Source organism: Metabacillus litoralis, assembly GCF_020524045.1.
In the GTDB taxonomy this organism is placed as follows: Bacteria; Bacillota; Bacilli; order Bacillales; family Bacillaceae; genus Metabacillus; species Metabacillus litoralis_C.
On sequence record NZ_JAIVKL010000013.1, the window covers coordinates 1 to 57,671 of the forward strand.

Here is a 57,671-nt window from a genome sequence, read left to right on the forward strand (position 1 = left end):
AGTTATACGTGTTTTTCCAAATACACAATCGGCTTTTCGTTTAGTAGGAGCTGTATTAATGCAATATCAAGAATCAGTTTACTCTATTAAAAAATCTCTCACTAAATAACAATTTTTTAGAACTTCCATTATAAATAATTTCATAATCAGTACAGCCAGTCAAAGTAAAAAGAACCTTTGACAGACTATACTGATTATGATGTATAAAACACATGGAAGTTCCGCAAAAAAAATGTTGGTGGGATTTGATAATAATCTTTAAAACAGGTCTGAATGATAGTTGAAAATATTTGTTCAAGAATTTACACAAGATTAAGGACTTGACTACAAAATGATAAAGAAAAGCTCATAAAGTCTATGATTGAGTTCAAAATAAGTTGAGAAAGGATAAAATGTAAGAGCAAGATCCGAAAACTGTATAGAAATGCTCAACATGGAAGTAAATGACCTCAAAATAGCTTTAAATCCTGAAACAAATTCCTAGGCACCCCTAGTCAGAGCACAAAAAGTACGTATAAGCCCAATAATTCCGTTCCAAAGCGCTAATATTTGAGAATACCAACCTTACATCAACAATTAACACAAATGAGTATTGTGATAATTCCTCAATTGTGATACATTAAAATTATCTATTTGTGCGCATTTCAGGAGGTGTGTTTTCATGCATACAGTATTAATTATCCTACTTGTTTTAGTTTCAATCGCTCTTATTACAGTTGTATTATTACAATCTGGAAAAAGCGCAGGTTTATCTGGTGCGATTTCTGGTGGCGCCGAGCAACTTTTTGGAAAGCAAAAAGCACGTGGTCTTGATTTAGTTTTACATCGAGCTACTATTATTTTGTCTGTTTTATTCTTTATTCTTACAATTTTAGTATCATATGTTGTTCAATAATGGGTGAAAGCAAAGGGTCTGTACTAACTACAGGCTCTTTTTTGTTTTAGATGGGGCTTTTCTTTTCTGAAAACTTCTCTAAATGATTGGTAGAAATAGTGTTTTGATCTTTAAATAAGACGTTTTTCGTAAACTTTGTTGCTTTTAAATACCTGAAGCAATTAGCACTGTATTAAGTCTAGTGGCATCTTTTCTTCATGAAATAGTACCTTTATAGTGAAAAATCACTGTTTTCACTATAAATTTTGGTTACCTAGCAACAATTGTTCAGAAAAGAGCCTTAAATAATAAAAAACATACATAACTTTAAGTAAACATCTTTGTAAGTAGGAACAGTGTTTGATTTAATGGTAGTAACGGATTTACATAGACATAAGTTTCAACTAGCTAACATAAGTGAAATGTAATACTAAAGAAGCTTGTCGGGCAAACTATATAAAAGATTTATTGAAGGAGTATAACAATGAAAAGAGTTTTACCAAAGCCATTTACATTTGAAGGTGGAAATAAGGCTGTATTATTATTACATGGATTTACTGGAAATACGGCTGATGTGAGAATGCTTGCGCGTTTTTTAAGTGAACGAGGTTACACATGTCATGCACCACAATATAAGGGACATGGTGTACCACCTGAGGAGCTTGTTTCTACTGGACCAGAAGATTGGTGGAAAGATGTAGAAGAAGGCTATCAGCATTTGAAGAATATGGGTTTCGAAGATATTGCTGTAGGCGGATTGTCACTAGGTGGAGTGTTTTCTTTGAAATTAGGTTACACTGTACCTGTAAAGGGTATTATCCCAATGTGTGCACCCATGTATATAAAAAGTGAAGAAGTCATGTATGAAGGTGTTCTCGAATATGCTAGAAATTATAAAAAATTCGAGGGGAAAACTCCTGAAGAAATTGAAGCTGAAATGAGAGAGTTTGAAAAATCTCCTATGAATACATTAAAAGCTTTACAAGAGTTGATTGCTTCTGTTCGAGATAATGTGGATATGATTTACTCTCCAACCTTTGTTGCACAAGGAAGACATGATCATATGATTAATACAGATAGTGCAAATATTATCTACAATGAAGTGGAGAATGATCATAAAAAAATTAAATGGTATGAAGAATCTGGACATGTTTTAACTCTTGATAAAGAACGAGATCAACTTCATGAAGATGTTTATGAATTTTTAGAAAGTCTTGATTGGTAAAAGGAGGATGTTACATGGATCAAGAAATACAAGTACATATCAATAAGCTACTTGGTTTTATGAAAGATGAGGCGTATAAACCACTGACAGTTCAAGAGCTAGAAGAAGCTTTTGGGATAGAGGATTCTGCAGAATTCAAAGAATTTGTGAAAGCCTTAGTTGTGATGGAAGATGAGGGATTAGTTGTTCGAACACGAAGTAACCGCTATGGCCTTCCAGAAAAAATGAATTTATTAAAAGGAAAACTCATTGGACATGCTAAAGGGTTTGCTTTTGTAGATCCTGATGATACAAGCTTAGATGATATTTTCATCCCACCAACTGAGCTAAAAACAGCGATGCATGGTGATGTTGTTCTTGTTCGAGTAAGTCCGAAATCTTCAAGTGGTTCCCGCCAAGAAGGTTCGATTATTCGAATTCTAGAACGAGGTGTAAAAGAAGTTGTTGGAACATATACAGAAAGTAAAAATTTCGGTTTTGTGATCCCAGATGATAAGAAAATTGCAAACGACATTTTTATTCCGAAAAATTCAGCAAAGGGTGCGATTGAAGGTCATAAGGTTGTAGTGAAATTAACGACCTATCCTGAAGGTCGTATGAGTGCTGAAGGCGAGGTTATCGACATACTAGGCCATAAAAATGACCCAGGTGTTGATATTTTATCTGTTATTCATAAACACGGGTTACCAGGTCCGTTCCCTGTAGAAGCTCTAGAACAAGCAAATGATGTTCCAGATGAAATTAAAGAGGAAGATTTAAAGGATCGCCGGGATCTTCGTAACGAAACGATCGTTACAATAGATGGTGCAGATGCAAAGGATTTAGATGATGCAGTTACGGTCACAAAACTTGAAAATGGTCACTATAAGCTTGGTGTTCATATAGCAGATGTTAGTCATTATGTAACAGAGCAATCTCCAATTGATCGTGAAGCAGTTGAACGCGGAACAAGTGTTTATTTAGTTGACCGAGTGATTCCAATGATTCCACATCGACTTTCGAATGGAATTTGTTCATTAAATCCAAAAGTGGATCGATTAACATTGTCTTGTGAAATGGAAATCGATGAGGATGGCCAAGTTGTTAAACATGAGATTTTTCAAAGTGTGATTAAAACAACAGAACGTATGACATATACTGATGTGAATAAAATTCTTGAAGATAAAGACGAAGCTCTTCTGCAAAAATATGAAAGCCTTGTACCTATGTTTGAAGAAATGGGGGACTTGGCACAAATTCTTCGTAAAAAGCGTATGGACCGTGGAGCTATTGACTTTGACTTTAAAGAAGCAAAGGTGTTAGTTGATGGAAAAGGTCATCCAACAGATGTTGTTATACGTGAACGTTCTGTAGCAGAGCGTCTAATCGAAGAATTTATGTTACTTGCAAATGAAACAGTTGCAGAGCATTTCCATTGGATGAATGTCCCGTTCATTTATCGTATCCATGAAGATCCTAATGCTGAAAAACTTCAACGTTTCTTAGAATTTATTACGAACTTCGGTTATTCTGTTAAAGGAACTGCAAACGAAATACATCCAAGAGCATTACAAAATATAATTGAGGAAGTAGCAGGTAAACCAGAAGAAACGGTTATTTCGACTGTAATGCTACGTTCGATGAAGCAAGCAAAATATGATCCAGAAAGCCTTGGACATTTCGGGTTATCAACAGAATTTTACACACATTTCACTTCACCAATTCGTCGTTATCCTGATTTAATTGTTCATCGATTAATTCGTACGTATTTGATTGAAGGTAAAGTTGATGAAGACACACGTTCAAGATGGGCAGAAAGCTTACCTGTTATAGCTGAGCATTCCTCTAATATGGAGAGAAGAGCGGTTGAAGCTGAGCGTGAAACAGATGAACTGAAAAAAGCAGAGTATATGCTTGATAAAATTGGCGAGGAATATGACGGTATGATTAGCTCTGTGACAAACTTCGGTATGTTCGTTGAGCTTCCTAACACAATTGAGGGTCTAATTCATGTTAGCTATTTAACAGATGATTATTATCGCTATGATGAACGTCATTATGCAATGATTGGTGAACGTACAGGTAATGTTTATCGAATTGGTGATGAAATCACTGTTCGTGTTGTAAATGTGAATAAAGATGAACGTTCGATTGATTTTGAAGTTGTGGGAATGAAAGGGACGAGAAAACGCCCTGATAAAGATGCTCCTAAAAAAGTGATTATTGCAGGCAATGGTAGAAAGCCAGATAACTTAAAATATGGTAGGAAAAAAGAAGACGAAAAATCTGGAGACTGGTCAACTCGTCCTCCACGTAAAAAGAAAAAGCATTTCGAAAATCCGCCAAAAGCAAAGCGTAAAAAGAAAAAAAGATAAATGATAAGAGAGGCTGAGATATAAGTTCAGCCTCTTTGTTTTTCCATAACAATGGGGATCATTATTGTTAAGTGTGGCTCATCTGTTAGTGGCTCATAAGTGATTGGATAGATATCAAAGTGGTCTATTGTATTTTGAACGGGTTGATAGGAGTTTTCTTTCATCCAATCATAAAGTGTTTGATAGGCTTGATAAACATGAACACCCTTGTAATCTAGTGCTGCATAGTGATGTGATTGAAATTGGAAAACATCGAAATTGGCTGGTAAAGAGCTTTTTTCAGGAACCTCTGTACAGATATAATACGTAAAGCCGTTAGCGATATTCTGTAACGATAGTCCATATATTGTTTGTGAGCGCTCAAAGAAAGGTGTGTTGAAAAGGTCTTTACGAAATTGATGTAGTACTTTTTTTACATCGCCTTTTTCGGCCTGCTCAAAAGTACCTTGCCATTTTACTCCAAAAGCTTGAAAGGCAGTTTTCTCTTTTATTTCTATTTTCATTTTAACACCTCATATAGATTCGTTAATCATTGTATTCTCTCTAATCAGCGTCAATCCTTTTACTAACGATAAAAGTGCCAAAAGATTGAGTTTGCGTCCATTTTTTGCTAAAATATAAGTTACCGCTATAATGATAGGTACACCCGAGAGGAGGCAACACAATGCCTAAAGGAATGGGAAAAGTAGTTGCTCAAAACAAAAAGGCAAATCACGATTTTTCAATTGAAGAAACGTTTGAAGCTGGCATTGTCCTTCAAGGAACGGAAATCAAATCGATTCGAAACGGTCGTGCAAATTTAAAGGATTCATATGCACGTATTGAACGTGGTGAAGTATTCTTACTTAATATGCATGTTAGTCCATATGAGCAAGGAAATCGCTATAACCATGATCCATTACGTACAAGAAAACTACTTCTTCACAAAAAGGAAATTGTCAAATTAATTGGTGCAACAAAAGAAGATGGGTATGCACTAGTTCCTTTGAAAATGTATTTAAAGAATGGTTATGCTAAGGTTTTAATTGGTCTTGGTAAGGGTAAAAAGAAATACGATAAGCGTGAAGACTTGAAGAAAAAAGAAGCGAAACGTGATATCGAGCGTGCCTTTAGAGAACGCCAAAAGATCTAAAAGGTAGGCTGTTTTCGCAATCTTTATGACGATTAGAAACTTAAATAACAGTTCTGTATCAAGTCTATTGGTATCTTTTCTTCTCGTATTAATACCTTTTATCCGATAAAACATTGTTTTTAACAGATAATTAGGTAACTCGTAAGAATAATTTCAGAAAAGAGTTAATAGGTAAAACCTTACAATTGCATTCTTGTCTCAGTCTGTTATAATAGATTTTGTAAGACAGTCACTTACACACAATTTCATAAGCAATTAAGCTTATTCTACTTTTGTAATACCTCCCGTATTCCCAAGCTGGTATATACGGCTAATCATGGGGACGTTACGGATTCGACAGGGGTAGTTCGAGCTTAGGTTGCGGGCCGAAGGGATCGTCTTCGTTAAAACGTCACGCCAATAATAACTGGCAAATCTAACAATAACTTAGCTTTAGCAGCTTAATAACTGCATAGCTAGTTCCTCCCTCCATCGTCCATGTGGTAGGGTAAGGGACTCACTCTTAGTGGACTACGCCTAATTCCTCCGTCTGGGGATGATGGAAGAGACCAATCAGACTAGCTGCTCTGACGCCTGTCGATAGGCATAGGAGTTAGCGAAACTGCGAATTTATCGACTACGCTCGTAGACGCTTAAGTGCCGATATGTCTGGACGTGGGTTCGATTAGTAATTAGTCGCCTTATGTGGTAACACATAAGTGAAAATTCGGCTTTATCGGTGAAACCTAAGTCACTTAAATGTGATAGGGCAATGCCGAGCGGTATGTAGAGCAATCTAACAGCCGTGTATCGACTTATAGGCTGCCAACTTGGTAGTACTAGGATACGAAAATCTGCCTTTTCTAAAGGTAAAACTACTTTTCGTATAAGACGCCGAAGGACCTAACAAGGTTCAAGATATAGTCAGTGCCATGACGAAAGCATGGAATAGCACGTCCCACCGTCTCCACCAAATACATATTTGGTGGTTTTTGTTTTGTTAAATTTGTGACTTCAACCATATATTTTCCTAAAACGAAAGCTTATGCTTGAAAATACTTAACGAAATTTTATGCTTGAAACTTACTTGGATTTAGTATCTAAAATAACTTAGAACTTAATTATCAAAATGGAGTAATGCACACAAGTTATTGTGTGCATTTTTATTATAGCTTATTTTATATCTTTCTTTAGAGTAATAACCTTAGTACACTAATTATAAAGCACTTTATTTAATATTCGAGTATGAGAAAAATGATTTGGAATTTTTCACTTCTTTCTAACGAATCTATAAATATAAAAATCGTTCATATTACTAAATTATCATTACATTTCATCCTGATATTAAGTTAAAGGTGGATAATGTTGAAGACGAAAAACGAAAGAACAACAGATTATTTGCTGAACAGTAGAAGTAAATTGCGACACAAAGTAGATTATGAGTGTTCAAATATAGTGAAATAAATATTTAGGATTTATTAGGTCCTAATTTTACAAATAGATTTGTGAAAAAATAAGCTAAAGTTGCAGCAATAGAAGAAATAATTAGATTAAACATACTATCTTGACCAGTCATAGGACCTAAAAATACGTACTGGGAACCATAATTGTAATTTTTAACAGTATGTAAGATTTCTAATGAGATTTTTTGACAAATAGGAAATAAAACACCAAATAACATAATAAAAAAGATATATTTTTTCAAAAAAATCTTCCTTTCCATTCTTTTTTATCAATATATTAACCCTTGTCCTAAATTATTATAAAAATGAAAAATCTATGTCGTAGTTCGCATAAATAGATCAGTAGATTTATGATAATTTTAATTTTTGATATTCAATTATAAGTTCATCTAATTCTTGGCTGATAAAAACTGTTACAGGATGATTTAATCCAAGAAGCTTACCTGCCTCAATTAAATCAATGCATTTTAGTCAATTCTTACATGGTCCTGTATTATCTATTTATTGAGAAAATGTATATACTTTGTAAATTTATTTACATGAGATCACTTTAATTCGCAATTCACTTAATACTGATAGATAAAGATGCGGAAAATGAAAAAGGGCAAGTTAAATGCCCCAGTTTTTAAAGTATTCAAAGAATCCCATATGCATTGGGAATACCCATAAATATGCACCAAAAATAGCTTCTCCACCTAGTAAAAAGTTGTCAATTAATTTAAAAATAAACCAATTACTCGAGGAATGGCTTATATCATTCTTAAAGAAGCTGCACAAGAATTATACCTGAAAAGCATAGGTACACATTCGGATACTGGTTTTATAAACCATTTCAAGATGTCGTTACTCTCCAGAAGATATTTAATCATACAGATCCAGGAGTCACATTAAGATATATTGGTATAGAACAAGGTGATATTGATAACAAGAAGAGACGATTTAACCTATACGCAACATATAAGTTATGTATAACTCATATTAACAAACAACTGCAAACCTTGAGACTGTATGGGCAATTTAGGTTTGTTGAGTTATATATAATATAGTTTAAAGATAATTAATACTGATGTAAAACTAGTCTATTCTTTACTATTTTCATATTAGAATAGTTTATTTATTAAAAGGAATAAATAATAATATTAAGATTGATGACCCAGTAAAATTAAAATATGTACTAATCTAAAAGAATACTGATATGGTATACTTAACCATATAAAAGATTATAATGAGGATAATCTAATGCTCAAGAAAGCAGGGTTATAATGAATTTGAAAATCTCCAATTTAGCACAGATTAAGGATGCTCATTTCGAAGAAAGTGATTTGGTAGTAATAGTAGGAGACAATGGGACTGGAAAAACATTGTTACTGGAAACAATCACACTTATAAAGGATTACTTTACACGAAACTTAGATAATATGATTGATACATATCTTGAGGAAAACCCCAATTGTATAAAAGTTGAGTTAGATTGGGAGGACTTGTATAAGTATTACAGGGCAAGTAAGATTGAAAAATTTAATGATGATAAAGATAGCTCATCATCACTTAAAAGATTTAAAGTCGAAGTAGAAATTCAAGATACATTAGAGGTAAATGACTATTTCTCATATAAATTCAAATCAGTTACTGAAAAAATAACAGAATCAATCAAAGAAAAAGTTTTGTTTACTGAAGAATCAAATGTGAAATATGAATTATTAGATATACCAGAAGTAAGAGATTCATATGAGTATAGTTCGTCTTTTATAATGAATGATGGTTTTGGTATATTGATATCAGATATTGATAATAATCATAAAAATGTAGTTAGCAGTATTTTTCATATAGAATCAGGTGAGGACTTTAACCAGGAAGATCAAGAAGATATTGAGCCTGTAGAAAATTATTTGCCTACATTAATTAGTGCGGAGGATTTTAAAAATAAGATTTTTAAAAATTCTCAGAAAAATTTTTTGAAATTAATTTTCAGGAATTATTTTAGTGACGGAAAGTTACTGTTTTTACCATCGGAACGTAACTTATATATGGATAACGCATTAAGGAAAACTCTTGATCAAAATTATAACAAAACTAAGTTAAGATATAGTGAGTTTTTGTTTAACAAAGATTATTTAGAGTTCCAGGACTTATCCAAACGTTTTTATAAACGTATCTTCTCTGAAGAACTTAAGAAACTATTTGGTGGCACTCTTTCATTTACAGATAATGGAGAGGTAGAGAGCTTGACTAAAACAAATGGACATATAATTAGAAGAGAATTGTTTTCTACCAAACAAAATAGACTTTTACCATATCTAATAATAAATAATCCATTTCAAAATTATAAAGAGATAATTATTGAAGAACCGGAAGCCCATATGTCATTAAAAAGTATGAATGAGTTATTAGATTTTATAAAAACACTTATAAAGAAAAAGGATAAAAAAGTATACCTTACTACTCATAGTGATGTTTTCTTTAGTAGAGTAAATAATTTCCTCATTAGTAATAATGGCATTTCTTCAAAAGTTTATGAACTAAAAGAGGATGGAAAAGAGTCCTTTTTAGAAAGTAAAATTAAAACAGAGTATGGATATGAAATTGATTTATTCACTCATGAACTAGAAGACCTCTATCAACAAACAATTGAACTTCAAAATGAAAACATAGATAAGTTGGACGAAGTATGATTACATCACTTGAACTTATTAATGAGGATAGTATCGAACTTAAGGAAGAGCCAATCATTGTGGAAGATTACATACCATCATTTGAACTATTAATGAGGGTGAATATAGAGAACGAGAATGGTACTTTATATCATGTCTTTTGTGAACCTAATGCAAAAAGAAACGAAGAAAGTCGTATAAAATTTATTGCATTAAATAATTTTCCGGACTGTATATTTTTTAAATATAATGAAATGGAAAATATTATAGACTGTTATATATGTGAACTTAAAAAAAAGCCCTCGAACCAATTAACCAAATTAAAAAAACAGTTATTCTCAGGTTTGATGCATTGTAAAGCACTTTTCTCTATTTTAGATTTAGATATCAATCAAATTAATTTTAAATTTCCTGTTTACTTATTAGAGGATAATAATGTCGAGGTCCAATATAACAAATTAGTAGGTAGACCAAAGAAAGTAACTCCTGGTAAGGAAGTTACAGACCCAAGTGATTATGAAAATTGGAAGCAAAATAGATTGATTTTTTCTAAGGGTGACTACTCTTATAATATTGATATAGATAAATATCAATTGAATAAAGAAACCGACAAACTATTTACTTATGTGCATAAAATATAAATCTCTTAAAGTAATAGATAGAGTAATTGTTTCCTAATAATTTTTAATTTTGATTTATAAGTCTGACAGTATCACCTTCTTGTAGAGGAGGTGATTTTTTATGTGTATATTATTTTGATAGTGTTTTCAGGCATTTGTTATAAATACAAGAAATAGCTAAACTAAATAGCATTGTTAAACTAAAGGTAATGAGAGACTCTTCCTAATTGGGTTTGGATAATTTATTACTTATTTTTGTTATCAACATTGGGAATTAAAAGACTGTCATTTACTTTACAGTACAACGATTACTGCACATCAGAAAAAATCTTCAGCAAGCAAAGTGCGAATGTTGAAGAAAGAAGGAATTTCAAATTATAACCTAAACTTAAAATGTATTTTCAGTTGGATATAACAGTGAACAGGCTTAAAGTGAGGGGAGGATACTGCCTCTTATTCTTAAAATACTAACTTCGTATAAAATATCTATTAACACAACTATATAAAAGTATGGTATGTCAACACTAAACTAGACAACTTTTTTAAGGTGTTCAAGTTTGTAATCGATCGGACTTACATAACCAAGTGTTCCATGAATTCGTATGTGATTAAACCAGTGGACATAGTCATGTAATTCCCTTGTTAATTCTTCTAAACTATCAAAATGTTGCCCTTGAACAAACTCTGTTTTGATGATTTTAAATGTCGCTTCAGCTACTGCATTGTCATATGGGCAACCCTTCATGCTTAAAGATCGTTGAATGTTAAACGTCTTTAAAGCATCGTCTATCAGCTTATTTTTAAACTCATTCCCACGATCCGTATGGAAAAGTTGAATTTTACGAAGGTCGACTTTAATGGAGGCGAATGCACGATAGACTAGTAACGCATCTTTCTTTGGACCTGTACTAAAGCCTACGATTTCTCGATTAAAGAGATCGACAAATACACATACGTAATGCCATTTTTTATTGACTCTTACGTACGTCAAATCGCTTACAACCACTGTCATTTCTTCTTCCTGGTTGAACTCGCGGTTTAGTTCATTCTTCTGTTCGGATTCATTACATGATTTTGTATGCGGCTTAAATTGAGCTATGGTATACGTAGATACAAGACCCTGTTCTTGCATAATACGTCCAATTCGTCTTCTAGATACGATGAGACCGCGCTTTATTAATTCTACTTTGATTTTGCGTGTCCCATAATTTTGACGACTCGCATGGAAAATGTCGATCACATCTGAGGTCATGTCATCCTCTGTTGCTCTTTCTTTCGCTTCAAAATAGTAAGTGCTTCTAGGGATTTGTAGGACTTTACACATTGCTGATATCGAGTATTTATGTTGATTATTCTTGATAACATTTACTTTCGTCCTAGTATCAGCGCGGCTTGCTTTAAAATGTCGTTTTCCATTTCGAGTTGCTTATTTCTCTTTCGGAGTTCGATCAGTTCTTTTTGTTCATCTGTTACATTGTCTTTTTCTTTAAAAGAACCAGAGTTCTGACTCTGACCCACCCACTTATCTAAAGAAGAAGGAGTTAGGTCATACTCACGAATAATCTCTTTTCTTGGTTTCCCATTTTGGTACAGCTGCACGATCTGTTGTTTGAACTCTTCAGTAAATGTTCGGCGTTCTCTTTTGGTCATGTAGATTCTCCTCAAATGTATTATCTGTAGTCTACTTGACCTTAAAAATTCTGTCCAACTAAGTGTAGCCTATCCAGTAGTTAAAACGTCTCGAATCCTTGATAGTACTGGGGGTGAGGCGTTTTTTATTAGAGAAAGAACGAAAGATAAGTGTTATTAACACGTCTTGAGGGGAGGGAACACTATTTTCTATCTCTATCTTCGGCAAACCGACTAGATTATAAAGTAACTCATTTATTGCATAGTAGATAATTTCTGTGAAATAAAAGTAAATAAAAAGACCTCAAAATGTAGAGGTCATCAATGATGAAGAATACGGAATCGATTACTTTTACAAAGTAGTCGACTCTTCGCAATTGATATAGTTTCAACAAAATTAGTAATCATCATTTTAAAAATTATAGTACGCTATATAAAAAAAGTTGCTTACTAACCTATAGATAGTCTGTTATAAAATAAGTAGGTGTAATAATATGCTTTATGACTGGTATTCCATTGCTTTGGGTGGGCATTCAAACCAACCATATTTGATTAATAATTCAGTACCATCTTCCCCAAATTTAGAAACCTCTGCTGCTAATCGAGTAAAATCAATACCAATATCATGTCTAATAGAATTTGAGACAGCATTACCATAATTGCTTATTCCTTGGGCATTTAAAAAACTGATAAAAAAGAGCATTAACTTTTCAGAAAAAGGAGATTCAAGTGAATCTGTAATACCCCGATTCCATGTATTGGGGGTTGGTAAGTTTTCCTTGTTCAGTCTTTCTGACATTAGGCGTACATGCTTTTCAGCAATATCTTTTCCCCTTTTAAAATAATCCCGTAGCTCCTTTGTTTTTGTTACTTGAATAAAGCTGTTCATTAATGATAATCCCAATGAGTTTGTGATTAGGTTATAGAATACACTGGCTATTTCTATTCCTGCAATTGGGCGTTCGACACCAAGCCAACCGTTTAAGAAGCTTTCCTTTTTAACAAACGATACATCTTTCGGTAATGGAATATAAGGAGCTCTAATCCATAACCCTTTTGCTAATAACAATTCTCGTGAATCTTTCAGCAATTTTAATGAATTTGATAGAAAGTTTTCATAAAAATTAAAAATATCTTCTCTAGCGATAGTATTAATGGCTAAAGAACCATAGTTCATATTTCCTTTTGCTACAAACCACTGAAAGTAAAGGATAAATGGGTCTGTATATAATCGCTTCGAATCTAACATAACATCTGATTCCTTAAATCCAATAGGTATCGGAAAATTACTATATTTAAAAATCTCTTTAAGTTTTGTAATATTTCCATTTACTGAATTCATGGTTAAAGTGTTTATTTTTTTTATATCGGGGTCTTCAACTATACGGTCAAAATATTTTAATAAACAATATTTTAATGTTTCTGCTTGATATGTAGACCATAAATATCCTATTTCAGCTGCTGTCATATCAATATTAGTTTTCACGAGTAGCTACACCTTCTTATGTTGAATTATATTACTATGTTTTACACATGTTTTTGAAATTATTACTTATTATTTTTTAGCTTCGCCTTTGATACTTGTGAAAAATTTAGATAGAATGTAATTCGAGTAAACAACTCTTAGGAAAACTAGAATAATGCTTGAATATGAAGGTGAATAACTATGTATAAAATTATCGACTTTTTTCTTTTTGGATAAAAAGGTGAATAAAAAAATACCTAATACCAAGGTGGTTTTTTAGATTGACGTTTTAATTTTACACACATACTATGCTGCTTTAGCGTAAAAGTGCTTATTATTTTAAATTTTGATCGGTGATTTTATGTGACCTATAAAAGTCCTTAGCCTTCTTGAAAGTAAAAAGTGACATAGGGCTATGATGCCTCCTGATAAGTCAGATATTAAATCTAAATCAGTGTCTAATAAGCTAGGTTGATTCTTAATTTTAGGTTTAAACACTATATCTTGGATAAATTCAAATATTTCATAGAGAGCACCTAATGATGTTGAAAGAAGAATAAAGAGAATTACAATCAATTTTTTATGGAGGATTTTTGTTTTTGCAAACTGTTGAATAATGAAAAATGACCATAATGTCATTGAATATGTTCCGAATATATGCTGGACTCGATCAAATAAAACAGATGTAACATACAAGTTAAATAATTCACCTAAGAAATCATTCGTTGTCATTGAAATAACAACAACAATTCGAACATAAATAGGGATAATCCATTTTTGTTTATATTCAAGAATAACATATATTAGCCAGAAAATAGGATCAGTGATAGCCGATTTCATATAGTCATAATTGCGTATTAAAAGAAGTCCAAGAATACAAAAAGTTTGAATGATAAAAAAGGTTAAATCAATTTTCACTCTTAAAGGGGTGGTTCTGTTCATTTGGTCACTCCTAATACTTTTAGCATTTCAAATATAAATCAAATTAATTTTTCTTATTATTTCTTAAAGAGATTAAATTTGTTTTTAAAGCAGCATAAGAACCGATAGCAGCGTAGCCATAAAACCAACCCATAAATATACCTGCAATAATATCCTGACGATGACTTATGAAAATAGAAATTAATAACCCTAAAACAAGTGCAATAGTGGGAATATACTTTTTGTTTATTTTTGAGATGATTTTTATTATTTGAGTAAGCAACATTACCAATGGAACAGCTACTATAGCGTCCCAAAAATTAGTTTGAATTGTAGGGAAATCCAATGTGAACACACCTTTTTTTCTTATTATGCACTAAAGTAAAAAAATAAAACTAGACTGTAAAATTTTTAACAGCAGTTTAAAACAGGTGAGGAATTAAACGAACCTTGTAACACGATAAATAAAAATACCCGCTTTTTTAACCTGATATACAATTGTGTTAGGTCGCAATTGCATAAAAGCAGTCAAAGAAGCAACTTTAAAAATCTTTGGAATTCATTTCTCTAACGATTATATGTAAGAGTGCGTCTAGTTCCTGACTGATTTTAATAGTTTTAGTTGATGAGAAGCGATGTACACTTGCTGTCTTAATCATAATGTTCTTAAAGATTCAATTTTATTAGTTAAGGATTGGTAAGTTGTCTTAATTGTTCCTAAAAAGCATAGATAAACAGCAATTGGATGACCTTTAGAATGCGATGTGACTTACATATCTTAATGAAGTAAATAATTACTTAGATGTAATATATCAACCTCAAGGATTATAATCATGGTTGGAATAAATATAAAAATCTGACATTCCTTAATTAGAAAGTCAGATTTTTTTGGAACTTGTCAATGTTATGGAAAAGTACAACTCACTCATCGGCCAATCCTTCTTTATGAAAGACTGTTTTTTAAATTGCTTTTATAGTGCAATTTAACTATAGAGCAGAGCCCTATAATAAATGCTGGAATAAATCCGTTATATAGGATAGTCCTTTTATACTGAATGATTTAAACCAACTTACTTTACCTGGTTTTAAGTTGGGGTCCTCTATATACGATTCATCCCTTGCTACCTTTAAGCTCTTTTTATAGTAATGGCTCATTTCCTTTTCGAGACTTTGGGTAAATTCCACGCTATCAATGACCACCATGGACTCGGTATTTAAAAACACCGACCTGGCATCCATATTAAATGCTCCAATGGCACTCAATCGATCATCAAAGATAAATGTTTTAGCATGTATAGAATCAGGACCCTGATATTCCAATACGTTTACATCCCTTTTTACCATCGCGTTAATATGTTTAATATGTCCCGAATAGGCCATAACATTGGCAGTTGATGCTAACGAGTTCGTTAAAATCGTTGTTTTTTCAGGTGGTACTTGTAAGGTATCCATATAAGGAAGCATAGGTCCCGTTGGAATAACATACGGGCTTTGTATGACTAAGGACTTTTTCGAATTCTTCATGAGATTGGTTAAATCATACCAAGCCCAAGGTTCTTTATTAAATCTCTGTATAGGATTATGAATAAAGGTGATTTTGTTAGTGGGAAGGGAATTTTTACCCAATCATAATAATTATTAAATAATTTTTTATCTGTTTTCCTCGAATTTTCTAGTTTCTGTTTTATTTGTTGATTGGCTTCTTTTGCTTTTTTCTGTCGGCGTGAGGAAAGCTTATCAAAAGGAACCTTTGTAATAGGATGATCCCAGATTTGATTAAAGTACCTGTCCATTTGATTCAAAACACTGCCTTCCTTTTTCTTGAGATCGGTATTAATTACCAGAACATCTCGGTCATACGTAGGGGATTTTTCACCTTCTTGAATAAAATAACGATTTCCGATATTTCTGCCGCCGATAACTGCATATTTATGATCGATAATAAGTAATTTATCATGGAGTCGATTATGCCATGTCCAAGGTAGTATAGGATTTAATGGTTCGTAAAATTTAATTTCGATATTTGGATGATTGATTAAGGCGTATTGAACATCTTTTATACTAAATCTTAGACCATGGAAAATTCCATCTAAAAGGATCCTTACCTTTACGCCACGATCGGCCGCATCCAAAATCGTTCCTAAAAATAAATCAGTAATATACCCTTTATGAATCGCATAATATGCGATATCAATAGACTCTTGTGCATTTTCTAATAAGTTAACACGGGCAGCCGCTGAAAACGTTTTTTCTTCCAGTAGAATTACGCGATCCTGTGATGCCTCACTTCCATAGAATCGTTCCACTTTATGCTGTTCCTTATAGGTGTTACTAACCTGAGGATGTTTTTCTTTAAAAATAACAATGCCGAACATGGTAGCATACAGTAAGTAAAAAATGAGAATAATCATAACCGCTCTTCTAACCTTTTTTATCTAATTTACCTCCTTTCTAACACCATAATAATTGTTAATAGTTTGTTCAACATTTTTTAAAATATGAAATAAAAAGGAATAATATAAAATAAGTTATGTTAGGTATGAAAAAAGAAAAGGCTAACCTCTTTTCAAATCGGATTAATCGTACCTCTTCTATTTTAAATTGCTGTCTTGGTATAAATTCTGCTTGGGTTACTGGAATAATCTTAGGGTTAAAATATGGTATTATTTATGTAAGAGTATGAGGTGATAATTTGGCCTCAGTAATTATATTTTCTATGATTTTTGTTATTATTGTATTTTTAGCAATGGCTAAAACGATAAAAGATAATCAAAAAAAGTAAATAACTTAACAGTAGTTATTGTACAAATGGGTGAGAGTGTTCAATATGAACAGTCGCTTTTTCACTATCGGTGCAGGTTTGTTTATACGGGGAAGAAAACAAGGTGAAAAAACAGTTAATTACGGGGTGAATTTTTCTTTGGATTTTTTTATTATATTAGGGGGTCTAAAAGTTGTGTTCTCACCATTTACCTTTGTTTGATGTATATCTCTTCTTGCTGTTATTGGTTGTTCAGCTGGTGTAAGTGCATTTATCAAAGAACTTTATATTTTAAAAGAAAAAAATTATACTAAATAAAATATATTTTGTTCATCGAGAAGAATTTAATAAAAGCTATTTCTTGTTCGAGTAAAGTGTACGATTATTCTATATAAGCAATCAATTCTTGTGCTTACGAAGCAGAAAAGTGCAACTAAGCATATTAAAATTAGGGTGGGAATGGGCTTGGAAGATAAAATAACAAATTTATTTAAAAAAATTCCAAAAGTTAAACAAGGTCAAAAGGTTGTTCTGGGAATAGATGGATTAAGTCGTTCTGGTAAAACAACAATAGTAAGAAATATTGAACAGCATATTCAAGAAAAAAATATTTTGACTTGTGTTTTGCATATAGACGATTACATTGTAGAGAGAGAAAGACGTTATAACACTAGTAATGAAGAGTGGGATGAGTATTACAATTTGCAATGGGATGTAGAATGGCTAAAAGAAAATTTATTCAAAAAACTTAAAGAATCTAATGAACTAAAATTATTAACTTATAACAATAGTTCTGATTCGTCAAAATTACAAACGGTCAAAATACCTGATACTTGTCTAATTATAATTGAAGGAGTGTTTTTACAAAGAAAAGAGTGGAGAAATTACTTCGACTTTATGATTTTTCTATATTGTGGACGAGAAGAGAGATTCAATCGTGAAAGTGTTGAAACACAAAATAACATTGAAAAGTTTGAAAATAGATACTGGAAAGCAGAAGATTATTATATGGAAACAGTTTTGCCAATTGAAAAAGCTGATTTGGTTATTCAGAATTAAAATCCCTAAAATTTAGAATGAATAATGTTTGTGAAGGCTTACACATAAAATAAAGGATACGTTAGTTTAATAAGGGCTATAATTCATATATGAACTTTGCTGCGCAGTACACGATTCTATGCTACAACTACCTTCGCTTTAGGTAAATTTGTGTAAAATCTTAAAGGAAAATGTAAAAATAGAGAGAACCTATTCTTCAAGTTTCCTCTTTAAGAAAGACTGACCACATACACATATCCCTAATTGCACAGACTTAATTTATTTCATTGATTTTAATTAACTTATTTTACAAGTACAAGCTTTATAAAACTATCTAATTGTCGTTCGTTAATTGATGCCATATCTTTTGCAATACCATCCAACTCACCAATAGTGGTTGAAAACACCTTTAGTAAATGACTTGTTTTTAATTGAAGTTCCCTGAAAAAATTTAATGTTTCTAGCTCTCCATTTTGATATTTTTCAATATCTTTTTTTATTCTCCATTGTTTCATACTACCTATGGATGGCTGTACATCGAGCTTTTATATCAATTACACATTTACACATATCTAATATAGATTCAGACGCCTATTTCTGGGGAAATTGGAAAAGTTTCCTTCAGCATAATGTTTTTAAGCGTGGCATAGTTGAGTGGGGTGGAGTTGCAATAATAGGTGGATTTATTATTGGATTATTAATTAGCTATATTTATCTTCGCCTTGACAATCTAAGAAAGTCCAAAAAGGAAAATAGGAATTTTTAGAATTAAATGGGTAAATTGCATTTCGCTTTATTCAGCTAACGGGTAGCTAATCTTCAAGAAGGAGATTGGCTTTTTCTTGTTGAAGTAATGGTGAAGGATAACTTAATAGTCAGGGAGGCTCTAATGTGAACTTAGGTTGGGTAGGTATTATTTCAGTTTTGCTAATAGTTGTATGTTTTTCATATACCCTTAATTTTATAGAAAACTTACATAATGGTGATAAACGAATCGCTAAACAATCAAAAATAGTAGCTATTATTTGTCTGGGGTTAGCTCTTTTAATTCCTTTTGTTTATAGTTTATTTGTGTAAGATTTATAAATCCACTTTTAAACTAACTGGTAGCGTTTCTGCAATTAGACAGAGACGCTTTTTCTATGCCAACAAAAAGGAAATTAATGTTAAAATATAGGTCAGAAGAGTTGAAGAAAAGTAATGAGAAGAGGGGAATATATTGGACGCTTTAGGAATTGTAATTGTTCTAATTTTATCATTGTGGTCTATTACTAAAACATTGGAAAAAATGACTGATAAGATATTGGATAGTCATAAAAAACAGAATGAACTTTTAGAAGATATTAAGTCGAAACTTGAAGAAAAACAAGATGAGTAATCATAAAGTCTCTTCAACTTACCCACTAACAGAAGGTAAATTCTTATTGCATTAACGGGGTACGTTCCTTTAACAAGGAGACATCAATATTTAACTGATGATGAAGTTTTATAGATAAGTACTCTGGGTCTAAATCCATTTTATGTTTTGTTATTATGTAAAGGAGAATTTGTAGAAATAAAGGTGATTTTTTGGGATTTATAATCTTAATACAAGACTATACACAAAATAGTAAAATGAATTATTTTGAAGTTTCTCTAATTCAAGATGGAAACAAGATTACTTCAGCAAAACCTTTAAATTTTATTGAAGTTATTTCTAGAATTAATTTCTTGACTGCAAATTATAAGTTGAACAATCACTGTAAGATCATCTATACATACTATGATGAACAATCAAAAGAAACACTATCAGCAGAGAAAACAATAGCTAAATATAAAGATGTTTTTTAGAAGTAAGTGAACTAATTCAGTCCTTTTATTATTCTACTTCGATCACTGAACAATAGCGGCAGGTCAATTCAACTATCGGTGAGCTTTAATTGAATAAGAATTTTCCACAATCGGGCCGGAGTGTGGAAGATCTAATTTTTCATTTTAACTAATAAACAAATAAAATGTTTCTCCAGTTGGATATAATAATGAACAGTTTTGAAGGTAGAGAGGAAACTCTCTATTATTCTTAAAGTTTCAACTTCGTGTAAAATATCTATTAATACAACTAAAATTTAGTATTTAAAACACCATAAATCCTTGATATTACTGGAGTTTAGGTGTTTTTTTATTGTGCAATTAACAAAGATAAGTGTTATTAACACATCTAGATGGATGAAACCTAAAATTCTATTACATATCTCTTTCTTCAGCAAACAACCTAGATTGGGGAGTAACTCATAATTACGTAGTATATTATGCAATAGCGATTTACATAAATGTGGAAAATATGAACGATAATCCGTTATCTTCAGGTATATTTTAGTATGAAGATTTGCGACATTGTGAAGTTATTCACTTAAACTAACGTACGTTGATTCATCAAGGATGTATAAACAGTAAAAATAGACGATGTGAAATTTCTTGGAAGCCAAGGGGTTTTGTTGTGGTCAGGTTCTAATAGGAGTGATTATGTTAACTAAAATTGCATAACGTATAAAGCTTAAAAATAGGAAAAGCAATTTTTCTGTTATGTAACAAGACATTTAAGGTAGTCATAATACTTTACGTAACTTGAGTTAGATTAAACTAAACTAACATTCTGGAAACCCTTATAAATTAATATAAAGATTTTTTCTATCTATAAGATGTTTTGTTTTATATGAGTTACCTCCTATATGAACAAGGCAGCTTTCAATTTCTCGCTGAAAGCTGCCTTGTTAATTACGTTTTAATTGTAATTTACTATATAGGGATATATCTACATTAGTCTAACTATTCAAGAAATAAATTATTAAAAAAACTTTTCTATCATAGCTCTTTGCTTGGACTTTTCCGAGACCAAACAACTACAGGAATAAGCACTAGTGACAGAATGGCTCCAGAAAGTGATAATGCTGCAAAACTAGAATGAGCGACTACCATTCCTGATATCCCCCCACTAGCTGCTCCTGACAGTGCAAATAGGACATCGACTGATCCTTGTGTTTTTGCACGCACAGATGGGTGTGTTGAATCTATAATGAGAGCAGTCCCACTTATTAAACCAAAGTTCCAGCCCAAACCTAGTAGTACTAACGCCAGGGTAAGCAGTGGCATTGAACCTACCGGTGCAAATGCTGCCACCAATCCAGAGGCTAGGAGTGTAGCACCAGAAGCAGCAGCCATGGTAATACGGCCAAGCTTATCTACCAGTATACCTGTCAATGGTGAAGGAAGGTACATAGCTGCTATATGGAAACCTATAACTAATCCTACTTCTCCCAAACCATGACCATGATGTCCCATATGAATTGGTGTCATTGTCATAATGGCTGCCATGACAAATTGAGTCAAAATCATAATTACAGCCCCTACAACAACACCCTTTTTGTTTATGGTAGCATTCTTTAAACTTGTCCCTGTCAGTGCGGTATCGTCTTTTTTCTTAGCATTCGCAATAGCTGCAGACACAACCAATGGGTCTGGACGAAGAAAAATTAAGATAAATAATCCGGCAATAATAAAAGCAGCTGCTGACAAGATAAAGGGGCCAGCCAAGGTTGGAACACCAATAGAATCAGCAAATTCTCCCATTCTATTGACCAAGTTGGGACCAACTACAGCACCCAAGGTAGTGGAAACCATTTAATTTAAATTCGTCATCTTCGTGTTTTAATAGAATCTCTATAATAACTAATTTCTATAATATAATTTCTTGCATTTTATGTTGTCTAATTCGTCTTGTGTTAGCACTTCCGTTTGCAAAAATGTTTGCATTCTCAATTTACCTTCACTGATCCGTGACTATTGCTTGATTTAAGTTAAGTGTATATTTCTAACATTTAGTCACGGATCAGCTCACTAAAACTGTTTAGATCTTCATTAATAGCTCTTTACAGCATCTGGTTGGCTAGATTGACCAATTCATTTGTTATTTCCTCTTGGGTAAATGAATTTTCTTGCCCTAAATGATAAAGGAGATTATAAGTTACACCATTTTTTTCCCATTCAATAACAGCCATTTTGTTTTCTTGTGTTATTGAAATTAAACCGTCTATTTCTTCTTTCAACTTTACTTCCTTGGGTTCAGGGAGTGTTGATTCGACTTCAAAGTCTCTAGCTTTTATCTGTATAGATTTACCTTTCTTATCTTCTGAAACAGTCAGTAATTCTATCGAAATATCCTTTCTATCCTCTTGGTCATTCCAATCCATAATATTCATTACTTTAAAAGATTTAGCTTCAAACGGTAGTTCCTTTGGTAATTTAAGATCAAACGGAATCGCATCTAATCCATCTTTAAGCGAAGCTACTTGATATTCCCTAGGAATATCTTCAACATTAGATTCCTCTAATGGCGTCAGTTTTGATGTATCCAATGTTGAAGGGTTACTAGTACATGCAGATAACAGTAATATAAGTGGAACTACTAGAAATTTTTTCAATTTTTTGACCTCCTTTTAAATCAATTTAAATTATAAAAAATTATTTAGCAAGGGTATCAGGTACTAATAGTACTAATAGTCATAATTTAATAGACAACTTTTTATATATAAATAAAATATATTTTTATATAAAAAGGTAGTATTTAGTTAGATAGACTACTAATAAATTGTCAATAATCCGTTTTTTCCCAAATAAACATAGGCACATTTTCCAATATTGTGATAGCATGTAAATATATTAAAGAGGAGGAAAAAATATGCAAAATATGAAAAAAATTAAAGTTGCTCTCTTATCTTTATTGTTAGTCTTTAGTTCTTTTACTGCCACCATATTAACAGTAAATGCCGAAGTCTTATGGAGAACCTGTTCTCTTTATGCTAATAAGGAAGGTGATTGTTCAAATTATTTGTCTAAGAGAGACTTAAAATCAAACTGGTATGTCACTAGTAAAGTCCACAATCTTTATAAAACTAATTCTAGTAATGATATTTATATGAAAGCAATTACCTATACTCATGCATCAGCAGATTACCGAGGTTCAGGAAATCAAACAGTTGAGAATGGACCCTACTATAAAGGTGGATGGGTAATAACTAGTTCTGGAGGCACTACTTATCTTAATTCTAGTTGGCTTTTCCTAGGTAACAACCCTACCTTTAGTCGTACTATTAACAAATGGGATTATGACGGTGATGTTGATTCTACAGTGAGTGTTATGGGCGGAACAGCTTCGTCTTGTTATGCAGGTAGCTGTACTGAATTTAAACAAGCAACAGAATTAACTAGATAAAATTAAGGAGGGGATACTAATGAAATTCAATAAGAAAAATGCAATGTTAGGCGTTAGTTTAGCGCTAGGGATCACGTCTGCAATTATTGTTAATAACATGTTTCTTAATAATACAGCTCAAGCTGATGAGGTAATCAATGAACCAATTATAGTTGAACATATTAGTGTAGAAGAAATGTTAGAAAAGACTCCTTATAAAAACAAAGTTAAAATTTTTGATCAGGTACCCTATGAACATGTAGCAAAAGGGGAAGTCTACCAATTAGGTGATAATGGAGAATATACTATTTTTGATCTAAACTACTTTGGAAAAGACAATGAAATGATGAACCTACAAATCATTAACAATGAGGGAGTAGATTTCTCAAATGGACCAAATGTATCAGAAGAAACTGTTAAACTACCAGGTAATATACAAGCTAAAGCTATAATAGACAACAACACAGTAAATGTATCTTGGAGTGAGTCAGAGTTAACTTACATTTTGACGGCAAATAAAAAAGCACTAGGTAAGATTAACGAAAATAATTTAGATGGCAAAATTAATAAACTTTATAATGAGCTTCGAAAAGCTATCAAAAACTAAAAACTTTAAAAAAGAGTTGGAGAATATCTTCAACTCTTTTTAATTAGTTTTTTATTTAGGAACACCATAAACATTTATGCCTTCAAAGTTTGATTGAATTAAGTTAACAATTTTCCGAGCTTCAATGTGAGTTATACCCTCAACCCTGACTTCAAAATGCCAATCAGAAGGCTTAGGACTAACATCAACATACTTTGGATTTGCAGTTCGATATTTTCTATCGTGACATTTTACCATTCTAAAACCATCTACAACAAGTTCTTCGGTGATTTTAAACCTGTGACCTTTACCTCCAACTCCACTACAAATATCCCATCTAGGAGTTTCATAGAACCATAACCCATCATTCTTAAGAATAATCGAGCGTTATAAGTCTTAATTTATTGAGATCGTTATATACAATGCCTTAATATTAGAACGTGCTTTTACATAAGGTGTATTATTGGTTAAACAATTGTTGCCCGAATGCGGTTATATAGGCGGTTTTTGTATCGTTACTTACGTTAAATACGGTCAAAAACCATACTGTATATATGAAGCAGGATAGTGCAACAAGGATAAGCTATATTTATATTAAATACGGGTAAAGAATGCTTTACTATTATTCAATAAACGGACCAAGATTAGAGAAAAAGAGTTTGAATGGAGGGCTAAATTTGAAAGAAGGTCAAAATAAGAAAATTGGGCTAGGCTCGATTTCATTATTGCTACTTATGTTTGGGATACTGTTCTCTTTTTCATGGAGAAACACCGAGGCTTTTGGAGATACCATATTAAGGTTCTTAGGGTTAAGCCCTTGGTCAAACGGCGATAGGGGATTACATTATACGGTAATTTATTCACTTATCTTCTTTATACCAGCATTAATACTAGGTCATAAGTACAAAAGCAACTTTGGAGCCAAATTGGGGAGGAATATGTCTTTAATTATGATTATACCAGGATTAATATTAGTGTTTTATGCAATAATTTAGGGTGCGTTTCTGCAATTAGACAGAGACGCTTTTTCTATGTCAATAAAAAGGAAATTAATGTTAAACTATAGGTGCAGGATAATTCAACAAGAAGGCCAAAATTAATTTAAAATACAGGTGCTTTACTAAATATTAAAAGGGTAGGAGAAGTTTTATGTACTTTAGATACCACGTAAATTATATTAGCCCAAGAACAAATATGCCTGTTGGTTTATTTGTTGCAGTTTGGCATTTAGTTGATAGGAAAAAATGTTAGATGAAGAGATAGAAACCTATTGGGAACAACGTAGATATTTTGAAGATGCATTACCTGTCCCTTCTTTCTATTCTGATGGAAATTCAATTGGGGCAGTGACATGGTTTAAAGACAATAAAAATACAAGTAAACTAGTTAATGAAATGAAATTTTATTTTGATATGTTGAGAAAATATGATGTTGATTTAGTGAAAACTAAAAGCGATAATCTAGGAAAAATAATTTATGAAGATGATTATCAAATTGGAGTAATTAAAGAATAAATATAAACGTTTTAGTGGTTTTTTCTTCTTCAACAAACGGGGAGCGACTGCTTAACAAGGGGGTCACACTTCTCTCTTGATAAAACTTTGGTAATTAAACAATGTAAGAAGGTGCGATTATTAAAAAGAGAAAGCATTTTATTATTATTTTAATAGCAGTTTCATTAACTTTTATAGGGCTTGTATCTGATGGGATTTATGTTGAGACACAAGTGGAAAGAGCAAAGTTGTGGGAAAACCAAATGAATGGAATGGGTTTAGGCTACCCTGTTGATTTTGTTATTCAGGGCCCTTCTAATCTTGACCCTCCTTTGCCACACAAATTCGGATTTGATGTTAATGATATTCGAGAAATATTATGGGATAACTTTATTCTCAACTTCTTACTTTATTATATTTTGCTATTGGGAATTTCAAAATTCTTCAAAAGAGTGAGATGGAAGTTATGAAGCTAACGGGTGCGATGCTTCAATAACGAAGGATCGTTTTTTCCTTATTGAAGTAACAGTGCAGTAATATTCAAGAAGAAACCTTATTTAATATTTTTTTTGAAACATAATTTATTTCTTTTCCGTCCAATTAAATGGAGGTGTTATATGAAACAGATATTTTTGTTGGTTTTTATCCTGGCACTATTAGTTACTGGTTGTAATGAAAAAGAAAACAATATGCCAGAAGAAATGCCTAGTGATTTTGATTTTTTAATTCAATCCGGTGTCCAAAGTAAGAATGAAATAAATACCTTTGAAAACATTGTTATAAAGGATCTAATTGTAGAAGGGACTGCATCAACAGAGAGTAGTTTTTCCGAAGAAGAAATGAAAAAAATATATCAAAAGATGCGAGAGATAAATATAATGGAACCTAAAGGACTAATGCCAGAAAAAGCAAATTGTATGCAAACGCCTTATGAAGAAGATAAATGGAAAATTAAATTAAATGGTGAAACACAAACAATTTATCTGAATGGTGAATATTACGAAACAACGGATGATGCACAACAATTAATTGAACTATAAAATTACATATTCGATTTAGTAAAAAGTAAAGATGAATACAAAAACCTTCCTGAAGCTGAGGGTGGCTATCTGTAATTAGTTATTGTGCTAACGGGTGCAATAGCTGAACAAGGGGCTGTCAAATTCGGCAGCCCATATGGGTTAGTTGAAAAAAATAAATGGTAAAATAGTGTAAAAGTTTTGATAACTGGTGTGGATTTTTTCACTACTTATTGTTGTTGGTGTGGGAAAAATTGTTGGGTTTCTGAAAGAGCAATCCAATCAAAATAAAAGAATTATTGAACTACTTGAAGTGATAAATCAAAACAAAAAATGATATTCAACAAACGGAGTGCTTTAGTTTAATATCAATCTTCAGCAATCAAAGCGCTTATCTTGAATAAAGATAGGCGCTTATATCACTTGAAGATCATATATTTGCAATAGAGGTTTTAAAAAACATCGTGCTTTTGGCACGAATTAAAAGGGAAACTATACTAGCTATTCAGCAGTAAAAGTAAAAGTTTCTTTTAAAGGTCTGCCTTGTTTATCTTGAGTCCAGATTATCTCCACTTCTAATTCAGTTGCTATTTCAGCCATAAGGAAATTAGCCCCATGATAAGAGTTTCCGTCGTTCATTTGTTTTGCTAGATCTTTTCCTTTTTCAGCTTCACCTATCTGAACTGACCACTGTTTTGAAGATTGTTTAACTGGTAATTCTTCAATGGTTAGGGCTTTTGTTTCTAAGGGCGTTGCCGCAATTAATAAAAGTAATAAAGTACATATTGAAATTGAAAATTTTTTAACCATTATTTCTCTCCTTATATTATATATAGCCTTAAATTTCCCCAAAATTGAATATATTATCGAGAAAACATTTTGTGAAATAATGTAAGTATGATGACTATATGTAGTACCTTAATCTTTGAGATATTAATGATTTTTGACATTGATCTTCAGCAAACAAAGCGCGATTATGGAATAAGAACAGTTGCTATTTCACTAACGAATCAGAAGAGTGGAAGAAGCATAGTGAATTTTATGTTACGAATAAGTATCTAAGGAGGATAAAAATGAATAAACGAATTCATATAATGGGAGCTTCAGGGTCTGGTACTTCAACACTTGGCTCTCAATTATCAAAGGTTTTACCTCATACATACCTTGATACCGATGATTATTTTTGGACAACTAAATTCACTAAACAAAGGGAAATACCTGAAAGAATAAGTATGCTTGAAGAAGATTTATCACTTTATGAAAACTATATTCTTTCTGGTGCAGTGTGTGGTTGGGGTGATAACTTTAAAAGTTATTTTGACCTTGTAATATTCCTATGGATTCCGCAAGATATAAGGCTTGAAAGGTTACAGCAGAGGGAATTTCAGCGTTATGGAAATGAAATATTAGCTGGTGGTAGTAAATATGATCAATCGAAAACATTTTTAGAGTGGGCATCTTTATATGATAATGCGGGATTAGAAGTTAGAAGTAAATCTTTACACGAACATTGGATGGCAGACTTACCTTGTCCAATATTAAAAATTGAAGGCGGTTATTCAGTAAATGAAAGAGTTGATATTGTCTTAGATTATCTAAATGCTAATTGAACTAAGGGTGCTTTAGTTGAAGAAGGCATAAATATAAAATATATTAGTTATCACTCAGTTTATCGAACTGGGTTATTTTTTTGTAAACAAAAAGCGCTGCATTATACAGCGTATTTCATATACATTATCACTTACAATTTAGTACGCAAAATAGAGTTATGCGATAGGCAGTGGAACCCGTTAGTTATACTGTGCTCTTTTTCATAAGGCAAGAAATATGTAATTAATTATGTTAAAATTAGGAAGTAAGAAGACTATAAATAATATAGGTTATGAGGAGGGGGTAGCTCTGAAATTCAGATTATTAACTTCTCGAATTTTAATCATTTTATTTGTAATCACAGGATATTCCTCTAATTAAAATGATGTAATAAAGTACTATATTATTGTTGTAGAATGTGAAAATAATATAAGTGATAAGTTTGGTAAATTCGCCAATAATGAATTTTCTATTTCTTAGGTGGAATATCACACATGTCTAGTAAAAGCCAAAGAAAAGTATTCTAATTATAATATTGAGAAAGCTCCTTTGTTTTTATTTTTGAAACTAGTGAAGGTGCAATGAAAAAAATAAAGCTTAAAACATGGTGTTGAAGAAGCTGTTGACTTTAACTTCAGAAAAGGAACTAAAGATTAAACAACTAAATAAGGAGTTTTGTTAAGTGGTAATGTAAATTGACATAATAAAATTGGGGAAATCGACTTAGAGAGGTGGGGAATATGGTGAATAATAATTTCAAAGAGAATGAAATTAATATACAGAAAGCCGTAAATAATGAAACATTATTAAATAAAAAGGCAGTTATTTCTCTAGTATTAGGATGTATTTCCTTAATTTTATTATTCATAAGCTTGTCAGGGGTAATTATTGCTATAATAGGTTTCATTGTAAGTTATTTTAGTTTAAAGGAAACATATACAACAAGGCAAAAAGGATATAGTTTTGCTATGACGGGTTTGGTTTTGAATACAATCGCCATCATTTTGCCATTGATCATACTCATACTGACTTTTTTGTTTTTCACTCCCACTCAATTTCAACTTGAAATGAACTAATATGAATATATCTAAGGAATGAACTGAGTAACTTTAATGTTTTTTACATCAAAAGCAAAAGATGCACTTTAAATTGAAATGAATATCTAAATGTTTAACAGTAAGTAAATGATTGTTATAAAAATTTGAATGATAAAGACTTTGAAGAAAATATTGTACTTATTAGCTATTAAGACAATTTTATTGGGGGTGATATTTTGGAAGGATATAGTTTTTTAATTGGAGTGACACTTATAATATTAGCAGGAATTATTAGTGGTGTAGGTTCAAGTTTTGAACAACAACGAATGAATTTTGAAACTGAAACATATTTAGAAAGAACTAAGAAACATAATATTTCTTTTTGGTTTTTTATTTTAGGTATGATTTTTGTCGTTGCATCAGTTCTTTTATTCTTGATCAGATAAAAATACCAATAAATTCTTGTGTGGGTTGAATAAATGACTATTAAACATTGATTCTTGTTAAACTACCATGAAAATTAACTTCTGATAGAAGACAATACTAAATAAAACGTAGCTCATTCGTTTTTTAAAAAATGGGAGAACGCCTAAAACATTAATCATATGTAGTTAAGTTGATTGAATTAAGATGCTTCAGGTACTTGTAATGAAACAATGTATCCTAAACTTTCAAGTCTTCGAAGAGAATGTCGAATAATTGATTGCTCTCTTTGTTTATCAAAGTAGTCTTCTCCTAAGTCTACATACACTTCTTTACGTGTTAAAAGATAATAAGCTATTCTCAACATAGCATGAGCAACGACAATTCCAGCTCGTTTCCTACCTTTTCTTGCGGCAGTACGCCTATACAGTGCACCGAGATAGTTTTTAGAACCTCTAACTGAATGAGCGGCTTCGGTTAATGCTGATCTCAAATACTTGTTCCCTTTTTTCGTTTTAGCAGATTTCCTTTTTCCAGCGCTTTCGTTTTGTCCAGGTACTAATCCCGCCCAAGAACACATGTGAGCTGCACTTGGGAATTGTTTCTTAACATCTGTCCCAATTTCAGACAAAATTTGCTCAGCCATTCTCGTAGCTATACCTGGGATAGAGTCTAATCTTTCAACATCTTCTTGATGAGTACTTACTCTTTCTGCAACTTCTTGATCAAGCATATCGATTTGCTCAGTTAAAAAATCAATGTGGTTTAATATTGTTTTAATCATAAGGCGTTGGTGAGAATTGATATAACCTTTAAGGGCGAGTTTTAATTCTTCTTTCTTCTTTTTCATCGTACGTCGAGCGAAGTTTGCTAGCTTTTCAGGATCTTCTTCACCTTCGGCGATAGCGTTTAGCATATCTCTAGCTGAAACACCCATAACATCTGATACAACAGACCCTAATTTTATGTTTGCTCCTTCTAACACTTTTTGAATACGATTATGTTGTCTGGCACGTTCTTCAATGATACTTCGACGATAGCGAACAAGTTCACGCAATTCTCGTTGATTTCGGTCTGGGATGTAGCTAGCTTTGAGTAATCCATGTCGAAGAAGTTTAGCAATCCATTCTGCATCCTTAACATCTGTTTTACGACCTGGAACTGCTTTCATATGTTGGGCATTTACAACTAAAAACTCAATATCCTCAGCTTCTAGCAAATTAACAATAGGTTTCCAGTAAACGCTCGTACTTTCCATGGCTACATGAGTACAGTTATGTTGTTTAATCCAATCAATCAACTGTAATAGAAATACAGTCTTAGTAGAAAATGTTTGAATCTCCTTTCCCTTTGGTGTAATGATACATGCAGTAATGTTGTCTTTATGTACATCCATACCACATGCACGTTCAATGACTACATCCATTGAAAACATCCTTTCTTCGGCTCGACTTATTATTAGAGGCTGGTGCAACAACCAGAATAGGATTAATCTACCATGTGTGCTTCCCGTAAGGGAGCGACAGTCAGTGGTGCACCGTGGTCGAAGGAGTCAGACTAACGGATGGGCTCTAACGCACCATAGTGTATCGACCTTCCTCTCCAGCCATAGAATCAGTATGGACAGTTTTTCACCATTTTCATTCTCTGTGGTGAAGCGCTGATTTTTGCGCTTCATGGATGGCTAACGGGTGCTAATCTACAAGAAGGAGATTGGCTTTTTCTTGTTGAAGTAATTGAGCAGGATACCTTAAGAAGGAAAATGATGCTTCAGTAAGGGAATGAGTTATAAATACGGATTTTTAAAAGAAAGGGAAAGAAATCACATGAAAATAGAAATTTCTATATTAAATGAATTGCGAGAAACGATCAGTGAATATTAAAAACCCTTTAATTTTTTTCCTTACTTTTACAATTACTTTAATAATACTTGTCCCTGTTTTTCAATCCTTATTCGGTAAATCACCATCAGAAATAAAAAATATTTTAGAGAAGAATGAATATAATTTAAGAGGGGATATTAAAATTTTTAACCCCGTAAATGATGAGTTAGATAAAAAAATTATTCATACTTTAAACCAAACAAAAAATAAAATGACAAAAATTTTAGGATATATAGAATTTACTGAGGGACTAAATGTAATAATATTCAATGAAATTGAAGATCTGCAGGAATATTCTGATTTGGATAATGTCGGAGCGTTTTATTATGGCAAATATAATTTAATATCCATAGTTAAACCTGACTCACTTGAAAGAGAGGCAGATTTATGGTTTTTCAAAAGAGATCTTAGTCATGAATATACACATTACTATTTAGATAAATACTTACATGAAAAGAGTACTACTTCAATTCCTAAATGGTTTGATGAAGGATTAGCTGAGTATGTTTCTGTAACATTAGATAATGTGGAAGTATCAGATAGTATCGAGGATGTTATTAATTTCGAGAACCTTAATACAAGAGAAGACTGGGTCAATTATAGAAAAGAATCAAACCAGTTATATTTACAATCACATTATGGGGTTAAATATATTATTGATAATAATGGTATTGAGGTAATAAAAAAAATAATTGATCAAAGTAAAAGTATTGGATTTTTAAAATCTTTTAAAGATAATACAGGCTTAGATGTAAGTGAATTACATATGTATATAGAGTAATTTCAAGACGTGATTATAAAATTATTGTTGAATTGAAAAAATATTATAGGAAAGTACAGTTTTTGATAAATTGATAGATGAGATGAGAGAGTTTACGAAATTGAAATAAATAAAATTAAAGTGTACTGTCGCTTCATAAAAAGGTTGACTTTTTGAGTATAAAAGAACTCATAACCTTATTATACTAAAGGAGCAGTATAGTACAAGAAGGTGATGAATATGGACCAGATAAAAATTAGAATCAATAAAAAGACATTATTTATAAATGATACTAACAATATAGTAGGAGAAATCTACATCGAAAAGAACGGGCACAACTTCTTCCCAGAAGAAAAGTGGACTGATTTTGTTGTTGTAATCCTAACTTGGTGGACGAAAAAACTTCGTTGTTTTGAGTATGCAAAAGTTGGAAAAAAAAACAGAGTTTGACTTCATGGATGGTCCTTTTTTGTTGAGATTAGAAAAAGTAAATGAGTACGAAGTTAATTTAATAGGTATAAAGAGAAATTTAATTAACGATGAAACGTTATTTGAAGCTCAAACTCTTTTTGATGATTTGAAAATGAATGTATTTAAGGTATCTAACTCGGTTATTGGATATGCAAAGTTAAATGGTTGAGAAGATAATGAGTTGGTAAATCTTTATAATGAGATAAAATCCTTCTTGAAGTAACGGGTGCGATAGCTGAACAAGGGGCTGTCGAATTCGTCAGCCCAAATGGGTTAGTTGAAAAATGTAAATGGTAAAATAATGTAAGAGGTTTGATAATGGGGGAGGAATTTATATGTGGATTTTTTCACTACTTATTGTTGTTGGTGTGGGGACAATTATTGGGTTTCTGAAAGAACAATCCAATCAAAATAAAAGAATTATTGAACTACTTGAAGAGATAAAACAAAACAAAAAATGATATTTAACAAACGGGTGCAAGAATTGAAGAAAAATGGGTTGCTGCGGCAGCCCTTTTTCTTTATCTTTCTTCAATTAAAGGGCAGAGTAGTTGAACAAGAGAGATGAAAATCTATCTCTCTATTATGTAGTATTTGAAGAAAATAGTGACATAGTGAGGTGTGAAACTGGAGTTTAAAAAAGTGGTTTTAGGTGAGTTTGTTAAGCATGATGATAATTCTTGTAAAGCGTAGGAAGAATTTCAATCTTTACCTTATAGAGCAAGGTATTACGACATGATGGCAATTGCTAATAAGTACAACACAACACCTCAAGAAATGAAAGAACACAAGCATTGTCATAAGAATAAATACTAGTACACAGTTCACTAAAAAACTGCAAGTGAAATTTTAAAACGAAAATTTTCTAGGTAGTAAAAAACAAAATAAAAAGACCACTATTCAGTAGCAGTCAAAGCTAATGCGTTGCGTAATAATTGAATGTCTAGGTAAATATGGTTGAGGACATTCTGATCGCAACAATTATTAAGATCAATAAGTAATCGATCAAGTTCTCTATGGAAAAGCAAGTATTCTGAATCACTCACCATGTGTGTAATCTCCTTTTAATAGGAACAATGTACCATGCATGTTAATCCTAACACTCGGATGGGAAAATTTCAATGAAGTCATAACATATAGACTTTTGTCGCAATCCAAGGAAAAACAGAAGGAAGAATTAAGACCAATGCAAGAGAAAGAAAGGCTTTCTACAGAAATAAATTGTTACAAGAATGAACTACGATAAAATTAAATTGGCAGAAAAATAGAACCAGTTATGTGAGAACAAACATTTATATGAACATTATTATGATAGACTAGTTACTACTATTAGTTATGTGATGTAGAAAGGTTACGAAATTTATTGAAAGTTAAGAGCAATGGGTTTATGATATAATTTAATTCAAAAAAATAGATAAAGGCAAACTTATCGAAAGGTAAGGACGCAAAGCTACGGGTCTAAGGTTCAAGGAACTATGATAGTCGGGTTGCCAAAAAAGTTTTGTGATGAACAATTGATTGGTTATATATAGTAGCTAATATTAATTTTAATCCACCATCTTTTTGGTGGATTTTTTCATTTTAACTGACCCATTCATCATACATTATCATAGTGTTTTGTATTAAAGTAGTTAGTTTTATTTACGCGTGAAAAAATGTATAAATGATAGAACAGTTACATGAACTTAGGAGGTAATTAGGTAATTAGCAATTGAGTAACACTAGAGATTATAGACATTGGTCTACTGCCGAAGAGAAGAAATTATTTGACCTACGTAAACAGGGATTGAAATTTAGAGAAATAGGTCAAATTCTAGAGAGAACTCCAATAAGTGTAGAAAAAAGATACAGAAAATTAATGAATGTTAGTAGTTAGTAATGTTAGTCATGGTGGTTATGAATATTCAAGATAAAAATCCTCTATATGACGATCGAGGTTGTGACGTTATTGCACTTGAAGAGGATTTACTTTACGAAAATTCTAATGTTGTATATCGGTTAACCGGTTGCATTAATTTAATATCTGATTTCATATAATTTATATGATTATTAGTGAAAATAATAGTGAAACAGCTTTCGAAAAAGGAATATAGAGGGAGGGAACTCTATGTTTCTAATAAATTAACTTCGGTAAAATATCTATTAACACAACTAAATAAAAGTAGTTAAAACGTCTCAAATCCTTGAAATTACTGGGGTTGAGACGTTTTTTATTAGCCAGGGGTAGATATTCTTGTAGTGAAAAGACGTTTCTTCACTGAATCTATAATAAAGCAATTGAAGAATTTGAAAAATACTTGGTTTGTGGAAGAAGGGGAGTTGCATTCATCTGCTATTCAATATTTCATAGGAACAGAGCCAATTCCGAATATCGGGGGAATCATCAACAGCAAGCAATTTGATAAGTATAAAGCCGTACATCCAGATGCAAAACCATTGAAATACGGTCCAGAAATGAAGCGTTAGTGGAGAAAGACATTAGATGAAGTCATTGTACCTTTGGGTGACGAGTTGAGATAATAACGTTTTAAAATAAATAAACAAAATCTATATAGTTATAGGCCAACTGTATCCAATTATAATTGGTCCTATTAGTAACTAATACTAGATTTAAATATATATGTTTTGAGAAAAAAGCAATGTTTTTAAAAGCTACAAACTGGAATTAATTTTCTGTACAATCTTAATTACTAACAGGAGAACAGATTAAATAAATCATGAATCAAATTGTAAAGAAAAACAGATTTCAGAAATTAGAATGCCCTTCTAATTGAATGTAATTTTTGATAAACATATTAAAAGTAAGATGATAATTATACAAAGAAATTCAATGAAATATAATCAATGGTGATTATATCGCAAGAATAGGTCACTTTGCTTATATTATACTGTTACTTCTGTTATTTGTGGAAATATTCCCCATTGATTGTTGAGCCATTATTACTAGCCTCTTAGTGATTTCTCCACCTATTGATCCATTAGCTCTTGATGTAGTTTCTGGACCAAGATTCACACCAAATTCAGTTGCGATTTCATATTTCATTTGATCGATTGCTTGATTTTCACCTGGTACTACCAATCGATTACTACTATTATTGTTGCGAGCCATATAAATCATCTCCTTAAACTTTGTAAGAATTGATTATTGCAAGCCTGCTTATGTGTAGGTTAATTATTATTTAAATTTTTATACAAGAAATATGTGGTAAATTTACATAGTCCAATAATCACAAAAGTGTGCTAGAATTTATATCTCAGATATTAAAGAATTATATAATGGTTGGTGATGTAATTAATGTCAGATGTTATAACTTGCCCCAAATGTAATAGTGATCAACTTCAAGTCGGAGAAAAAGGATATAGTTTAGGAAAGGCAGCAGTTGGAGTTATTACAATCGGTGCAATCGGCGCTTTAGCAGGGTTGCATGGCAAAAATAAAATAAAGTTAAGTTGTTTGAGGTGTGGAAATTCCTGGTTTCCTACATTAAACTATTCATCAAATAATAGGTCATATTCTCAATCAAATTCCTCAACTAATCATAAAGCTAACCCTTATATACAAAGCACTTCTCCTGCTAGATCTAGAAAATCTCAACGTACATATACTCCAGGAGGGACTTCCAAGAAACATTATGATGGGATGGCTAAAGTATTTTGGGGAATAACTCTATTCAACTTGCTAATAACAACAGTTTTAATTTGTACTTATTTTCTTTTTTAGGGTGGTGTAAAATTGAAAGCAGCTGAAAAGAGAGCTGAATTTGCGTTTAGATTTATGGCTTTATCTACAATAGTTAATGTGTTTGTAGGTGGTGCTACAAACCATCCATTTATTGCTCTATTCTATGGTTTAGTTAGCTTAGTTTTAATCAAATATATTTTTTGATTCATTTAGATCTACTAAAATAAAAACTCCTAGCTTTTAATTGTATAAACATTGAAAATGGAGGATATGTAATAAAAGGAAAATATTTAGTATTTTTACTTTCTCTCGTAGTATTTTTGCTCTTATCTGTTTGTGAAGTAGAAAGGAAAGAAGAAGAAGAGAGTGAAAATGCCTGAAAGAAATTTTGAGGAATATGTAACAGAAATAACACAACAGAACCCGATTAATAACTATGTTAAAGATGTTTCCATTGTCTTAGAAGAGAAGAAAGAAATACCTTTACATCATGGCAAGCGTTCTTCTTCTTATTATGAACTGAAATTAATACAAACGATGACTTTGCAACACTAACACCATTAGAAAAATTTGATGTTATCTATTCTATAAAGCAAGAATTAGGGCAAAAAGATGATGATACCTTGTTTATTGGTGAGGAATACGATTCCATTGTTAGAGCCTCATTTCTTTTGAGCGCTTTGGATTAATATACAACATATGTACATGAAATGAATAGTGAGGAGGCATAAGTTTGAACTAATAAGGAGGCAAAATGAATTTAACATTTTTAAGTTACTTCATAATTCTCTATATTATTGCAAGGTTTGTTATATTTTATAAGTAAAGTGAAATGGTTACCTACTGTAAAAACTACAGTTTTTCATGATGCAATGGTAGCAATTATATTTTCTTTAGTTGTGGTAATTTAAAATAAACAAAATATTGTAATCCCAAAGACAGTTTTAAGGATCTTCCACAAACATCTTCAACAATAGAGCGCGAGTGTTGAAGATCTAATTTTACATTATTTCTAATGTAGCTAAGTTAAATGCTATTCAAGTTGGATATAATAACGAAATGTTTTTAACGGCGGACACAATTGTACATACGATTGATATACTTTAATTCCAACCTCATGAAATAATTAGTAATGACATTTGTGTCACTTAAATTGACTCAAAGATTCATACTATCTTGTTAAATGACACAAATGTCCATATGGCCATGTTAAAAATAATTCGGATATTTCCAGCACGTTGTTTTGATAAAAGCTAATAATTCTTATGGAATTTGAATAAAATCAGTAAAGTATAAGATTGTGTCATTTTTGTAGGTAGTTTTGTGTCAACCGTCAAAATGAGAGGGAGGAAACTCCCTATTATCTTAAAGATTTAACTTCGTGTAAAATATCTATTAACACAACTAAATAAAAGTAGTTAAAACGTCTCGAACCCTTGATATTAATGGAGTGGAGCCGTTTTTTTATTTACTCGGGAACTAAAAGATAAGTGTTATTAACACGTCTTGGGAACGAAACCCTAATTTAATCTTTTTCTCCCTCAGCCGTAAAGTACTTATCAAAAATTTCTATTATTTGAAGAGTCTTTATGATTTTTTTTGGGGGTTTATTTATTTGTTAATTCCATTATATTATGAGGATCTTTTTGATCTGAAATTAATTTTATAAGTTTAGTTATAGATTTTAAGAAGCTTCCTAAAAGGGAAGCTTCTTTTTTTGAACAAAATAGCATTAGGGGGAAGAACAGGATGATATATGAATTTAATGATGGATATAAATATTATTATGATAAAAATGTTGGAGATTATGTAGAGGTTTTAGAAGAGATGTATTATGTTGATTTTTGTGAGAGTGATGCATTAAATGAGAGTAAAGAAATTACAGAGAATTTTCTAGAAAATCAGTATGGATGCTATTTTGATAATGAGGACGATTGTTACACCGAAGAGGATTATTCTGAAATTGATTGTATTTCTTTCAATGAGGAGATATACGTTGATAAAGAATTAGATAATTTCACCAGTCATTTCAAAATGGAGTATGTGAGTGTTTATGAAAAACAAGTCTTTAAGAACATGTTATCAGACTCCAGCGAAGAAACGATAGAACACATTATGGAGAATGAGGAATTGGCTAAACTTAAGATTAATTGTGAAGGATCAATTGAAATGAGACAAGCTTTTATTAAAGTAAGAAAGGCAAATCGTACGACAGTGGATTCCTTAAAAGAATACTATAATTTTTGTTGTCAAATATGCGGGGAAAATCATTTTGATAAATATAATGTGAACATTGTTGAAGCACATCATATTGAACCTTTCTCTGAAACACAGAATCATGATCCGAGTAACATTATAATTTTATGTCCTAATCACCATAGAATTGTTCATCGTACAAACGCTGTTTTTGATAGAGAAAGAGAGGTGTTTATATATGAAAATGGTTTCAGGGAAAAATTAAATATTAATAAACATTTATAGAGTATTAGCATTAGAAAATGTGTGAATAGTTAATTTGGACAATTTGGAAAAACCTCTATTTTTTGCTTTTTAAATTATAACAATAAAATCTAAAGACACTATGATTGAAGCGTAATAACTAAAATAAATAGGTTAAGGCGATGGGTATTCCTTAAATTCACAATATTGATTAATATCTAGAATATTTTATAGGTACTAATTATTTTGTCCTAATTCTATTAGACCAAACTTTGAAAAATGTAATATAATTGAACAAACATTTTAAAATTCATAAAGACCTTTCTTGGGTTTGTAGCTTATTTTACAGTCAGAAAACAGAAAAGGACAGAGGTGTTTGTCTTTAAGGAGTTACTATGAAAAATACAAAGCCTTTTATTTCTCAGTTACGACCAGATCTAATAGAAGAATGGCATACTTCGAATAAAGATACCCCTAATAATGTAAGAGCTGGGTCAGGAAAAAATATTGTTTGGTGTTGTAAGGAATGTAAACATGTTTGGAGAACTACCGCTAATCTCCGTGCGCTTAGAAATACTGGGTGCCCAAAATGTAATGAAAGGTATAATGTCGGATTTCCAGAATTGGCAATTTTCTATTACATAAAGCAGGTTTTTAAAGATGGACTATTAAATGCACATATAGATGGAATTGATAAATTTAAGTCTGTAGATATTTTTATTCCTTCCCTTAAGCTCGTTATTGAATACGACGGAGGACATACTCATAGAAATAAGAAAGATATTGATATTGAAAAAAGCAAGCTAATAATTGATAAGGGATATGAATTAATAAGAATAAGAGATAATGGCTTACCCCCTCTTAAAATTGAAGATTTGCAAGAATATCTTTACGAACGTACATCGAATAAAACAATCGGAAAAATGATTGTTCATCTATTATCTATGATTGATAGAAAGTATGAAGGATTTACTACTGAAATAGAAAAAGTAAAAAAAGATATCAATGTTGACGTGGATAATATACCAATTCTTGCTCAAATCCCAGCTATTATTGAAAAAGAAAACCTTTTGGAGAAATGTCCTAAAATAGAGAAGGTTTGGGATTATGGAAAGAATTTCCCTTTAGTTCCTGAAAATTTCAAGCAATATTCTAATTTTAAAGCATGGTTTATCTGTGAGTATGAACACTCGACATTAGCACAAATTGGTAGCAAAGCCCAAGGTCACGGATGTAATGTATGTAGTGGTAAAGTTGCTATGGAAGAATATAACTTTGAATTATTATTCCCCGAGCTCGCAAAAGAGTGGCATTATGAACTAAATAGAAACGTTACACCTGATTTATATTTACCTTATTCAAACGAAAGGGTGTTTTGGAATTGCCCAAAATGTAATTCTTCTTACGATAAAAAAATTAATGATCGTACTGGTGGTGGCGAAGGATGCCCATATTGTGCAGGTAAAAGGGTGAACGAAACAAATTGCCTTGCTACTACGCACCCTCACCTTGCAAAAGAGTGGGACTATAATAAGAATGGGGATTTGACACCTCAACAAGTAACAAAGGGAGCGCATGATAAAGTTTATTGGGTATGTGAAAAAGGTCATAGTTATCCATCTGTTATTTATGCACGCACGGACGGGAAGTGTTGTCCCGATTGCTATGAATTATTTGGACGTTACAAACCTAAAAAAGTAAAGCCAGAGAATTCATTAGCAATAAAAAAACCCGAGATTGCAAAACAATGGCATCCAACCAAAAATGGCGATGTTTGTCCAGACCAAGTAGGCGCATACGCAAGAAAAGAATATTGGTGGTTATGTGATAAGGGGCATTCTTGGGAAATAGCTCCAAATAGTAGAAATAGTCCCAAGTGTAAATTTTGCAAGTAAATTAGATTAAGAGCAATGGTCTAAACCAATGTCAAGAGTAAATGAATAAGAGCTAAGTTTACTACCGGGAGGAAATTTGTATGAGCAAGTATGGTCAAGCTGCTGTAAAAGCTGTTGAATTAATTAATTCTAAAGTTGTAGAATCACCAATTAAAGCATGGGAAAGATCAACTGCTGAATTGTTTGGATCAGGCTCTTGGGGGCAAAAAAAGGTGTGTCCAAAAAATGCTTTTCTTGGTTTATGTGAAGAAGGATTAGTTAAGAATATTCCCCGGGGTATCTATAACTCTAGGGAGACATCTAAGAATAAGGATTATGCTATTAATGCGGTGAATATAGTTCGAGAACACCCCAACCTACTTAATGATATTAATAAGTGAATAGCGGTGATAAAATAACCCACTGAGTTAGCGAATTGTTTTTGATAAAGCTACTTGGTGGTGTTTTTTATTCAAGAGAAGTATCGGAAAATATGGTAAGATAAGACATATATTTTCTAAGATATTATTGTACCCTCTTGTAATTAGTATTCTTAGAGAATGGGTAGTTTAAATTTAATCTTTGAAGAGGGGATCATTATGGTTGATATGATATCAGATGATCAATCTTATTACTTTGTAGATAAAGAAATAGTGATTGTAAATCATAAAAATCTTTTAAATCTAGCAATCGTTAGATACATAGATTCAGTTAAAGAATTTGTCGTAGATATTAATTTCATTGAAACAAAGCCAAGTAAAGAAAAGTATATTTCTATTAATGATATAGCCAGGGAGAGAAACAAATGATTCTTGATTTTTTAGATTCTTCATTAGATGGGGATAGTTGGGAAGTTCTATGTATATCTTGTTATAAAATGAGATATCAAAGGGAGCATTTTATAGAGGTACCAGCACAACACAAGGGTGATGGCGGTATTGAAGGATTTACACGTTCTGGAGTTGTCATTCAATGTTATTGCCCAGAAGATATGAATTATTCGAATGATGATTTATATTCACACCAACGAACTAAGGTTACCAATGATATAGCGAAATTTATAGATAAAAAAAACGCTGAAGTGTTAAAGAGTTTAGGACTACCTCCCATTAAAGAATGGCATTTTGTTATTCCAGAATATAAAGATAAAAGAATTGTTCAACATATCACCACAAAAACTGAACTTGTAAGACAAACCAGGGAAAGTAATCCAGAATTCTATGATTATATTTCTGATGATTTTGTAATAATCATAAAAACAGCAGAGGATTTTAGAATTGAACTTACAAGAATTTTAAGGAGTAATTTAACAGATACAAAACTAAGTTTTGCTATTTTGCAAGATGCATCGGCTGATTGGTCTGGCTGTCCAAGTGAAAAGGTTGAAAATGTTAAAAGAAAACTAATTGCGATAAACCCAGAGTTTAAAACCGATAATGATAATTTGAATTTATTATTGGATATGTATATGTCAGCGTATATATCAGGGATCGAGCTCATGGAACGATTAGGAGAAGGATTTCCTGATATCAGAAAGGATATCCTAGACTTAGCAAGCCAATATAAAAGACATGTTGCTTCAAGAACACTGTTGAATAGAGACAGGTCAATAAATGCTGAATTATTTAATGAAATATCCGATGATTTTGAAAAGAAGCTCACAACAGAGTTTAAACATATAAGTAGTGCTTCCATTATGAATTTAAAAATGGATTTAATTGCAGGATGGCTTGCAGATTGTTCAATGGAATTTAAAGGAGAAATAAAAATTGGGTAATGAAGATTACATCTTAACGGATTATATCGTTTTCGAATCGAAGCCTGATGCAGTCCCCTATCACTATAGGTTGAGCTATAAAATAGCACTTGCTTGTTTAATTTTAGGATTGTCATGTGGTAGAAGTGGCTGTTCACTGTCAAAACTACACCTAATTATAGTGTCAATGTATTCTGAAAAGGAAAAGGACAACTTGTTAAAGTATGTAAATGGGGAAAGTAATCGATATTTAGTACTAAGATATGATCCTACAATTAATAAAACAGTTGATTTCATGTTAGCTGACAAAATAATGTTTCAACAAGGGAATGGATTGTTTCGGTTAACAGTTTCAGGAAAAAGTCTTCTCGAAAAAATATTGGACGATGAAAGCCTATTAGTGAATGAAAAGGAATTTTTAAATAAATTATCAAATAAGCTTACGGAAGATTTAATAGATAAGTTAAAAAGCACATTATTGGGGTGAAATAGTTGATACGTATTGGGAGAGTAAGAGTTGAAATAATTACGAAAAATAATGTTATAGGCTTTGATGATACATTTGATCAACAAATGAATATTATTTGTAGTGAAAAGAACACTTCTGGAAAAAGCTCAATTATTTCAAGTGTATATTATGGCTTAGGTTTAGAGGAAATCATTGGTGGAAAAGGCCATAATGTATTAAGTTCAGCTTTTAAAACCAAAGTTGAATATGAAGGAGAGCTGGATGTTTTAGAGTCAAAAGTATTTCTTGAGATATCAAATGGTAGCGAGGATGTTACTATTTTAAGAGCAGCAAAAATGAAAAACAGGAATTCTAATTTAATGACTATCTTTTATTCAAAGATGGATCGAATTCATGATAAAGTAACTATTAGTGAAGATATGTATGTCCATTCACAAAATTCAGCTACAAGTAATAAAGGTTTCTTTACATTTTTGGAAGCCTTTTTAGGGTTAGATTTACCTAGTGTTCCAAGTACAGATGATAAAGAAAGAAAGTTGTATTTACAACTAATTTTTTCTAGTATGTTAATAGAACAAAAGAGAGGTTGGTCTGATCTTTTTTCTGGGATGCCGCACTTTGGAATTCGGGAACCCAAGAAACGAGTAATTGAATATCTATTAAATATGGATACTCTAAAAAATGAAAAGATAAGGCATAGGTTAAAAATAAAAGAAAGTAGAATTGTTGAAAAGTGGAAGCAAGTTTTTCATGAAACAGATAAAAACATAAGGAATATGGGCCTAATGCTTAAGGGAGTAAATGAGAACGTTGAGATTTTAGAAGATCCTGATCAGCTTATTAAGGTTATTTATCAAGATGATGACCGGACTCTGACACTAGATGAATACATTGAAATGAAAAGAAATGAGCTTCAAAGCCTGATTAAAGTAAAGCCTAAAGAAATTGATAATTTCCATGAATTAAAAAAGGAACTTAGACAAATAGAAGAAGATGTTATAGAGCATGAAGAAAAAATTAAACAATTGAAAATTAACGTAAATAATGAAAGATCAAGTTTAGATAGATTATTAAATAGCCTGAATTTAATTCAAACAGACATTACTAACAACCACGATGCTAAAAAACTGCGGAACCTAGGATCAAAAGAAGGCTTTAATTCTTTTAAAGACATTTGTCCAACTTGTAATCAACCAATATCGGATACATTGCTAGTAAGTCAGAATGTAGCAGATGTAATGAGTATTGATGATAACATTAAACATTTAAAATCTCAGGAAAAATTATTTGAGTTTGCTATAGAGCAGAAGAAAACAAATATAAAAAATATTGAAAGTAACATTAGTATTTTAGAAAATACAGTATCAAAACTGTATCGACTTTCAAGAGTTACTAGAAATGATATCTTTGCCATTGATGGTTCGGTTTCAGAAAGTACTATTTATAAAAAGGTAGAGTTAAATAAAACAATAGAGGAATTAGAAAAAGTAAAAACAGATATAGAGGAGACCAAAGAGGAATTTAAGCAATTGTCAGATGTTTGGAAACAATATCTTGCAGATTTAAATAAATTGCCTGAAAATAAGTTTACTAATTTAGACGAAAGAAAAATTAAATCGCTAAGAGATAACTTTGTTTCAAACCTTAAAGTATTTGGGTATAGGAGTTCTTCTGATATTAATAAAGTAATGATATCGAAGGATACATATATGCCTACAATAGAGAACTTCGATTTAAAATTTGATTCATCGGCTAGTGACCATATTAGAAGGATTTGGGCATTTACTATAGCACTAGTACAGACTTCTAATGAATTGAACGGGAATCATCCGGGAATTCTAATATTTGATGAACCGGGTCAGCATAGTATAGTAGTTGAGGATATGGAAGCTTTCTTAGATAGTTTAAAAATATTGGCAGCTAAGACTCAAGTAATTGTAGGAATAACGATCAAGGAAACTGATACCCGAGAGGTGATATTCAAGAAAATTTCAGAGGGTTGTAAAGGAATTATAATTAAAGATAGAGCATTTAATAAATTGAGCTAACTTTTTCAACATCAATCTCCCGCAGTTGGACACATATTGCGAATAAGAACAAAACAAAGTCATTTGCTACGCAGTACTAATAAACTTTGCAGAAAACTTTCATATGAGGCGGTCACTCTTTTAGGGTGATCGTTTTGTCGTATTAGACTCTTACTATGCAGCAACGATTTCTGCTTTTTGGAAAAAATGAACAAATAACCCATGTTTCTGAACGAGATTATTATTAATTCCAATTCAAGGGATTATTAATTTAGAACATATACTTCCTATTACACCAGCGGAGAATAGTCAGTGGTTGAAAAACTTTACTGATGAAGAACAAAGAAATAAATCAGTTCGTAAGATAGGAAATATAACAGTGTTATTAAATCGTTTAAATTCGAGAATAAAAAATAGTGATTTTTCAAATAAGAAATCGGCATATTTAGAAAGTGCCATCCCACAAAATAAAATTTTAGGAAATCAACCCGAATGGAAAAATATATAATCTTTTCAAACAAGTTTGGGCTAAATAATTCTATAAGCTACAATTTGTTATCTTTCTTTTTTCCAAAAAGTGGTTTCGGTAAATTCGCTGTCTTAATGGCAACGGAGAAAATAATGTTGATTATAGCTCCTTACGATACAATTAGATTAAGAATGAAACCAAATACTTTTAAAACAGAGCGTATAGAAGAAAGTTTTGTGAAAAATGGAAATTATTTTAGGGTTATGGAAGACTTTAATCTTGGCTTATGGGACTTAATGAAGAATGAAAATAACCTAATGGTTCACAAATTCTTCTTCAAAAATTAAGGGGAAGAAAAGATTTAGGATTTATTGATCCTCTGTCATCCTCAAATGACAAATGCAAGTAAGATGTGCACTGATAATAAACTCATTTAGGGATATTTGTGTGATTCAACTTTGAAGCGTGGTCTCCCACGGTTAGGCTTATTTAGAGATAGAGAGATGGGGGGGCTTAGAAATAAGGGTTAATTTCGGAACCAAATGAGGTAATAAAAGGAGAGAAGAATATTTTAATATCTTCTCTCTTACTAATTACCCTTTATCTTCTTTTATTTGCTGTTTTTTTATCTGTTTAATTTTTGGAATAGCATCCTTTAGAGCATTTGACAGTGCTGTTAAGAAAAATACAGCGAATGTAATTGTATCATTTAAGTTAACTTCAACCTTTTCCTTTGAAAGGACATACGGTAAGAAAATTACTGATAGTAATGCAACTCCAAAAGCAATATATCCCATTCTTTCAATTTCTTTATCTGGATTATCCTTTTCGTTAGATTCTTGTATTGTAGAAAAGAAATCAACAAAAAAATATAACCCTGTACCTATTGCAACTGCTGTAACCATACCAGCCTGTCTCTGTACCAACCAAACGAAAAAAGTACAAAGGATTGTTAAAGCAAATAGAAAGTGCCCTGATAAAAATATTGCCCACTTTATATCATCTTTTAAGAATTTTCTTGCCACAAGAAATTCCCCCCTAGTAACACCCCTTTTAATTTGCTAATTACCATTCAAATACCTGATTCGATACTAAACGATAATTACCAACACCTATTTTTTTATCCAAATAGTTTTTGATTTCCGTAATGACCACTGCTTGTGGTTCAGTAGATTGAACCACATTACCATTTACAGTAGTATTATTTTCGTTTAAGATGTTTGACTCAGAAATCACCTTAATAACGACTGGTAATACATTTGTAGTAATATCTGTTACAATGCCATTTGTTGTGCATAATGTACCCACATTAATTGTACTCATTCTTTTACCTCCTCTCTACGAAGTCGATATTTTGAACCCATTGGCTCTCTTTGACCATTCCTGACCTATTTGTATAATAAAACATTAGTTAAAAATGGTCAAACAAAAACACTCCAAAATTTTCCTGAATCCGACTAATTAATAATTCAGCATTTTCGTTAATACTTTCAATCATTTTATTAAGGCTTTTATTATTCACAAAATTGTCGAAAGGTGAAATCATTCTTCCTAAACGATGGTTTTGTTAGGAGGGATGTTTTACGTGAAAATATTAACGGTTCCAAGTGCAAAAAAAGAAATTAGACGACTGCAAAACTTTATTAACCTAGTTCATTCATACGAGGCAAACAGTTTGGAAAAATGGATTATAAAGGAATACGCATACACCAGTAGTATTAGGGAAAGAGTTATAAGTGGAACCAAAAGAAGAATCACTTCAAATGGAATTGAACTAGAGAGTGAATATGTAAAAAATGTTTTTGCTGCTAAACCCAAGGATGTATTACATTCACTAGTACGAACTAACTATAGGGCGAAGATTGAACCTAATTATGGAATAAATAATATCTTGGTGTTTTATGATAGTGATAATGAAAAGATACAAAATAGATTGTATGAAGTATTGCAAAAATTAGATACTCCAGAATAAAACTGAACAAAGAGCACCGTACACAGTGAGCTTTTTATTACACAGTACAAATATACTGTTCAATAGAAAACAATATTTCTCAATTTGGAGCGATTACGTAACGTCTGGAGTCTTCAAAAATTATAAAAGGGTTGTTAGTCATGAACAATAGACTAATGACCTTTTTTGTTTTTACTAATAAATATCATTTTAATTGCTAAAAATATCCTTAAAATCAGAATAGGGGATAAATATAGCAATGTTTACTGAACTATACGCAAATTTTTCACGTAGTAGTTTATACAGTTTGGAACCAATTGGTGTTGGTACACCTTATGTTGAATCATTAAGTGGTTATTTTTCTCGACTGGCCAGCCATCATTCAAACAGTACAGGTGATCTATTAGCAAAAAAACTCGTACCACTTTTAAATAAGTTGTATTTATCAAATCAAGCCTATAAAGGAGGTGAAGGTCTTTATAAATCATCAAATGGTATAAATGGTCTCGGGACACTTGCTGAAGATTTTTCAAATATCCTGCAAAGTCTAACTTTAAGGGATGATTTAAAATCGCTGACATTGTTAAAGTGGTCAAACATAGTTCCAACAAGAGGGTTGTTAAGAGTACATAGGGCTTGGTGTCCAACTTGCTATTTAGAAGATAAGGAAAATCATTTTGAAATATATGAACGTTTAGTTTGGAATTTCCAACTTGTGGAAGTTTGTTCAAAGCATAATCAACATTTATCATTTATATGTCCTTATTGTGATAAAACCAATCCGATTCTATCTAGGAAATCTAGACCAGGATATTGCTCAATCTGCGAAAATTGGTTAGGTGAAAAATTACAGACTGGAAACCAGTTAATTGAAATGCAACAGAAAGATATTTTTATTAGATTGATTAATGACTTGTTATCTAAAAATCATGTTATTGAAGATAAACCAAACAGGTCTCTTATATCAGAATCACTGAATTTTTATTTGAAAGAATGCTTTGAAGATTCAAATTCATTGATGTGTAGAGACTTAAATGTGCCAAAATCAACACTCAAGGGTTGGTGTATTGGGGGAAGTTTACCTCAAATTAAATCACTTTTAGAAATATGTATTTATCTAGGTGTTAACATTTCCGAGTTTTTATTAAGGACAGAGGTGCGCATAAATCAGGAAAGCAATGATGATATAAAAGTAAAAAGTAAAAGCGAAAGGAAAAGATATGATCACAAAAAAATCACGAAATATCTTTCTGACATAATTGATAATGAAGTATCAATTTCAATAAACAAAGTAGCAGAAGCCATAGGTTGTGACAGAAAGCTCCTTTACCGTCTGTATCAAATAGAATGTAAAAAAATCAAGGAAATCAATGATAGATTTTTAATTAATGAGAAAAGTAAAAGAGATAAGAAGAAGTTAAAAGAAGTTGAAGACGCATTTAATCAATTGATAACAAATAACGAATACCCAAGTAGAAGGAAAATGGAAAACATTGTTGGTGAGGGTGTACTTCGAGAAAAGTTACTACAAGAAAAATGGAGAGCTTTAAAGAAAAATTGTTTTATTAATTCTTGTTAATTTAATGTTTACGAACTTCTCTCAGAGAATTAGCTTTATCTATATATTGATTAACAGCCAATAAAAATTATCCATATATTGAAGGTGAATTCGAGTTTGTTGTCGAAATATGCAGTTGACAAACAAATGCATGTTCTTGGAGGAGATGACGAATTGATTAGAAATATAGAATCTTTTTTAAAGTCAAAAGGATTTGAAGAAGAGACAATTACCTATTTGAAAAGAATTCGTGAATCAGAGCCAGCTAGGCGCGTTAAAAGTAACGGTAAAAATGTTTCAGGTACATATCCAAGTAAGAAAATGGGGTTATCAATTCAGTTTGAAAGTCGGACATTAGAATTACCAGCTATTTTTGAAAAAGAACACAATCCAAACGTTTTAGAATATTATGACCAACCGCCTTCATTTAAAATATCATATATGCTAAACGGGAAAAACCAAGCACATCTTTACACCGCAGATTTTTTTGTGATTCGTGAGGATTGGATAGGTTGGGAAGAATGGAAAACAGAAGATGATATATTAAAATTATCTATTAAGTCTCCTGAAAGATATCAACTTGATGAAAATGGATTGTGGAGATGTCCCCCCGCTGAAGAACATGCAGAGAAGTATGGTTTGTCATTTAAAGTTAAAATCTCGAAAGATCTTAATTTGAACTTTGTACGGAATATTAGGTTTTTAGAGGACTATTTATTAAGCAGTAACTTATCTGTTGATGAAAATATCAAAGAAAATATATGTAATAACATTAGTGAGAGACCAGGAATTACAATTAGAGATTTTTTAAATCAAAAAAATGAATTTAAGGCTGATGATTTATACACTTCTTTGATATTAGGAAATATTTATACAGATATTGAAAATGAGACTATACCAGATCTTTCTGCGAAACTTTACATTAGTAAAGAGTATAAACAAGCATTAATGAATATTGTTTCATCATCAACGTTACCCAATACAGAAATGTCTATTTCTTTTAAAGTATGTCATGGTGAAAAAATATTATGGGATGGAATCGTTTGGAAGATATTAAATGTAGGTGAGACATCAGTTAACCTGATAAATGAAGTTAAAGAAACAATTGATGTACCAGTTGCTACATTTGAATATTTGCTAAAAGAGGGGAAAGTAAGTGGCATTTCTAAAACTGAGTCTGATAATAACGAACTAGAAATATTGAAAAACGCAAGTCCATTTCAATTGGAAAATGCCAATTTCAAATATAGTCTTATTCGTGCTTATCGAAATGGAGATACGGAAAAATATAAGGATGAAGTTACAGAAAGAACTATACAAAATTGGTTAAGAAAATACAAAGCAGCAGAGAAAAAGTATGGGAATGGGTTCATCGGATTGATATCCGAAGAAAATAAAAAAGGAAATAGAGTAAAAAGAATTAATGATGATGTGCAAATTATAATGGATACATTTATAAAAGAAAAGTATGAAAATATAAAGCAAACAAGTATGATGAAAGTTTTTCTTCAATTCCAACAAGAATGTAAGCAGCAAGGTTATGAGCCACCTAGTTATTATACTTTTACAAAAAACGTGAAAAAAACTCCCAAATACGATCGAGTTAAAAGTAGAAAAGGTTCTAAAGCTGCTTATGCAAGCGGTGAATTTATTTATGAATTGTGGGAAGAAACTCCAAGACACGGGGATAGGATTTTTGAAATCTGTCATTTAGATCATACTGAATTAGATATAGAGCTAAGATGTTCCATTACAGATAAAAACCTAGGGCGACCTTGGGGGACATTTTTAGTAGATGCCTTTTCAAGGAGGTTATTAGCTATATATATTTCATTCGATCCTCCAAGTTACCGTAGTTGTATGATGGTTTTAAGGGAATGTGTAAAAAGATACTCTAGATTTCCTAGTACAATTGTTGTTGATGGTGGGAAGGAGTTTGAAAGTGTATATTTTGAAACGCTTCTTACTAGAAATCGTTGTTTAAAAGTAAGAAGACCAAGTGCAAAAGCAAGGTTTGGAAATGTTGTCGAGAGATTATTTGGGACAACAAATAAAATGTTTATTAATAACTTAACTGGTAATACACAAATTATGAAAAATGTAAGACAAGTTACCAAAGAAGTTAATCCTAAAAACAATTCGATATGGAAATTAGAAAATTTCGGTGAGTTATTAAATGAATGGGCGTATAAAATTTATGATCAAACTGATCATACAGGCTTAGGGGTTTCACCATATGATATGTATGAACAAAGTATCAAGACTGGTGGAGCTAGAGAAGTAACGAGAGTAGTGTACGACGAAACTTTTAAAATTTGGCTATGTTAAAGATAAAGGTTGATTTTAAGTAAAATGGTTTGGTAACAGCTACCCTACATCTAATAAAATTAAATTAACTTAAACTGGATATTTATGTTAAAATAAATACAATATTGTGAAGGTTTACACTTAAACTAACGGTGCAGAATAGTTCAATAAATGTATGTTAAAGGTAAAGAAATATCTCTTATATTTATTTAAAATAGTGGTATGAGATATTAGGGGGAAAACATAGTGACAATAGAATATGGAAAACTAACATTTTTAGAGATTAGGGAAAAAGCTGAAGCAGGATATATGGCGATTGTTCCAACTGGTTGTACAGAACAACAAGGACCACATACAACTGTCGATTTAGACACTTGGTTAGCAACGGAATTGACAATAGAAGCAGCGACAGTAGCGTATGAAAAGTATGAAGTTAAATCTCTCGTTTTACCTACAATTCCATTTGGACCGACACCAGAGCACCGAAATTACAAATATGGTTTTATTGATATACCTCAAAATGTTTATGAAGATTTAATATATTCTGTTCTCAGTTCTTTAGCAGACCAAGGGTTTAAGCAAATACTGATTTTCCGTGGTTGTGGAGGTCATTATTTAAATAGTGTAACTGATAAATTCAATAAAGATTATGAAGGAAGTGCAAGTGTAACTATTCCTCAACATCCGTATTACGAAGTTTGGTGTAAACACGCAGACCCTGAAATTCCAGCAGGGCATTCAGACAGCTTTACTACATCTTTAGCTATGTATAAACATCCAGAAAGAGTAAGAGAAGATAAAATATTTAACCCTCATAGTAGTGAACCAGATTGGGAAGACCCTAATCTTGATTTCTCTAAATACTCTGAAACGGGAGTAATCGGTGACCCTACTTATGCAAATACTGAACTCGGCAAAAAATTGTGGAATGATACGGTTGATGCTGTTGCTGTTTCTTTAAAAGAAGTTATTTCAATAGGAGTTTAACAAATGTAATATGTCTCATTCTTCAACTAACGGGTAGCGAGTGTTAAATAAGAACATCAGTCGCTTTTTCACTAACGGAGCATTCCTTCTTCAAGGGGTGCTTTTTTCTATGCCAACAAATAGGAAATTAATGTTAAACTAAAGGTCAAGATTGTTTAATAACAAATGATAAGATTATTAAAAAGCGTAAAAAATTTTGGAGGCTAACTATGGAAAAATGGAAATGGCTAAAATCAGAGTATTTGCATAAAAGCCCTTTCGGGAATATTAGAAAAGATAGTTGTCAACTTCCGAATGGTATAGTGATTGATGATTATTATGTCAATGAATATTCTGATTGGGTAAATTCGGTTGTAATAACAAAAGAAAACCAAATTGTACTGGTTGAACAATATCGTTATGCAGGGGAAGATTTTTTCTTAGAAGTCCCTGCTGGAAAAAAGGAAGGAAATGAAACAGACGAAGAAGGGTTAATTAGAGAAGTAAAGGAAGAGACAGGTTACACTTCTTTGAGAAGTCCTATTTTCTTGGGTGAATTTATGATAAATCCAGCAACACAAAACAATAAAGTAAAGACATTTCTAATCCTGGAAGCATTCAAGGCGTATGAGCAAGACTTAGATGATACAGAAGAGATAAATGTTAAGTTATTTGATTTTGATAATTTAGGAAATCAAATAATTACAAATAAAATTAAAACACAGCTATTTACTGCAAATGCTTATTTTATGGCAAAAAATTTTATGGCAGAAAATCTTGTGAAGGAGTAAGAATTCTTATTAAGCTAAAGGAGTGCTTTAGTAAAAATGTACATCAAAATACATTGAGCTTGGAGATGCATTTCCTAGCTCATTTTTATGTGTATTTTTTATTCCAAAAAAACGAATATATAAGCACTTAGAATGCGTAGTCTCTCAGTCTTAAATTATCGGCGGTTTCCCAAGTTCCATGAACACTTGCCAAGATAAGCATTTGTTTTTTCTTGCTCAAATCACTTTCCATTTTTCTATTATCCATGAATTGAAACCACACTAAATAGAGTTGTAAATACTTCGTAGAAACACCATTAAAACGGCTTATCCATTTCTTTAAACGGGAATGGTAATTATTAATATTATTGAGGTGATAGATGCCTTTCTTTACATATTCTTTCTTACTGCTGTTTATGATGACATGCTCCACATCGTTACTAGATGTATAAGATTTGTAAGAATTGTGAGCATCAGAAATAAGCACCGTATCACTCTTAAAATGAGATGTAAGGGTGGTATCAATCTGTTCCATTAGAATTCTACCTGTACCGACTAGCTTTGAAAGTGTAGTTTTGTTTCTGTCTCTAGCTACTAAGACACAGACTTGTTCATTAGATATACCTCTTTTGGTAGCAGAACCTCCGCGTTTTCTTGGTTTGCGATTTGGAATAACCCTTTGTCCTTTATGGCTTTCTAAGAAATATGTTTCATCTACTTCTACTAATCCTTCAAATATACCGATATTTCCTTTTGCGAGAGCAGACAACACTTTATGCCTCCAGTAAAAAGCAGTTACGTGAGTGATACCAATTTTTAAAGCTGTTTCACGAAGTGAGAGACCATTCAACATACACTCAATAAATGGAATCCATTTTTCTGCCTTTTTGGAACGATACATAGGGGAATTGGTCAAATCACTGCTTAATTTATAACAGTCTTTGCACTTATAACGTTGGCGACCATCTCGTTTACCATAACGAATTACTGATGTACTTCCACAATGCCGACAATGAAAACCATGAGAAAACTTTCTCTCTCTCAATTCACCAATTAAAGCTCCTTGTTGAGAAGCAGAAACTGAGAAATGGCGAGTTAAAAAATCAAAAATGGATTCTTTATCCCTATCGTTTAAAGAAGAAATATCAGCTATTATGTTTGCTAAACTCATTCGAATTGCCCCTTTTGTATTTTATAAAGACAGGTTACCACAAAAGATGATGATTTATTCAAAAACAACCAATAACTTTAACATAGCCTAAAATTTTAACATTACCGACAACTAAAAAAGGTGAAGCAAAAGTTTTGCCTGGTTATGGAGTAAAGATAAATAGAATTTATTATTGGTCTCCTGTTTTTAGGAATGGGTTAGTTGAGAACAGTAAAGTTTTTGTTAGATACGATCCATTTAATATGGGAATAGCATATGCCTTCGTGAACAAAAGGTGGGTAGAACTTCAGTCAGAAAAATATAACATTTTAAAGAGCCGTTCAGAAAAAGAAGTTAATATTGCATTTGAAGAATTAAAAAGAAGAGCAAAGCTGAGTGAAAAGAAACAAGATGTAACTATTAAGATGTTAACAGATTTTATAAACTCTATTGAAAGCGAAGAGTTGTTGTTAATACAACGACTTAAGGATAAAGCGCTGAGAAACCTTTATGTTATTGAGGGTGGGAAAACATCACAAGAAAGAATTGAACAGAAATCTACATCAAACGAGTCAATCGATAATGATAACATTAAGTTAGTTGTTAATAATCAGAGTAAGGAGCTTGTAAATAAACAGAAGAAAAAAGTCGATATCTCAGAGCTAGAATTTGAGTCATATGAAGGGTTGTGAATAGATGGATAAGTTCCCCATGGAGTTACTTGATAAGCCGCCAGTTGAACGTATACACTATTTTAATGATTATACTGTTGCTCATCCTTTTTTTCTGGTGGCTTACAAAACCCTATTACAAAGAATCCACAATCCTTCTACTAAAAGCATTTTTTTGGTATACGGACCAAGTGGTGTTGGAAAATCAACATTGATTAAGAAAGTTGCTGAGAAAATAATAAATGATTTAATGGATCAAATCATTAGTAACCCTGGATTTATTCCTGTTACGGGAATAGAAGCTAGAGCACCAGATAAAGGCTACTATGATTGGAGAGATCATTATATTCGGTCTCTGTTAGCATTAAAGGAACCACTAGTTGAACATAAAGTAGATATAAAGAAGAAGCCTGATATAGAGATTAAAGTAAATGATGTAAACAGGAAATTAAGAAGTTCCTTAGAAACAGCATTAAAATATAGAGAGACTTTAGCATTTTTCATTGATGAAGCACAACATATCTCTTTTAATTCATCTTCTAAATCATCAAATAATCAAATGAACATGATAAAGTCACTAGCTTCAACCACAAAGACACCACATATTTTATTTGGTACATATGAAATTTTAGATTTTAGAGACTCGCTAGGACAATTATCAAGGCGGGGGCTAGATATCCATCTTAGAAGATATGATATTCAAAAGAGTAATGAGCAAAAGATGTTTATACAAACTTTGTGGAATATTCAAAGGCAAATCCCCATTCAAATTGAGCCAGAGTTAATTGAGCATTGGGAATATTTTTATCAAGTAAGTTTAGGATGTATAGGGATTCTTAAAGATTTGATATCAACCACTTTAGAATATAAACTACTTGAAAATCCGGATGCTAGTGAGTTGACACTTGGGGATTTTAAAGAGTATGCATTGACTCCAAACCAAGCCTTTAAATTGGCACAAGAGGCGCTTGATGGAGAAGCTAATGTTAAAGTTAATAACAGGAGTAGAGATGATGTGTTAAATTTGCTACTAGGCAATAATAGCAATACTGATGAAGAAGAAGAAATTGCAACTGATGAAGAAAAAGTACAAGAGAACAAAACTAAAAAGAAACGCAAAGTTGGGGAAAGAAATCCAAAAAGGGATGCTGTTGGTGAGTAGGAGGTTAAAGGAATATGTTAATACAACATAAATTATTTGAAAGTCGCAGTACCCTTTATAATTTAAAGCCTATCGGTATAAATACAGATGAGATAGAGAGCTTAACAAGTTACGTAACTAGATTGAGTACAGCACATAATGTTACTCTAGGTGTACTTTTTAATGAGCTAATATATCCAATTTTAAGAAAAGAGAGCCGACCAAGGGATGGGGTTACAGCAAAAAGGTCGGCTGCTTATAATAACTTCCATCAAAGTGCAATTGAACTGACTACAGCATTACATAATTTAACTCATATTAAAAACCTAGAATTGTTAACTGCAATTGGTTTTAACAACTTCTTTTCAAGTAATGAGATTAGAGGTCAGAAATTCTGGTGTCCGATTTGTTATGAAGAGACTAAAGAAGAACGAAGAATTATTTATGATAAGTTAATTTGGAGTTTTAACAATTTAGAAATATGCCCAAAGCATAATTGTAGATTAGTTTCTTATTGTCCAAATTGTAATTCAATACAATATCATTTTCATAGAATAGGAGAGTTAGGTTATTGTTATGATTGTGGTACGTGGCTTGGAATAACTAGCTTTAGAGAGCTAGAAAAATTGTCAGATGATTATATTCTGTGGCAAGATTGGGTTGCCAAAAATATTGGTAAATTAATTCAATTAAATATACAAGAAAGACAAAATTGGAACAATAAAATAAACATATCTGACTACACCTGGGAATATATTTTAAAAATACAGAAACAATCACAAAAAACAAAGATGGAAATTGGTAATATTTCAAATATCCCCTCGTCACTTTTTAATGTTTGGCAAAGGAAAAAACATAAGCCTAGTCTATATTCATTATTGAAACTAGGTTTTATTACTAACAATACATTATTTCAGTTTTTTTCAGAAAGCTGTGACATTAGTACACAATTGAAACCATTACCTAATTTCATTTATAAAAGTGACTTGCGAAAATCCGCCAGAAAATATGATATTGAACAACTTAGAAATAAATTAAATAAAATAATAAATGAAAACAGATCTAATCCACCTTCACTAAATCAAGTTGCAAAAGAACTAGGTTTTAAGAAAACTGAAACGCTGAGAAAAAAACTCCCTAAAGAGACAAAAATTATAGTTGACCAGTACAAAAAGTATTTAGAAGATAATAATGCAGCAATGAGAAACGAAATTAAAGATACTGTTATTAAACTGCATGAACAAGGTGTATATCCCTCGCAGACATTAATAGAAAACCAATTGGGAAAACCATCGTTATTCTGGAAAAAATCTTACCGAAATACTTTAATAGATATATTTATAGAACTTAAAATTGAAAGACAGAAGGGCCCAACCCATTCTTAAAGCTCATTTCTCAAAAAATAGTAAATATTTTCAACTTACATTCCTTAGATACTATCCTTTAAGATTCTATCATCTGAGAAAAATATTTATTAATGTAACATATGATTTTATATGACTCTATACATGTGTGCCAAAATACTTTCTTTAAGTATTCAGCTCTTGTATAGAGTCTTTTTTGTTATAGTATTAAAAAAACAGTGTATTGAAAAAGGTTTTGAATTCAACCATAAGAATTCTTTGGGTATTTTTTAAAGCCATAAACCTTCATAAAGTATCGTTAAATTATCATAAAATATCTATTATAAGGTCTTCTTACTATAGTAGATAGAAAAAGTCAGTTATAAAAAATTAGATAAATATTTTATATAAGGGTTTGGAAAGCTTATGGTTGAATTTATTAAAACATATGGTTGAAGTCACAAAATTAATTATAACAATCTCCTTATTTTAATATA

61 protein-coding genes, 1 other RNA gene, 2 pseudogenes and 1 riboswitch are annotated in these 57,671 nt (G+C 31.7%); of the genes and pseudogenes, 45 read left to right on the forward strand and 19 right to left on the reverse strand.

Translation table 11 applies throughout. The annotated features are described in order from the left end of the window. Positions 1–661: 661 nt before the first annotated feature. The 3 genes from secG (at position 662) to rnr (ending at position 4,453) form a co-directional block, all read left to right on the forward strand. The gene (gene secG / locus LC076_RS17055) at positions 662–895 is read left to right on the forward strand and encodes a preprotein translocase subunit SecG (RefSeq protein ID WP_226670293.1); all 234 of its coding nucleotides are present in this window, start codon (positions 662–664) and stop codon (positions 893–895) included. 463 nt (positions 896–1,358) lie between these two features. After that, positions 1,359–2,099: an alpha/beta hydrolase gene (locus LC076_RS17060; protein WP_226670294.1), complete on the forward strand. Its 741-nt coding sequence runs from the start codon at positions 1,359–1,361 to the stop codon at positions 2,097–2,099. Positions 2,100–2,113: 14 nt separating this feature from the next. Then, entirely contained in the window at positions 2,114–4,453 is a 2,340-nt protein-coding gene (gene rnr / locus LC076_RS17065) for a ribonuclease R (protein ID WP_226670295.1), read from the forward strand. 26 nt (positions 4,454–4,479) lie between these two features. Here rnr and LC076_RS17070 read toward each other — a convergent pair whose 3' ends face one another. After that, positions 4,480–4,956: a GyrI-like domain-containing protein gene (locus tag LC076_RS17070; protein WP_226670296.1), complete on the reverse strand. Its 477-nt coding sequence runs from the start codon at positions 4,954–4,956 to the stop codon at positions 4,480–4,482. A gap of 161 nt (positions 4,957–5,117) precedes the next feature. On the opposite strand from LC076_RS17070, the gene smpB reads away from it, so the two are divergent. Beyond that, the gene (gene smpB / locus LC076_RS17075) at positions 5,118–5,585 is read left to right on the forward strand and encodes an SsrA-binding protein SmpB (protein ID WP_146947820.1); all 468 of its coding nucleotides are present in this window, start codon (positions 5,118–5,120) and stop codon (positions 5,583–5,585) included. A 326-nt stretch (positions 5,586–5,911) separates the two neighbouring features. Then, positions 5,912–6,252, forward strand: a transfer-messenger RNA (tmRNA) gene (gene ssrA, locus LC076_RS17080). A gap of 1,123 nt (positions 6,253–7,375) precedes the next feature. Here ssrA and LC076_RS17085 read toward each other — a convergent pair. Next, a complete protein-coding gene (locus LC076_RS17085; RefSeq protein WP_226670420.1) occupies positions 7,376–7,489 on the reverse strand; it encodes a Spo0E family sporulation regulatory protein-aspartic acid phosphatase in 114 nt (37 codons plus the stop codon). 800 nt (positions 7,490–8,289) lie between these two features. Here LC076_RS17085 and LC076_RS17095 point away from each other — a divergent pair. Then, on the forward strand, positions 8,290–9,699 hold the full coding sequence (locus LC076_RS17095; protein WP_226670297.1) for an AAA family ATPase: 1,410 nt from the start codon (positions 8,290–8,292) through the stop codon (positions 9,697–9,699). Beyond that, on the forward strand, positions 9,696–10,319 hold the full coding sequence (locus LC076_RS17100) for a hypothetical protein (RefSeq protein WP_226670298.1): 624 nt from the start codon (positions 9,696–9,698) through the stop codon (positions 10,317–10,319). The genes LC076_RS17095 and LC076_RS17100 overlap by 4 nt, the downstream gene beginning before the upstream one ends. Positions 10,320–10,827: 508 nt before the next feature. On the opposite strand, the gene LC076_RS17105 is transcribed toward LC076_RS17100, so the two are convergent. From LC076_RS17105 to LC076_RS17135, 7 genes are all read right to left on the reverse strand, one after another. Further along, a protein-coding gene (locus LC076_RS17105; RefSeq protein ID WP_226670299.1) for an IS3 family transposase occupies positions 10,828–11,948 on the reverse strand; the annotation gives its coding sequence in 2 pieces (ribosomal slippage) (positions 10,828–11,699 and positions 11,699–11,948; 1,122 coding nt in all). A gap of 478 nt (positions 11,949–12,426) precedes the next feature. After that, entirely contained in the window at positions 12,427–13,413 is a 987-nt protein-coding gene (locus tag LC076_RS17110; RefSeq protein WP_226670300.1) for a DUF3231 family protein, read from the reverse strand. A 318-nt stretch (positions 13,414–13,731) separates the two neighbouring features. Next, a complete protein-coding gene (locus LC076_RS17115) occupies positions 13,732–14,334 on the reverse strand; it encodes a hypothetical protein (protein WP_226670301.1) in 603 nt (200 codons plus the stop codon). Between the two features lie 43 nt (positions 14,335–14,377). Next, complete coding sequence (locus tag LC076_RS17120; RefSeq protein ID WP_226670302.1) at positions 14,378–14,659, reverse strand: phage holin family protein; 282 nt, start codon at positions 14,657–14,659, stop codon at positions 14,378–14,380. Positions 14,660–14,855: 196 nt separating this feature from the next. Next, positions 14,856–14,972 (reverse strand): aspartyl-phosphate phosphatase Spo0E family protein, encoded by a 117-nt coding sequence (locus tag LC076_RS24530; RefSeq protein WP_226670303.1) that lies wholly within the window; start codon positions 14,970–14,972, stop codon positions 14,856–14,858. Positions 14,973–15,315: 343 nt separating this feature from the next. After that, on the reverse strand, positions 15,316–15,837 hold the full coding sequence (locus tag LC076_RS17130) for a phospholipase D-like domain-containing protein (RefSeq protein WP_226670304.1): 522 nt from the start codon (positions 15,835–15,837) through the stop codon (positions 15,316–15,318). Positions 15,838–15,845: 8 nt separating this feature from the next. Further along, complete coding sequence (locus LC076_RS17135) at positions 15,846–16,724, reverse strand: phospholipase D-like domain-containing protein (protein ID WP_226670305.1); 879 nt, start codon at positions 16,722–16,724, stop codon at positions 15,846–15,848. An 809-nt stretch (positions 16,725–17,533) separates the two neighbouring features. On the opposite strand from LC076_RS17135, the gene LC076_RS17140 reads away from it, so the two are divergent. Continuing rightward, entirely contained in the window at positions 17,534–18,133 is a 600-nt protein-coding gene (locus tag LC076_RS17140; RefSeq protein WP_226670306.1) for a kinase, read from the forward strand. Positions 18,134–18,414: 281 nt separating this feature from the next. Here LC076_RS17140 and LC076_RS17145 read toward each other — a convergent pair whose 3' ends face one another. Beyond that, positions 18,415–18,627: a hypothetical protein gene (locus LC076_RS17145; protein WP_226670307.1), complete on the reverse strand. Its 213-nt coding sequence runs from the start codon at positions 18,625–18,627 to the stop codon at positions 18,415–18,417. Positions 18,628–19,003: 376 nt separating this feature from the next. On the opposite strand from LC076_RS17145, the gene LC076_RS17150 reads away from it, so the two are divergent. The 3 genes from LC076_RS17150 to LC076_RS17160 all read left to right on the forward strand — a co-directional run bounded on the left by LC076_RS17150 (position 19,004) and on the right by LC076_RS17160 (position 19,942). Continuing rightward, positions 19,004–19,189, forward strand: a complete 186-nt coding sequence (locus tag LC076_RS17150) for a hypothetical protein (RefSeq protein WP_226670308.1) — start codon at positions 19,004–19,006, stop codon at positions 19,187–19,189. 142 nt (positions 19,190–19,331) lie between these two features. Beyond that, on the forward strand, positions 19,332–19,490 hold the full coding sequence (locus LC076_RS17155) for a hypothetical protein (protein WP_226670309.1): 159 nt from the start codon (positions 19,332–19,334) through the stop codon (positions 19,488–19,490). Between the two features lie 191 nt (positions 19,491–19,681). Continuing rightward, the gene (locus LC076_RS17160; RefSeq protein WP_226670310.1) at positions 19,682–19,942 is read left to right on the forward strand and encodes a hypothetical protein; all 261 of its coding nucleotides are present in this window, start codon (positions 19,682–19,684) and stop codon (positions 19,940–19,942) included. Between the two features lie 1,011 nt (positions 19,943–20,953). Here LC076_RS17160 and LC076_RS17165 read toward each other — a convergent pair. Next, a pseudogene (locus LC076_RS17165) lies at positions 20,954–21,769 on the reverse strand (MFS transporter); the annotation flags it as partial. A 248-nt stretch (positions 21,770–22,017) separates the two neighbouring features. Continuing rightward, on the reverse strand, positions 22,018–22,569 hold the full coding sequence (locus LC076_RS17170; RefSeq protein WP_226670311.1) for a hypothetical protein: 552 nt from the start codon (positions 22,567–22,569) through the stop codon (positions 22,018–22,020). A 257-nt stretch (positions 22,570–22,826) separates the two neighbouring features. Here LC076_RS17170 and LC076_RS17175 point away from each other — a divergent pair, with 257 nt between their 5' ends. Both LC076_RS17175 and LC076_RS17180 read left to right on the forward strand, forming a co-directional pair. After that, a complete protein-coding gene (locus tag LC076_RS17175; protein ID WP_226670312.1) occupies positions 22,827–23,360 on the forward strand; it encodes a hypothetical protein in 534 nt (177 codons plus the stop codon). A gap of 19 nt (positions 23,361–23,379) precedes the next feature. Then, the gene (locus tag LC076_RS17180; protein WP_226670313.1) at positions 23,380–23,946 is read left to right on the forward strand and encodes a hypothetical protein; all 567 of its coding nucleotides are present in this window, start codon (positions 23,380–23,382) and stop codon (positions 23,944–23,946) included. Positions 23,947–23,997: 51 nt separating this feature from the next. Here LC076_RS17180 and LC076_RS17185 read toward each other — a convergent pair whose 3' ends face one another. Further along, entirely contained in the window at positions 23,998–24,183 is a 186-nt protein-coding gene (locus LC076_RS17185) for a hypothetical protein (RefSeq protein WP_226670314.1), read from the reverse strand. A 419-nt stretch (positions 24,184–24,602) separates the two neighbouring features. On the opposite strand from LC076_RS17185, the gene LC076_RS17190 reads away from it, so the two are divergent. The 3 genes from LC076_RS17190 to LC076_RS17200 all read left to right on the forward strand — a co-directional run bounded on the left by LC076_RS17190 (position 24,603) and on the right by LC076_RS17200 (position 26,458). Further along, complete coding sequence (locus tag LC076_RS17190; RefSeq protein ID WP_226670315.1) at positions 24,603–24,920, forward strand: hypothetical protein; 318 nt, start codon at positions 24,603–24,605, stop codon at positions 24,918–24,920. A gap of 249 nt (positions 24,921–25,169) precedes the next feature. Beyond that, entirely contained in the window at positions 25,170–25,439 is a 270-nt protein-coding gene (locus LC076_RS17195; protein ID WP_226670316.1) for a hypothetical protein, read from the forward strand. 596 nt (positions 25,440–26,035) lie between these two features. Then, positions 26,036–26,458, forward strand: a complete 423-nt coding sequence (locus tag LC076_RS17200) for a hypothetical protein (RefSeq protein WP_226670317.1) — start codon at positions 26,036–26,038, stop codon at positions 26,456–26,458. 480 nt (positions 26,459–26,938) lie between these two features. Here LC076_RS17200 and LC076_RS17205 read toward each other — a convergent pair whose 3' ends face one another. Next, complete coding sequence (locus LC076_RS17205) at positions 26,939–27,247, reverse strand: hypothetical protein (RefSeq protein ID WP_226670318.1); 309 nt, start codon at positions 27,245–27,247, stop codon at positions 26,939–26,941. A gap of 263 nt (positions 27,248–27,510) precedes the next feature. On the opposite strand from LC076_RS17205, the gene LC076_RS17210 reads away from it, so the two are divergent. The 3 genes from LC076_RS17210 to LC076_RS17220 all read left to right on the forward strand — a co-directional run bounded on the left by LC076_RS17210 (position 27,511) and on the right by LC076_RS17220 (position 29,510). Further along, on the forward strand, positions 27,511–28,047 hold the full coding sequence (locus LC076_RS17210; protein ID WP_226670319.1) for a hypothetical protein: 537 nt from the start codon (positions 27,511–27,513) through the stop codon (positions 28,045–28,047). 720 nt (positions 28,048–28,767) lie between these two features. Beyond that, positions 28,768–29,103: a DUF4190 domain-containing protein gene (locus LC076_RS17215; RefSeq protein WP_226670320.1), complete on the forward strand. Its 336-nt coding sequence runs from the start codon at positions 28,768–28,770 to the stop codon at positions 29,101–29,103. Between the two features lie 197 nt (positions 29,104–29,300). Next, positions 29,301–29,510: a DUF5316 family protein gene (locus LC076_RS17220; RefSeq protein WP_226670321.1), complete on the forward strand. Its 210-nt coding sequence runs from the start codon at positions 29,301–29,303 to the stop codon at positions 29,508–29,510. A 179-nt stretch (positions 29,511–29,689) separates the two neighbouring features. Here the strand turns inward: LC076_RS17220 and LC076_RS17225 are convergent, their stop codons facing one another. Further along, the gene (locus tag LC076_RS17225; protein WP_226670322.1) at positions 29,690–30,913 is read right to left on the reverse strand and encodes an IS110 family transposase; all 1,224 of its coding nucleotides are present in this window, start codon (positions 30,911–30,913) and stop codon (positions 29,690–29,692) included. Between the two features lie 446 nt (positions 30,914–31,359). Here LC076_RS17225 and LC076_RS17230 point away from each other — a divergent pair, with 446 nt between their 5' ends. From LC076_RS17230 to LC076_RS17250, 6 genes and pseudogenes are all read left to right on the forward strand, one after another. Continuing rightward, positions 31,360–32,151 carry a peptidase MA family metallohydrolase gene (locus LC076_RS17230; RefSeq protein ID WP_226670323.1) on the forward strand — a complete coding sequence of 264 codons (792 nt, stop codon included), beginning with the start codon at positions 31,360–31,362 and terminating at the stop codon, positions 32,149–32,151. Between the two features lie 219 nt (positions 32,152–32,370). Further along, positions 32,371–32,580, forward strand: a complete 210-nt coding sequence (locus LC076_RS17235) for a hypothetical protein (protein ID WP_226670324.1) — start codon at positions 32,371–32,373, stop codon at positions 32,578–32,580. 19 nt (positions 32,581–32,599) lie between these two features. Further along, entirely contained in the window at positions 32,600–32,770 is a 171-nt protein-coding gene (locus LC076_RS17240; protein ID WP_226670325.1) for a hypothetical protein, read from the forward strand. Positions 32,771–32,936: 166 nt separating this feature from the next. Beyond that, on the forward strand, positions 32,937–33,062 hold the full coding sequence (locus tag LC076_RS24210) for a hypothetical protein (RefSeq protein ID WP_264191589.1): 126 nt from the start codon (positions 32,937–32,939) through the stop codon (positions 33,060–33,062). Positions 33,063–34,010: 948 nt separating this feature from the next. After that, positions 34,011–34,096, forward strand: a riboswitch (cyclic di-GMP riboswitch). A 401-nt stretch (positions 34,097–34,497) separates the two neighbouring features. Beyond that, positions 34,498–34,638 carry a DUF3885 domain-containing protein gene (locus tag LC076_RS24535; RefSeq protein WP_226670421.1) on the forward strand — a complete coding sequence of 47 codons (141 nt, stop codon included), beginning with the start codon at positions 34,498–34,500 and terminating at the stop codon, positions 34,636–34,638. Positions 34,639–34,827: 189 nt separating this feature from the next. Beyond that, a pseudogene (locus LC076_RS17250) lies at positions 34,828–35,067 on the forward strand (hypothetical protein); the annotation flags it as partial. A gap of 412 nt (positions 35,068–35,479) precedes the next feature. On the opposite strand, the gene LC076_RS17255 reads toward LC076_RS17250, so the two are convergent. Further along, entirely contained in the window at positions 35,480–35,710 is a 231-nt protein-coding gene (locus LC076_RS17255) for an alpha/beta-type small acid-soluble spore protein (protein ID WP_226670326.1), read from the reverse strand. Between the two features lie 186 nt (positions 35,711–35,896). On the opposite strand from LC076_RS17255, the gene LC076_RS17260 reads away from it, so the two are divergent. The 12 genes from LC076_RS17260 (at position 35,897) to LC076_RS17315 (ending at position 45,664) form a co-directional block, all read left to right on the forward strand. Continuing rightward, on the forward strand, positions 35,897–36,322 hold the full coding sequence (locus tag LC076_RS17260; protein ID WP_226670327.1) for a hypothetical protein: 426 nt from the start codon (positions 35,897–35,899) through the stop codon (positions 36,320–36,322). A 12-nt stretch (positions 36,323–36,334) separates the two neighbouring features. Then, entirely contained in the window at positions 36,335–36,487 is a 153-nt protein-coding gene (locus LC076_RS17265; RefSeq protein ID WP_226670328.1) for a hypothetical protein, read from the forward strand. 168 nt (positions 36,488–36,655) lie between these two features. Continuing rightward, the gene (locus LC076_RS17270) at positions 36,656–36,838 is read left to right on the forward strand and encodes a hypothetical protein (RefSeq protein WP_226670329.1); all 183 of its coding nucleotides are present in this window, start codon (positions 36,656–36,658) and stop codon (positions 36,836–36,838) included. Between the two features lie 1,194 nt (positions 36,839–38,032). Further along, positions 38,033–38,764 (forward strand): HNH endonuclease, encoded by a 732-nt coding sequence (locus tag LC076_RS17275; protein WP_226670330.1) that lies wholly within the window; start codon positions 38,033–38,035, stop codon positions 38,762–38,764. Between the two features lie 353 nt (positions 38,765–39,117). Continuing rightward, on the forward strand, positions 39,118–40,617 hold the full coding sequence (locus tag LC076_RS17280) for a zinc-ribbon domain-containing protein (RefSeq protein ID WP_226670331.1): 1,500 nt from the start codon (positions 39,118–39,120) through the stop codon (positions 40,615–40,617). Positions 40,618–40,697: 80 nt separating this feature from the next. Beyond that, positions 40,698–40,997, forward strand: a complete 300-nt coding sequence (locus LC076_RS17285; RefSeq protein WP_226670332.1) for a DUF6979 family protein — start codon at positions 40,698–40,700, stop codon at positions 40,995–40,997. A 198-nt stretch (positions 40,998–41,195) separates the two neighbouring features. Then, positions 41,196–41,405, forward strand: coding sequence for a hypothetical protein (locus LC076_RS17290; RefSeq protein ID WP_226670333.1), 210 nt, complete (start codon positions 41,196–41,198; stop codon positions 41,403–41,405). Next, positions 41,402–42,373: a hypothetical protein gene (locus LC076_RS17295; RefSeq protein WP_226670334.1), complete on the forward strand. Its 972-nt coding sequence runs from the start codon at positions 41,402–41,404 to the stop codon at positions 42,371–42,373. The genes LC076_RS17290 and LC076_RS17295 overlap by 4 nt, the downstream gene beginning before the upstream one ends. Beyond that, positions 42,366–42,839, forward strand: coding sequence for a hypothetical protein (locus LC076_RS17300; protein WP_226670335.1), 474 nt, complete (start codon positions 42,366–42,368; stop codon positions 42,837–42,839). The genes LC076_RS17295 and LC076_RS17300 overlap by 8 nt, the downstream gene beginning before the upstream one ends. A gap of 86 nt (positions 42,840–42,925) precedes the next feature. After that, positions 42,926–44,869 carry a hypothetical protein gene (locus LC076_RS17305; protein ID WP_226670336.1) on the forward strand — a complete coding sequence of 648 codons (1,944 nt, stop codon included), beginning with the start codon at positions 42,926–42,928 and terminating at the stop codon, positions 44,867–44,869. A gap of 295 nt (positions 44,870–45,164) precedes the next feature. Beyond that, positions 45,165–45,356, forward strand: a complete 192-nt coding sequence (locus LC076_RS17310) for an HNH endonuclease family protein (RefSeq protein ID WP_264191590.1) — start codon at positions 45,165–45,167, stop codon at positions 45,354–45,356. Then, a complete protein-coding gene (locus LC076_RS17315; protein WP_226670337.1) occupies positions 45,341–45,664 on the forward strand; it encodes a hypothetical protein in 324 nt (107 codons plus the stop codon). Before LC076_RS17310 ends, LC076_RS17315 begins: the two co-directional genes overlap by 16 nt. A gap of 246 nt (positions 45,665–45,910) precedes the next feature. On the opposite strand, the gene LC076_RS17320 is transcribed toward LC076_RS17315, so the two are convergent. Beyond that, positions 45,911–46,342, reverse strand: a complete 432-nt coding sequence (locus LC076_RS17320; RefSeq protein WP_226670338.1) for a hypothetical protein — start codon at positions 46,340–46,342, stop codon at positions 45,911–45,913. A 40-nt stretch (positions 46,343–46,382) separates the two neighbouring features. Next, positions 46,383–46,640, reverse strand: coding sequence for a hypothetical protein (locus tag LC076_RS17325; protein WP_226670339.1), 258 nt, complete (start codon positions 46,638–46,640; stop codon positions 46,383–46,385). Between the two features lie 262 nt (positions 46,641–46,902). On the opposite strand from LC076_RS17325, the gene LC076_RS17330 reads away from it, so the two are divergent. The 5 genes from LC076_RS17330 (at position 46,903) to LC076_RS17350 (ending at position 52,890) form a co-directional block, all read left to right on the forward strand. Next, a complete protein-coding gene (locus LC076_RS17330) occupies positions 46,903–47,289 on the forward strand; it encodes a hypothetical protein (RefSeq protein WP_226670340.1) in 387 nt (128 codons plus the stop codon). Between the two features lie 238 nt (positions 47,290–47,527). Further along, positions 47,528–48,847, forward strand: a complete 1,320-nt coding sequence (locus LC076_RS17335; protein WP_226670341.1) for a TniQ family protein — start codon at positions 47,528–47,530, stop codon at positions 48,845–48,847. Positions 48,848–48,943: 96 nt separating this feature from the next. Continuing rightward, positions 48,944–51,154 (forward strand): TnsA endonuclease N-terminal domain-containing protein, encoded by a 2,211-nt coding sequence (locus LC076_RS17340; RefSeq protein WP_226670342.1) that lies wholly within the window; start codon positions 48,944–48,946, stop codon positions 51,152–51,154. A 225-nt stretch (positions 51,155–51,379) separates the two neighbouring features. Further along, the gene (locus LC076_RS17345) at positions 51,380–52,120 is read left to right on the forward strand and encodes a creatininase family protein (protein ID WP_226670343.1); all 741 of its coding nucleotides are present in this window, start codon (positions 51,380–51,382) and stop codon (positions 52,118–52,120) included. 209 nt (positions 52,121–52,329) lie between these two features. Beyond that, entirely contained in the window at positions 52,330–52,890 is a 561-nt protein-coding gene (locus LC076_RS17350; protein ID WP_226670344.1) for an NUDIX hydrolase, read from the forward strand. Between the two features lie 127 nt (positions 52,891–53,017). Here LC076_RS17350 and LC076_RS17355 read toward each other — a convergent pair whose 3' ends face one another. After that, positions 53,018–54,040 (reverse strand): IS1595 family transposase, encoded by a 1,023-nt coding sequence (locus LC076_RS17355; protein ID WP_226670345.1) that lies wholly within the window; start codon positions 54,038–54,040, stop codon positions 53,018–53,020. Positions 54,041–54,132: 92 nt separating this feature from the next. Here LC076_RS17355 and LC076_RS17360 point away from each other — a divergent pair, with 92 nt between their 5' ends. The 3 genes from LC076_RS17360 to LC076_RS17370 are packed head-to-tail and all read left to right on the forward strand — an operon-like array spanning position 54,133 to position 57,216. After that, positions 54,133–54,711 (forward strand): Mu transposase C-terminal domain-containing protein, encoded by a 579-nt coding sequence (locus LC076_RS17360; RefSeq protein ID WP_413466004.1) that lies wholly within the window; start codon positions 54,133–54,135, stop codon positions 54,709–54,711. Positions 54,712–54,730: 19 nt separating this feature from the next. Continuing rightward, positions 54,731–55,852, forward strand: a complete 1,122-nt coding sequence (locus LC076_RS17365) for an ATP-binding protein (protein WP_226670347.1) — start codon at positions 54,731–54,733, stop codon at positions 55,850–55,852. A 14-nt stretch (positions 55,853–55,866) separates the two neighbouring features. Continuing rightward, positions 55,867–57,216, forward strand: coding sequence for a TniQ family protein (locus LC076_RS17370; RefSeq protein ID WP_226670348.1), 1,350 nt, complete (start codon positions 55,867–55,869; stop codon positions 57,214–57,216). Positions 57,217–57,671: the final 455 nt, after the last annotated feature.

Excerpts from the sequence above, each read along its gene's own strand:
- secG (WP_226670293.1), top strand. The coding sequence starts at position 662 with ATGCATACAGTATTAATTATCCTACTTGTTTTAGTTTCAATCGCTCTT.
- LC076_RS17060 (WP_226670294.1), top strand. The coding sequence starts at position 1,359 with ATGAAAAGAGTTTTACCAAAGCCATTTACATTTGAAGGTGGAAATAAG.
- rnr (WP_226670295.1), top strand. The coding sequence starts at position 2,114 with ATGGATCAAGAAATACAAGTACATATCAATAAGCTACTTGGTTTTATG.
- LC076_RS17070 (WP_226670296.1), bottom strand. The coding sequence starts at position 4,956 with ATGAAAATAGAAATAAAAGAGAAAACTGCCTTTCAAGCTTTTGGAGTA.
- smpB (WP_146947820.1), top strand. The coding sequence starts at position 5,118 with ATGCCTAAAGGAATGGGAAAAGTAGTTGCTCAAAACAAAAAGGCAAAT.
- LC076_RS17095 (WP_226670297.1), top strand. The coding sequence starts at position 8,290 with ATGAATTTGAAAATCTCCAATTTAGCACAGATTAAGGATGCTCATTTC.
- LC076_RS17100 (WP_226670298.1), top strand. The coding sequence starts at position 9,696 with ATGATTACATCACTTGAACTTATTAATGAGGATAGTATCGAACTTAAG.
- LC076_RS17115 (WP_226670301.1), bottom strand. The coding sequence starts at position 14,334 with ATGAACAGAACCACCCCTTTAAGAGTGAAAATTGATTTAACCTTTTTT.
- LC076_RS24530 (WP_226670303.1), bottom strand. The coding sequence starts at position 14,972 with ATGATTAAGACAGCAAGTGTACATCGCTTCTCATCAACTAAAACTATT.
- LC076_RS17130 (WP_226670304.1), bottom strand. The coding sequence starts at position 15,837 with ATGAAGAATTCGAAAAAGTCCTTAGTCATACAAAGCCCGTATGTTATT.
- LC076_RS17135 (WP_226670305.1), bottom strand. The coding sequence starts at position 16,724 with ATGATTATTCTCATTTTTTACTTACTGTATGCTACCATGTTCGGCATT.
- LC076_RS17140 (WP_226670306.1), top strand. The coding sequence starts at position 17,534 with ATGGGCTTGGAAGATAAAATAACAAATTTATTTAAAAAAATTCCAAAA.
- LC076_RS17145 (WP_226670307.1), bottom strand. The coding sequence starts at position 18,627 with ATGAAACAATGGAGAATAAAAAAAGATATTGAAAAATATCAAAATGGA.
- LC076_RS17175 (WP_226670312.1), top strand. The coding sequence starts at position 22,827 with ATGCAAAATATGAAAAAAATTAAAGTTGCTCTCTTATCTTTATTGTTA.
- LC076_RS17180 (WP_226670313.1), top strand. The coding sequence starts at position 23,380 with ATGAAATTCAATAAGAAAAATGCAATGTTAGGCGTTAGTTTAGCGCTA.
- LC076_RS17185 (WP_226670314.1), bottom strand. The coding sequence starts at position 24,183 with ATGGTAAAATGTCACGATAGAAAATATCGAACTGCAAATCCAAAGTAT.
- LC076_RS17195 (WP_226670316.1), top strand. The coding sequence starts at position 25,170 with ATGTTAGATGAAGAGATAGAAACCTATTGGGAACAACGTAGATATTTT.
- LC076_RS17200 (WP_226670317.1), top strand. The coding sequence starts at position 26,036 with ATGAAACAGATATTTTTGTTGGTTTTTATCCTGGCACTATTAGTTACT.
- LC076_RS17205 (WP_226670318.1), bottom strand. The coding sequence starts at position 27,247 with ATGGTTAAAAAATTTTCAATTTCAATATGTACTTTATTACTTTTATTA.
- LC076_RS17210 (WP_226670319.1), top strand. The coding sequence starts at position 27,511 with ATGAATAAACGAATTCATATAATGGGAGCTTCAGGGTCTGGTACTTCA.
- LC076_RS17215 (WP_226670320.1), top strand. The coding sequence starts at position 28,768 with ATGGTGAATAATAATTTCAAAGAGAATGAAATTAATATACAGAAAGCC.
- LC076_RS17225 (WP_226670322.1), bottom strand. The coding sequence starts at position 30,913 with ATGGATGTAGTCATTGAACGTGCATGTGGTATGGATGTACATAAAGAC.
- LC076_RS17235 (WP_226670324.1), top strand. The coding sequence starts at position 32,371 with ATGGACCAGATAAAAATTAGAATCAATAAAAAGACATTATTTATAAAT.
- LC076_RS24210 (WP_264191589.1), top strand. The coding sequence starts at position 32,937 with ATGTGGATTTTTTCACTACTTATTGTTGTTGGTGTGGGGACAATTATT.
- LC076_RS24535 (WP_226670421.1), top strand. The coding sequence starts at position 34,498 with ATGAATATTCAAGATAAAAATCCTCTATATGACGATCGAGGTTGTGAC.
- LC076_RS17255 (WP_226670326.1), bottom strand. The coding sequence starts at position 35,710 with ATGGCTCGCAACAATAATAGTAGTAATCGATTGGTAGTACCAGGTGAA.
- LC076_RS17260 (WP_226670327.1), top strand. The coding sequence starts at position 35,897 with ATGTCAGATGTTATAACTTGCCCCAAATGTAATAGTGATCAACTTCAA.
- LC076_RS17270 (WP_226670329.1), top strand. The coding sequence starts at position 36,656 with ATGCCTGAAAGAAATTTTGAGGAATATGTAACAGAAATAACACAACAG.
- LC076_RS17275 (WP_226670330.1), top strand. The coding sequence starts at position 38,033 with ATGATATATGAATTTAATGATGGATATAAATATTATTATGATAAAAAT.
- LC076_RS17280 (WP_226670331.1), top strand. The coding sequence starts at position 39,118 with ATGAAAAATACAAAGCCTTTTATTTCTCAGTTACGACCAGATCTAATA.
- LC076_RS17285 (WP_226670332.1), top strand. The coding sequence starts at position 40,698 with ATGAGCAAGTATGGTCAAGCTGCTGTAAAAGCTGTTGAATTAATTAAT.
- LC076_RS17290 (WP_226670333.1), top strand. The coding sequence starts at position 41,196 with ATGGTTGATATGATATCAGATGATCAATCTTATTACTTTGTAGATAAA.
- LC076_RS17295 (WP_226670334.1), top strand. The coding sequence starts at position 41,402 with ATGATTCTTGATTTTTTAGATTCTTCATTAGATGGGGATAGTTGGGAA.
- LC076_RS17305 (WP_226670336.1), top strand. The coding sequence starts at position 42,926 with ATGAATATTATTTGTAGTGAAAAGAACACTTCTGGAAAAAGCTCAATT.
- LC076_RS17315 (WP_226670337.1), top strand. The coding sequence starts at position 45,341 with ATGGAAAAATATATAATCTTTTCAAACAAGTTTGGGCTAAATAATTCT.
- LC076_RS17325 (WP_226670339.1), bottom strand. The coding sequence starts at position 46,640 with ATGAGTACAATTAATGTGGGTACATTATGCACAACAAATGGCATTGTA.
- LC076_RS17335 (WP_226670341.1), top strand. The coding sequence starts at position 47,528 with ATGTTTACTGAACTATACGCAAATTTTTCACGTAGTAGTTTATACAGT.
- LC076_RS17350 (WP_226670344.1), top strand. The coding sequence starts at position 52,330 with ATGGAAAAATGGAAATGGCTAAAATCAGAGTATTTGCATAAAAGCCCT.
- LC076_RS17355 (WP_226670345.1), bottom strand. The coding sequence starts at position 54,040 with ATGAGTTTAGCAAACATAATAGCTGATATTTCTTCTTTAAACGATAGG.
- LC076_RS17365 (WP_226670347.1), top strand. The coding sequence starts at position 54,731 with ATGGAGTTACTTGATAAGCCGCCAGTTGAACGTATACACTATTTTAAT.
- LC076_RS17370 (WP_226670348.1), top strand. The coding sequence starts at position 55,867 with ATGTTAATACAACATAAATTATTTGAAAGTCGCAGTACCCTTTATAAT.